At 43.3% G+C, this 57,671-nt stretch carries 54 protein-coding genes and 1 pseudogene (1 of these 55 running past the window's edge); 33 read left to right on the top strand and 22 right to left on the bottom strand.

The window, feature by feature from the left end:
- Nucleotides 1-882: the 5' portion of a plasmid segregation protein ParM domain-containing protein gene (parM, locus tag CKK19_RS10205; RefSeq protein WP_000818954.1), read on the bottom strand. The gene continues 156 nt to the left of window position 1, outside the view; 882 of the gene's 1,038 nt are visible here — the first part of the coding sequence; it begins with the start codon at nt 880-882; its stop codon lies beyond the left edge, outside the window.
- A 363-nt stretch (nt 883-1,245) separates the two neighbouring features.
- Between parM and CKK19_RS10200 the strand changes: the two genes are divergently transcribed.
- The 4 genes from CKK19_RS10200 to CKK19_RS10185 are packed head-to-tail and all read left to right on the top strand — an operon-like array spanning nt 1,246 to nt 3,926.
- Entirely contained in the window at nt 1,246-2,193 is a 948-nt protein-coding gene (locus tag CKK19_RS10200; protein ID WP_000718595.1) for a metallophosphoesterase, read from the top strand.
- Nucleotides 2,190-3,026: a hypothetical protein gene (locus CKK19_RS10195; protein ID WP_000700976.1), complete on the top strand. Its 837-nt coding sequence runs from the start codon at nt 2,190-2,192 to the stop codon at nt 3,024-3,026. The genes CKK19_RS10200 and CKK19_RS10195 overlap by 4 nt, the downstream gene beginning before the upstream one ends.
- Nucleotides 3,019-3,540: a hypothetical protein gene (locus CKK19_RS10190; protein ID WP_000598517.1), complete on the top strand. Its 522-nt coding sequence runs from the start codon at nt 3,019-3,021 to the stop codon at nt 3,538-3,540. Before CKK19_RS10195 ends, CKK19_RS10190 begins: the two co-directional genes overlap by 8 nt.
- On the top strand, nt 3,537-3,926 hold the full coding sequence (locus tag CKK19_RS10185; protein ID WP_000815011.1) for a hypothetical protein: 390 nt from the start codon (nt 3,537-3,539) through the stop codon (nt 3,924-3,926). Before CKK19_RS10190 ends, CKK19_RS10185 begins: the two co-directional genes overlap by 4 nt.
- Nucleotides 3,927-3,987: 61 nt before the next feature.
- Here CKK19_RS10185 and CKK19_RS10180 read toward each other — a convergent pair whose 3' ends face one another.
- The 14 genes from CKK19_RS10180 to CKK19_RS10115 form a co-directional block, all read right to left on the bottom strand.
- Nucleotides 3,988-4,992: a ParB family protein gene (locus CKK19_RS10180; protein ID WP_001278838.1), complete on the bottom strand. Its 1,005-nt coding sequence runs from the start codon at nt 4,990-4,992 to the stop codon at nt 3,988-3,990.
- Nucleotides 4,989-6,242 carry a ParA family protein gene (locus tag CKK19_RS10175; RefSeq protein WP_001050364.1) on the bottom strand — a complete coding sequence of 418 codons (1,254 nt, stop codon included), beginning with the start codon at nt 6,240-6,242 and terminating at the stop codon, nt 4,989-4,991. Before CKK19_RS10175 ends, CKK19_RS10180 begins: the two co-directional genes overlap by 4 nt.
- Before the next feature lie 1,128 nt (nt 6,243-7,370).
- Nucleotides 7,371-7,532 carry a hypothetical protein gene (locus CKK19_RS10170; RefSeq protein WP_001371949.1) on the bottom strand — a complete coding sequence of 54 codons (162 nt, stop codon included), beginning with the start codon at nt 7,530-7,532 and terminating at the stop codon, nt 7,371-7,373.
- Nucleotides 7,533-10,080: 2,548 nt separating this feature from the next.
- A complete protein-coding gene (locus CKK19_RS10165) occupies nt 10,081-12,762 on the bottom strand; it encodes a TraC family protein (RefSeq protein ID WP_000387412.1) in 2,682 nt (893 codons plus the stop codon).
- Nucleotides 12,763-12,770: 8 nt separating this feature from the next.
- The gene (gene trhV / locus CKK19_RS10160; protein ID WP_001022588.1) at nt 12,771-13,721 is read right to left on the bottom strand and encodes an IncHI-type conjugal transfer lipoprotein TrhV; all 951 of its coding nucleotides are present in this window, start codon (nt 13,719-13,721) and stop codon (nt 12,771-12,773) included.
- Between the two features lie 9 nt (nt 13,722-13,730).
- Nucleotides 13,731-14,483, bottom strand: a complete 753-nt coding sequence (gene htdT, locus CKK19_RS10155) for a protein-disulfide isomerase HtdT (protein ID WP_182911723.1) — start codon at nt 14,481-14,483, stop codon at nt 13,731-13,733.
- Nucleotides 14,484-14,601: 118 nt separating this feature from the next.
- On the bottom strand, nt 14,602-15,084 hold the full coding sequence (locus CKK19_RS10150; RefSeq protein WP_000377632.1) for a hypothetical protein: 483 nt from the start codon (nt 15,082-15,084) through the stop codon (nt 14,602-14,604).
- A 7-nt stretch (nt 15,085-15,091) separates the two neighbouring features.
- Nucleotides 15,092-16,447 carry an IncHI-type conjugal transfer protein TrhB gene (gene trhB, locus CKK19_RS10145; protein WP_000351841.1) on the bottom strand — a complete coding sequence of 452 codons (1,356 nt, stop codon included), beginning with the start codon at nt 16,445-16,447 and terminating at the stop codon, nt 15,092-15,094.
- Complete coding sequence (htdO, locus tag CKK19_RS10140) at nt 16,437-16,898, bottom strand: plasmid transfer protein HtdO (RefSeq protein ID WP_000521242.1); 462 nt, start codon at nt 16,896-16,898, stop codon at nt 16,437-16,439. The genes trhB and htdO overlap by 11 nt, the downstream gene beginning before the upstream one ends.
- A 1-nt stretch (nt 16,899) precedes the next feature.
- Nucleotides 16,900-18,171: a type-F conjugative transfer system secretin TraK gene (locus CKK19_RS10135; RefSeq protein WP_000592092.1), complete on the bottom strand. Its 1,272-nt coding sequence runs from the start codon at nt 18,169-18,171 to the stop codon at nt 16,900-16,902.
- Nucleotides 18,171-18,959 (bottom strand): TraE/TraK family type IV conjugative transfer system protein, encoded by a 789-nt coding sequence (locus CKK19_RS10130; RefSeq protein ID WP_000783153.1) that lies wholly within the window; start codon nt 18,957-18,959, stop codon nt 18,171-18,173. The genes CKK19_RS10135 and CKK19_RS10130 overlap by 1 nt, the downstream gene beginning before the upstream one ends.
- A gap of 11 nt (nt 18,960-18,970) precedes the next feature.
- A complete protein-coding gene (locus CKK19_RS10125; RefSeq protein WP_001447770.1) occupies nt 18,971-19,321 on the bottom strand; it encodes a type IV conjugative transfer system protein TraL in 351 nt (116 codons plus the stop codon).
- A 17-nt stretch (nt 19,322-19,338) separates the two neighbouring features.
- Nucleotides 19,339-19,692: a hypothetical protein gene (locus CKK19_RS10120; protein ID WP_000423602.1), complete on the bottom strand. Its 354-nt coding sequence runs from the start codon at nt 19,690-19,692 to the stop codon at nt 19,339-19,341.
- A gap of 1,148 nt (nt 19,693-20,840) precedes the next feature.
- Nucleotides 20,841-21,716, bottom strand: a complete 876-nt coding sequence (locus tag CKK19_RS10115; RefSeq protein ID WP_000594611.1) for a RepB family plasmid replication initiator protein — start codon at nt 21,714-21,716, stop codon at nt 20,841-20,843.
- 476 nt (nt 21,717-22,192) lie between these two features.
- Between CKK19_RS10115 and CKK19_RS10110 the strand changes: the two genes are divergently transcribed.
- The 4 genes from CKK19_RS10110 to CKK19_RS10095 all read left to right on the top strand — a co-directional run bounded on the left by CKK19_RS10110 (nt 22,193) and on the right by CKK19_RS10095 (nt 25,267).
- A complete protein-coding gene (locus tag CKK19_RS10110; protein WP_225455112.1) occupies nt 22,193-23,245 on the top strand; it encodes a hypothetical protein in 1,053 nt (350 codons plus the stop codon).
- Between the two features lie 19 nt (nt 23,246-23,264).
- Nucleotides 23,265-23,465 (top strand): hypothetical protein, encoded by a 201-nt coding sequence (locus tag CKK19_RS10105; RefSeq protein WP_000594930.1) that lies wholly within the window; start codon nt 23,265-23,267, stop codon nt 23,463-23,465.
- On the top strand, nt 23,462-24,178 hold the full coding sequence (locus tag CKK19_RS10100; protein ID WP_000838219.1) for a zinc finger-like domain-containing protein: 717 nt from the start codon (nt 23,462-23,464) through the stop codon (nt 24,176-24,178). The genes CKK19_RS10105 and CKK19_RS10100 overlap by 4 nt, the downstream gene beginning before the upstream one ends.
- Before the next feature lie 234 nt (nt 24,179-24,412).
- A complete protein-coding gene (locus tag CKK19_RS10095; RefSeq protein WP_000970401.1) occupies nt 24,413-25,267 on the top strand; it encodes a hypothetical protein in 855 nt (284 codons plus the stop codon).
- Nucleotides 25,268-25,275: 8 nt separating this feature from the next.
- Here the strand turns inward: CKK19_RS10095 and CKK19_RS10090 are convergent, their stop codons facing one another.
- A complete protein-coding gene (locus tag CKK19_RS10090) occupies nt 25,276-26,088 on the bottom strand; it encodes a DNA adenine methylase (protein WP_001121574.1) in 813 nt (270 codons plus the stop codon).
- Between the two features lie 369 nt (nt 26,089-26,457).
- Between CKK19_RS10090 and CKK19_RS10085 the strand changes: the two genes are divergently transcribed.
- The 5 genes from CKK19_RS10085 to CKK19_RS10065 all read left to right on the top strand — a co-directional run bounded on the left by CKK19_RS10085 (nt 26,458) and on the right by CKK19_RS10065 (nt 30,505).
- Nucleotides 26,458-27,621, top strand: coding sequence for a hypothetical protein (locus CKK19_RS10085; protein WP_000114860.1), 1,164 nt, complete (start codon nt 26,458-26,460; stop codon nt 27,619-27,621).
- A gap of 247 nt (nt 27,622-27,868) precedes the next feature.
- Nucleotides 27,869-29,560 (top strand): DUF4942 domain-containing protein, encoded by a 1,692-nt coding sequence (locus CKK19_RS10080; protein ID WP_000096325.1) that lies wholly within the window; start codon nt 27,869-27,871, stop codon nt 29,558-29,560.
- Nucleotides 29,557-29,733, top strand: a complete 177-nt coding sequence (locus CKK19_RS10075) for a hypothetical protein (RefSeq protein WP_000070862.1) — start codon at nt 29,557-29,559, stop codon at nt 29,731-29,733. The genes CKK19_RS10080 and CKK19_RS10075 overlap by 4 nt, the downstream gene beginning before the upstream one ends.
- 60 nt (nt 29,734-29,793) lie before the next feature.
- The gene (locus tag CKK19_RS10070; RefSeq protein WP_001805248.1) at nt 29,794-30,237 is read left to right on the top strand and encodes a hypothetical protein; all 444 of its coding nucleotides are present in this window, start codon (nt 29,794-29,796) and stop codon (nt 30,235-30,237) included.
- Nucleotides 30,224-30,505, top strand: coding sequence for a hypothetical protein (locus tag CKK19_RS10065; protein ID WP_000535423.1), 282 nt, complete (start codon nt 30,224-30,226; stop codon nt 30,503-30,505). The genes CKK19_RS10070 and CKK19_RS10065 overlap by 14 nt, the downstream gene beginning before the upstream one ends.
- Before the next feature lie 57 nt (nt 30,506-30,562).
- Here the strand turns inward: CKK19_RS10065 and CKK19_RS10060 are convergent, their stop codons facing one another.
- Entirely contained in the window at nt 30,563-31,189 is a 627-nt protein-coding gene (locus CKK19_RS10060) for a hypothetical protein (protein WP_000966518.1), read from the bottom strand.
- 372 nt (nt 31,190-31,561) lie between these two features.
- On the opposite strand from CKK19_RS10060, the gene CKK19_RS10055 reads away from it, so the two are divergent.
- The gene (locus tag CKK19_RS10055; RefSeq protein ID WP_001232713.1) at nt 31,562-34,018 is read left to right on the top strand and encodes an Ig-like domain-containing protein; all 2,457 of its coding nucleotides are present in this window, start codon (nt 31,562-31,564) and stop codon (nt 34,016-34,018) included.
- Between the two features lie 1,107 nt (nt 34,019-35,125).
- Nucleotides 35,126-36,214 carry an IncHI-type plasmid replication initiator protein RepHI2 gene (gene repHI2, locus CKK19_RS10050; RefSeq protein ID WP_000159528.1) on the top strand — a complete coding sequence of 363 codons (1,089 nt, stop codon included), beginning with the start codon at nt 35,126-35,128 and terminating at the stop codon, nt 36,212-36,214.
- 2,077 nt (nt 36,215-38,291) lie between these two features.
- Here the strand turns inward: repHI2 and CKK19_RS10045 are convergent.
- The 5 genes from CKK19_RS10045 to CKK19_RS10025 all read right to left on the bottom strand — a co-directional run bounded on the left by CKK19_RS10045 (nt 38,292) and on the right by CKK19_RS10025 (nt 43,771).
- A complete protein-coding gene (locus CKK19_RS10045) occupies nt 38,292-40,712 on the bottom strand; it encodes an Ig-like domain-containing protein (protein ID WP_000681217.1) in 2,421 nt (806 codons plus the stop codon).
- A gap of 464 nt (nt 40,713-41,176) precedes the next feature.
- Nucleotides 41,177-41,764: a hypothetical protein gene (locus tag CKK19_RS10040; protein WP_000491820.1), complete on the bottom strand. Its 588-nt coding sequence runs from the start codon at nt 41,762-41,764 to the stop codon at nt 41,177-41,179.
- Between the two features lie 43 nt (nt 41,765-41,807).
- The gene (locus CKK19_RS10035; protein ID WP_000149862.1) at nt 41,808-42,071 is read right to left on the bottom strand and encodes a hypothetical protein; all 264 of its coding nucleotides are present in this window, start codon (nt 42,069-42,071) and stop codon (nt 41,808-41,810) included.
- 93 nt (nt 42,072-42,164) lie between these two features.
- A complete protein-coding gene (locus CKK19_RS10030; protein ID WP_001447802.1) occupies nt 42,165-42,926 on the bottom strand; it encodes a methyltransferase in 762 nt (253 codons plus the stop codon).
- Nucleotides 42,927-43,006: 80 nt separating this feature from the next.
- Complete coding sequence (locus CKK19_RS10025; RefSeq protein ID WP_000277498.1) at nt 43,007-43,771, bottom strand: hypothetical protein; 765 nt, start codon at nt 43,769-43,771, stop codon at nt 43,007-43,009.
- 331 nt (nt 43,772-44,102) lie between these two features.
- On the opposite strand from CKK19_RS10025, the gene CKK19_RS10020 reads away from it, so the two are divergent.
- The 18 genes and pseudogenes from CKK19_RS10020 to CKK19_RS09935 all read left to right on the top strand — a co-directional run.
- Nucleotides 44,103-44,618, top strand: coding sequence for a hypothetical protein (locus CKK19_RS10020; protein WP_012695482.1), 516 nt, complete (start codon nt 44,103-44,105; stop codon nt 44,616-44,618).
- 103 nt (nt 44,619-44,721) lie between these two features.
- Complete coding sequence (locus tag CKK19_RS10015) at nt 44,722-45,153, top strand: hypothetical protein (RefSeq protein ID WP_001251242.1); 432 nt, start codon at nt 44,722-44,724, stop codon at nt 45,151-45,153.
- 236 nt (nt 45,154-45,389) lie between these two features.
- Complete coding sequence (locus CKK19_RS10010) at nt 45,390-45,578, top strand: hypothetical protein (RefSeq protein WP_001107529.1); 189 nt, start codon at nt 45,390-45,392, stop codon at nt 45,576-45,578.
- A gap of 32 nt (nt 45,579-45,610) precedes the next feature.
- Complete coding sequence (locus tag CKK19_RS10005; protein ID WP_000115760.1) at nt 45,611-45,862, top strand: hypothetical protein; 252 nt, start codon at nt 45,611-45,613, stop codon at nt 45,860-45,862.
- A gap of 401 nt (nt 45,863-46,263) precedes the next feature.
- Nucleotides 46,264-48,654, top strand: coding sequence for an Ig-like domain-containing protein (locus CKK19_RS10000; RefSeq protein ID WP_000694552.1), 2,391 nt, complete (start codon nt 46,264-46,266; stop codon nt 48,652-48,654).
- 433 nt (nt 48,655-49,087) lie between these two features.
- Nucleotides 49,088-49,558, top strand: a complete 471-nt coding sequence (locus tag CKK19_RS09995) for a hypothetical protein (RefSeq protein WP_000170639.1) — start codon at nt 49,088-49,090, stop codon at nt 49,556-49,558.
- 49 nt (nt 49,559-49,607) lie between these two features.
- A complete protein-coding gene (locus tag CKK19_RS09990) occupies nt 49,608-49,904 on the top strand; it encodes a type II toxin-antitoxin system RelE/ParE family toxin (RefSeq protein WP_000581857.1) in 297 nt (98 codons plus the stop codon).
- A gap of 44 nt (nt 49,905-49,948) precedes the next feature.
- Nucleotides 49,949-51,094, top strand: coding sequence for a hypothetical protein (locus CKK19_RS09985; RefSeq protein ID WP_000339750.1), 1,146 nt, complete (start codon nt 49,949-49,951; stop codon nt 51,092-51,094).
- 405 nt (nt 51,095-51,499) lie between these two features.
- A complete protein-coding gene (locus CKK19_RS09980; protein ID WP_044704553.1) occupies nt 51,500-51,877 on the top strand; it encodes a hypothetical protein in 378 nt (125 codons plus the stop codon).
- A 91-nt stretch (nt 51,878-51,968) separates the two neighbouring features.
- Nucleotides 51,969-52,397: a hypothetical protein gene (locus CKK19_RS09975; RefSeq protein WP_000069824.1), complete on the top strand. Its 429-nt coding sequence runs from the start codon at nt 51,969-51,971 to the stop codon at nt 52,395-52,397.
- Between the two features lie 64 nt (nt 52,398-52,461).
- A complete protein-coding gene (locus tag CKK19_RS09970; protein ID WP_001290639.1) occupies nt 52,462-52,719 on the top strand; it encodes a hypothetical protein in 258 nt (85 codons plus the stop codon).
- Nucleotides 52,720-52,874: 155 nt separating this feature from the next.
- Entirely contained in the window at nt 52,875-53,483 is a 609-nt protein-coding gene (locus CKK19_RS09965) for a hypothetical protein (protein ID WP_000833775.1), read from the top strand.
- Between the two features lie 170 nt (nt 53,484-53,653).
- Complete coding sequence (locus CKK19_RS09960; RefSeq protein WP_000104393.1) at nt 53,654-54,904, top strand: site-specific DNA-methyltransferase; 1,251 nt, start codon at nt 53,654-53,656, stop codon at nt 54,902-54,904.
- Between the two features lie 294 nt (nt 54,905-55,198).
- The gene (locus CKK19_RS09955; protein ID WP_000834113.1) at nt 55,199-55,519 is read left to right on the top strand and encodes a hypothetical protein; all 321 of its coding nucleotides are present in this window, start codon (nt 55,199-55,201) and stop codon (nt 55,517-55,519) included.
- Between the two features lie 242 nt (nt 55,520-55,761).
- Nucleotides 55,762-56,088: a hypothetical protein gene (locus CKK19_RS09950; RefSeq protein ID WP_000556022.1), complete on the top strand. Its 327-nt coding sequence runs from the start codon at nt 55,762-55,764 to the stop codon at nt 56,086-56,088.
- A 65-nt stretch (nt 56,089-56,153) separates the two neighbouring features.
- Nucleotides 56,154-56,411 (top strand): hypothetical protein, encoded by a 258-nt coding sequence (locus CKK19_RS09945; RefSeq protein ID WP_001052325.1) that lies wholly within the window; start codon nt 56,154-56,156, stop codon nt 56,409-56,411.
- A 230-nt stretch (nt 56,412-56,641) separates the two neighbouring features.
- Complete coding sequence (locus CKK19_RS09940; protein WP_000774871.1) at nt 56,642-57,433, top strand: hypothetical protein; 792 nt, start codon at nt 56,642-56,644, stop codon at nt 57,431-57,433.
- Between the two features lie 50 nt (nt 57,434-57,483).
- Nucleotides 57,484-57,671, top strand: a pseudogene (locus tag CKK19_RS09935) (hypothetical protein); the annotation flags it as partial.

Below are 57,671 nucleotides of genomic sequence, written 5' to 3'. Positions count from 1 at the left end.
GACTTGTGTAACCGCTCTGATTACTTTACTTTGCAACTTCTGTACCGCAGAGTTTACCGCATCAAAAACACCGTCACGCTTGTCCTCTGCAACCTTCAAAGCTGATTTATCATGACGATTATCAACAAGATGATGAATGTAAGCATTACTCGTATTCAGTTTCTCAGATTCAAGATACCTGCTGATCTCATCGTAAACAATAGAACAACCAATACGGTCAAAACCTTTTACTTTCGAAATCTGTTCTAATTGCCCAGTAATACTTGCAACATCAAGAGTAGTACCACCAAGATCAATTACCAAACTTGATTCAAATGAAGCAATATCCTCAATTTCATCTGCCCGGGTCACAGCTGGTAAAGATTCAGGGAAAACAGTCACAGACAAAACGTTAAAAGAATAGCGTTTACCGTCAAGATAACGCTCTACTGGTTTCATCAGATTATCTTTTTTTCTCTGAATATTTTCAATATTCGTTTCCCCTAAAGCAGTATAGAACTGGCTAAGTGGTAAAGTAACAAAGAGGTGAACATCCTGAGGAACTAAACCAGAAGCATGAAGTGCATGGTGAACATTTAACCGGCTAATTTCATCGTATTGGTGAGATACATCAGTCGATTCCAGTGAGTTACTAGATTCGCTGTGATGCGAAAACCTTTCCAGCCCATCAATAAGATAGTTAAAAGGATTGAGACCCTCATGGCGAACACGGAAATCTGGAACAAAACTATTTTGTGTAAGCAAGGGAACTAATTCGTTTCTTTCATTAAGACAAACCAGTTTTGCAGCTTTACTTCCATCATCGACAACGATTTTTAAAGCTTCAGTGATATCCTGCACTGATGGTGAAACAGGACTTTCAGATTTTAATAGTTCAGCCATAAAAACTCTCTTTTATTAATAGGACCATATTAGATATTAACTTTATACATTAATGGTGACCTATTATCAACATTAACACTATTAAAAAAATACGTAAGTCTATGTTATTTCAGCATCCTTCCATTTTAAATACCTTACCGTTAAATTTCCTGTATTCATGTATTAACCATGTTTATAAAGGAGCCAATTATAATCAGAAAGTTACTTTGCATCCTAAGTATGAACTGTTTGAGAGCCAGGACTGGGGCCTTTACCTGTAAGTAACAAAGGTCCTTAGGCTTAGAATCCAAAATGACGCCTTTTTGTAAAAAAATCATAGTTCGAAATACCGTATCATCGATGTAAACATACGTAGAGGAATTTATGGCAGCTGAGCACGTCCAAACTATAGACCTTACAAACTTCTCCGGAAGGATTTTCTTTCTGGCAGATCCTCATGGACATTACTCTGCGCTGTGCAACTTGATCCAATCAGTTACAAAGCCAGAAGAAGAGATAGTAATTTTCTCTACTGGAAATTTGTTTGACTATGGGCCGGAACCCATAGAATTGATGAAGGCGATAAACAGTGGCTTTTTCGATGGACGTTTTGTGAGGCATTTCTCAGCTGCCGGAGCCGGAGAAGAAATGTTAAAAAAATTGTTACCATTAAACAAAGACCGGAGAACATTTTACCCCAGCACATACCTCAATGAGAGATGGTGTGTAATGGGCGGAAAGTGGCATAAAGCTGTGAATCGTTACTATTTAGAGGAAGAGGTAAAAAAACTTCTTAATACCCAGCTTGGTACGATGATGCAGATTTTACTAAAAGGCGATATAAAAATTGGGGTTTGCCCTTCTGATTACGCCCCTATCCGCACATCATTCACTGATACTTATAATGCGCTTCAAGCATTCAACTATGCCAATGTGAATATTTTTCAGAGCCAGTTTCTATTCGGTATGGACCATGCCGTAATACCAATGATGATAAATGACGTCAACCTTATGGTCCTAGGTAGGAATCCTGTAAACAGCATTCGAAAAGCCCATGGTCGTACTCAAAACAATCTTCCAGTACTGATCGGTAATTGTTTGCATATAAATACTGGATCACTCTATATGTCAAAATTAGAAGACCAGGTAATAGTTGCTCCGGGTATACCGCAAACTGACTCACCAGCACTTACATTAGTAGAAATAATCATGAAGAACAATCCAGTTTTATTGTGTCATCAGCTAATACAAACAACAAACAAGTTTTATTCACTTAAAACCTATCCTTTAGAACTCGATTCGATTGAAAACAACATTGAGGTAACAAGATGAAGATAAATTGGAAGATTATCTCAATTTCAACATTACTTTTGCATCTTCACGCAGCAGCTGCACCACATCAAGAGAAAGAGCATAGAAAAGATGCTTTTTCTTCTGCCGCACAGAAAAGTGATTCACTTATATCTGCTAAAGCGGAGCTTATAAACGGAAGGTGGTTTATAAATGGTAAATATAGGCCTGTTCTAAAGACCAGCATGACCAAAACCAATTTCTTAGAAATCATGAATGTTTCAAATAAAGAATCACTTTTTATTGTGATACCAAAACTTGAGTATAATATCATTGCCAAAAATAAAATCTTACTAAATGAAAAAATTGCATTAAGCGAAGGCACATCCGGAAAAAGCATTGTTTGGGTCGAGCCAAAATCAAGTCTAACTATATCGTTTATAAATGACCTTGCTAATACGCCCCTTCAGGCTATCGTTTCGATCACAAGAAACAACAAAGATATAATTGCCATCTTTGGACCGGATCAGGGTAAAGGGTTTACTCTTCCCGGAAATACGTCTAATGATCAAGTGTCCGTTCCTGACTATTCTGACCTAAATATAAAAAAACTTAACATACCTCAAAGTGTTGGTAATCCAGTAACCATCAATCCTAAAGAGAAGAATTACCTCTTAGTTGGACAAGGAAAATATGAAATCTTATCTCTTCCTAAATATCAACATTTAGTATTTTCTGAACCCGTTTATATTGAGAAAAGAAAAAATATCCTCGGTGGTTATGGTTATTGGACGAAAGAAACAATTCTCTACCCCGGTGAATCATTATCTTTTATAACGAGCGCCAAAAACAATCTAAGGAAGCGGGATGATTAAAGTTATCACACTTTTATTGTTTGCATTACTGACTGGTTGTCAGTCAGTAGAAAGTAAAATCGAAGAACTCCCGACAGTTGGTTTTGACCCTATTCTATACAATAAAAGTGAGGCCTTTACTGACGGAAAAGTTACTTTACGTGTCGAAAGTTCAGGAACTGATGTTTGGCTTGTCGCCAAGAATGGAACCAGAAGTTTTATTGAGCTTTCAGGCCTAACGCTAGGTGGTAGTCGTTGTGCTTACAATGCCCGTAGTAAGCAACTTTTGCCCCCAGGCAGCGTAAGCACATTCGTAGTTCCTACGGTTGGAATGCTTGGACTTTGCTTCAACAATGAAGATCAACTTATGTTTATTAACCGTGCTTTTAGCAGAATCTCTCCCAAAGCAAAAGGAAAAGATTCGCTTTCGCTTTTATTTTCTGTTAGTTACGATTTTCCCGGAAAAGCGGACCTAATTACTAACCACGATTTTCAAGAGTTATATCTTTTATTTTTGAATGAGGATAATCTATGAAACAAACATTAATTGTTATTTTAATATGTTTTTGTCACACGGCTTTAGCATATCCATACCGTATCTATACTGTCCCGGAAGGGGCATTAGTAAAAAACATACTAACTAATGAATATCTAGGAAAAACCCCTGTGGTTGTGGACGTGAGCAATACCGAAGCTGGTTCTACTTTTGGGATTTCATTATTTAGACATGAAAATGTTGCTATAAAGATTTTTACAGTAATGCCTTCAGCAGAAAATAATTTTGCTGTTTCTGGACCTGACGTTGCAACTATGTCATTGCCGGGAAAAGCACCTTTAAACGTAGTAAATGATGGGAATGGCGCTTCTGTTCATATAGAACTAAGACCTTATATGTCTGAACCTGCGCACACCCCATATTAATATAACAAGAAATTAAAAATATAAATCATATGAACTGCATCATAAAGATGCAGTTCAATATTTATTCTGATACTTTTAATTTTTCTTTTATGAACTCCTCTAGTTCCTTAATAAAACCCGCATTTATCCTATTGAATTCAAAGCGAATTTTTCTACCAGTATTGTTTTTACTGATTCTTGCATACTTATCTTTGTTATCAAAAGTAATAAGATCACTTGTTTCCCATTTTGTGGAATAAGTTTTTTCACAAACACTTTCCACAGATTGTGTGATTTTTTCCATTACAACTTTTTGAGCAACCTGGAGATCTCCAATGTCTAAATCTTTTGTTTCCTCTTTAACATTATCTATTACTTCATCTAAAGGAAATAGATTTTTTTGCACATATTTCTGTAAACGAGACAAGCGACTATAATAGGAGTTCGGGATTCCTTCATAATCCGGGAATAAAGAGATCAATGTTTCGTCAATACGGGCCGCCTGGATTCTTTTGGCTACCGATACATGACTAATCCCAAGATATGCTGCGAGTTCTTCATTAGTAGAAAATCCTTTTTCTTCCATTTTTTTGATAAATTGAAACCCAACTTCTCTATATGAAAATTTTCGAGATGTTTGTGCTGCGGATATAATTGAATTTATATCATCTTCGGTTAGTTCATCCGGAAGAACCCACAGGGGGAGATCCTTTTCTGCCTTTATACAGCAGAAACGTCTGCGACTTCCTTCTATTAATAAATAAACCCCATCTCTTTTTACAGCGATCCCTTCGGTATCGACCCCTCTTTCTTCAATCTGCTTAAGAATATCTCTAACAGAATAATCTGTAAGGGCTTCTTGATTTCGTGGGTTCGCTGGATGGACTAAGGTCTCCTTCTCCACTCTCTGGGCTGGAACAATCACATGTTCCGCTTCAAGTCTCCGGCCCTTATGAAGAGTGAATAACTTTTTTATGCGAGGTGCTGTTTTCAAACCCGCAAGACCTGAACGGTGACCGACTTCTGTCCGCTTTGGTGCGTTTAAATATCGAGATTTATCATTCCCGATATGTTGCTCATCGCTCATGCGTTAACTCCTTGCTTAGCTGAAAAACTTTTTATTTCATTTATAAATTGCTGATATACCTGTAATACAGATTCTTCTGCGACATCAAGCTGCTTTGCGGAACAAAGTTCCTCTGATTTTTTGATATCAAGCACTGTACGCCCTTTGGAAGCAGCTGCCTTAAATGCTTCAGAATTTTTTATGTTAGCGGACATCAAAAGGTCCTGAACAGTTCTGATTAATTTATCCAAAACTATTCTTTCATATGGACTTTTGTCATCTACATTGACAGCAAGAACTTTGAACCATTTTAAATTGTCGCCCTTACTTGGTGATTGTTTAAACCTTTCACTTATTGTAAGCATGAAGTCTGTAGTAGAGGCGTAATCATATTCACGTGGTGACACTGCGACAAGAATCCCATCGGCCGCTTCGTCAGCAGCCCAGATCAAAGGTGAATCTTCAGGTGGAGTGTCTATAATAATCAAATCATAGTTCTGCTTCAGTACCGGTAAGATAACTTCCTTGAAACGTAGTAACAAAGACGTACGTTCTTCTCTAGAACATTGCCAGTATTTATCTTTAAAACGAGCATCTGTCGGAAAAGCCGTTATTACGTCCAAGTTTGGCAGATGCGTTGAAAAAGGCATATTAGTGATGATTTCTTCTTCAGAGAATCCTGAATCTAAATATTTTTTATACTCAGAATTTTCTTCATAAATTCCAAGGATTGCATCAATTGCTGTAAGGAAGACATCATCTTCTGAGACACTTTGAATCATGCTGCTTCCAATCGAACCTTGTGGGTCCCATTCGATCATTAATACACGTGCATTGAGTTGTAGATCTAAAGCAGCTGCTACTGCTAAAGCTACAGATGTAGTGCTTTTCCCTGTACCGCCTTTATGATTCTGAGTAACAATAGCTCTGCTAAAGTAATGATCGCGGTACTTGGGATAACCCAGGGCATCCATTATTTTTTGAACATCCCAGCGGGTGTAAAGATGATTTTTGTTTTGATAAATAGGTGCACCAACAAGTTCTTTTTCTTCTAAGTCCGAAAGTATTTTATTGAACGTTACTCGTGACTTCCCAAAAAAATCAGAGAGATTTTTTTTATTCAAACAGTGGTTATAGATCAGTCTATCAACACCATCAACACTATCATCAGAAACAGATACTCTTGATGAAGCCATCAGAGATTCCTTTAGAGAAATCTGCTCGCTTTTCATGCGCTGACCAACGAGGGCGATCTTTTCAAGTAAATTCATGGTTATGACCTTTTTGCACTGAAAACCGACTTTTACGCATATATGTAAACTTTACGTATAATGCGTCCATTTCCTTGTTATGCGTACAATTCTATCCTTAGTTTCAATCTTAAGCTAATGTTTGTTTACTTTTTTATGATTTTTTGTGAGCTTAACTTGCAGATGTGAGCTCAGACTCTCTAGTCCATACCTAATGCACAACCTGTTTAAACCACGATTCTTGTCTCCTTCTCTACGCTTTGAAGTTAAGAGCTCCATTAATGAATCTTCACGCCTACCCTATTTCTTGCTTAGACCCTAAAATCTATCTCACCGGTGTGCTGATATACGTTTCCTAACTGTGAACCGTTGTCGTCAGTCCAGTCTAAAGATATGAGGTGTTAATCTCTTGAGGAGGCACACTACGAATTATGGGAGCAGAGTTAGCAACCTCACCCCGAAATGAAACCCAACTTAAGGAGGCAACCCCAGTGTGGAGATTAAGGGGGTTAAATCTGCCAGCGGCTGACAGTGTCCCAGCTGCTGCTCAGTCACACCACGCCCTGATTTAATCCCCTGCCCGGTATTGTAATGACCGAAAAAAACCCGTGCACTGGTGTCGGCAGACCGGCATGCATGAATATGACGTTAATCTGTATCAGCAGGCACTTTTCGCATAATGGGAGCAAGTGATAGCAACGCCGCCCAGAACGGAATGCCAACATCAGGACTGAACCCAAGTTTGGCGATTAAGGGGGTTAAATTTGCAAGCGGATGACAGTGCCCCCAGCTGCTGCTCAGTCACACCACGCTTGATTAAATCTCTCGCCAGGTCTTGTTTTGACCGAAAATAGCCCAAGCACTGATGTCGGCAGACTGGCATATAGGAATATGACGTTAATCTGTATCAGCAGGTACATTTCGCATTATGTGAGCAAGTGATAGCAACCCAGCCCGGAACTGAAGGCCAGCATGAGGACAGAACCCCAGTTTGGCGATTAAGGGGGTTAAATCTCACAGCGGCTGACAGTGCCTTCAGATGCTGCTCAGGCATACTACTCTCCCTGATATAATCTCCCATATGTTCTTGAGATCGTCGGAAATCGCCCATGCACCGGTGTCGGCAGACCGGTATGCAGTAATGTGAATTTAATCTGCATCATCAAGCACATTTCGTATTATGGAAGTAAGTGTTAGTAAACCAAAGCCCGCCCAGAACGGAAGGTCAACATCAGAACAGAATCCCAGTTTGGCGATTAAGGGTGTTAAATCTGCAAGCTGCTGACAGTGCCCCAGTTGCTGCTCAGTCACACCACGCCCTGATAGAATCTCCTGCCCGGAAATGTGATGACCGAAAAAAGCCCGTGCACTGGTGTCGGCAGACCGGCACGCAGGAATATGACGTTAATCTGTATCAGGAGGCACATTTCGCATTATGGGAGCAAGCGATAGCAACCCAAGCCCAGAACTGAAGGCCAGCATCAGGACAGAACCCCAGTATGGCGATTAAGGGGGTTAAATCCGCCAGTGGCAATAAGATCCCGAGCGGTGTTTAAGAAATATTTCCCGAAGGACAATCTTCCGCTCGTACGATGAATATAGTGTTCAACCCGGGAGAGGGATCACTTAACCTGCTTAGCCTAAATCTTACGTCATTCTCTAAACGGAGTTTAAGCTTAATGGTCCTGAGAAAGTTAAAAGGACTACCCATAATGACGGTTTGAGATGGCGAATAAGGGTTTTTTCTGCCAGCGGCTGACATTGCCCCAGCTTCTGCTCAGTCACACCACGCCTGATTAAATCTTCCGCCAGGTCTTGTTATGACCGAAAATTGTCCGTGCACTAGAGTCGTAAGACCTGCATACAGGAATGAGGCGTAAATCTTTATCAGGTGGCAAGGTTCGCATCATGGGAGCAAGGGTCTTGAACTGGAGGTTAACATCATAAAATCCCAGATTGGCGATTAAGGGTGTTAAATCTGACAGCGACTGAAAGTGCCTTCAGATGCTGCTCAGGTATATTACACCCTGAAAAAATCAAGCATCTGTGCTTGCGAATATCGGAAAAGGCCATGCACCGGTGTCGGCAGACCGGCATGGGCAATGAGACGTTAATCTGTATCAGCTGGCGCATTTCGTATCATGGGAACAAGTGTTAGCAACCCTCTCCAGGACGGAAGGACACTATCAGGACTGATCCCAGTTTGGCGATTAAGGGGGTTAAATCTGCCAGCGGCTGACAGTGCCTTCTGATGCTGCTCAGACATACTATGCACAGATATAATCACCCGTCCGTCCTTGTGATTATCGGAAAAGGCCATGCACCGGAGTCGGCAGACCGGTATGCAGTGATGTGACTTTAATCTTTATCAGCAGGCGCATTTCGTATTAAGGGAGCAAGTGTTAGCAACCCTGCCCAGGACGGAAGGACACTATCAGGACTGAACGCCAGTTTGGCGATTAAGGGGGTTAAATCTGCCAGTGGCTGACAGTGCCTTCTGATGCTGCTCAGACATACTATGCACAGATATAATCACCCGTCCGTCCTTGTGATTATCGGAAAAGGCCATGCACCGGAGTCGGCAAACCGGTATGCAGTGATGTGACTTTAATCTTTATCAGCAGGCGCATTTCGTATTAAGGGAGCCAGTGTTAGCAACCCTGCCCAGGACGGAAGGACACTATCAGGACTGAACGCCAGTTTGGCGATTAAGGGGGTTAAATCTGCAAGCGGATGACAGTGCCCCAGCTGCTGCTCAGTCACACCACGTCCTGATAAAATCTCCTGCCCGGTAATGTGATGACCGAAAAAAGCCCGTGCACTGGTGTCGGCAGACCGGCACGCAGGAATATGACGTTAATCTGTATCAGCAGGTACATCTCGCATTAGGGAGCAAGTGATAGCAACCCCGCCCAGAACTGAAGGCCAGCATGAGGACAGAACCCCAGTTTGGCGATTAAGGGGGTTAAATCCGGCAGCGTGAGTAAGTGCCCGTGCTGTGTTAAAGAAATATTCCCTAAGGACAATCTTCCGCTCGGCCTTTTGTATAAAGTTGTCACCCCGGGAGCGGGGATCACTTTACCTGCTTAGCCTAAATCTTACGTCAATCGCTATCCGGAATTTTAGCTTAATGGTCCTGAGTAAGTTAAAAGGGCTACCCATAATGACGTCCCCAGATGGTGATAAAGGAGTTAATTCCGCCTTCGGCTTACAGTGCCGCAGCTGCTGCTCAGCAACACCACGCCCTGATTAAATCTCCCGCCTGTCCTTGTGATGACCAAAAATAGTCCGTGCACTGGCGTCGTAAGACCGGCATACAGGAATGAGGCGTTAATCTTTATTAGGTGGCAGGATTCGCATCATGGGAGCAAGGGCCCTAGAACTGTAGACTAACATTAGAAAATCACAGTTTGGCGATAAAGGGGGTTAAATAAGTTAAAAGTCTTCGGTGAGCAAATTGGATAAATTTTCAGAAACCAAACCGTTAATAATAAACTTTTAGAAGAATGATTAAAGGATATTAAGTTTTGTATGCAAAATGACACCAGTGATCTGTTTTCACTAATAATGCCGCGCTACTTTGATTACCTTTGGTAAACAAAAATGTAATTTACGTGATTTTCATCTTATAATGTCAGTATTGAAGTTATAAATTTTGTTTACTTAATGCGTACACAACCTAACTGCGATTTGTATTTATGTCACTGTTTTTACACCACATTAATTATAAAACCAAAATTTGCAGCACAGTGATGAACTCATTAAGTCACAACCTCATTTGTTTACTTAAGGCATACAATAAAAAACCAGATTCTTATGAGACATCTGGTTTAATTATTTTTGCTTGAAGATATTTACTCTACGCGGCCAAACCCGCTGCTACTTCTTGAGCATAGAGAATTTCTATTGCCTCGCCATAGCTACAATTCTCGCGGCTTTGAATTTCCCATAATTTACTCCTGTCAGCACTATCCGTAGTAAAACAAAGCTCCATTTTCCGGTCTACGTATAACCGACAGATCTCTTGGAAGTTTTCGAACCTGACTAACATCTCTGAAAACACCTTTTTGACTGTACGAATATTTTTCATACGTTCATATTCTGCATCTGAAGTAGAAAAATATTTATTAGCCTTCATTGCTTCAATGCTTTCTTTTTCTTGTTTCATGATTATCTTCCAAGGCGAGTTAGCAGTCAGGGCCCGGCCAACAGAAGAAGTAAAATAATCTTCAAACGACTGTGTGATACAGATGCCAGCGCAGTTTGTTTTCCTGAACCTACGCCATGCCGCTTCGAGGAAGGAAGAGAAGAATTGGTTTGATTGATTTCCGGCACCTGATGAATTATCAGGACGAATGTACTCCCATGCTTCATCAAGGATGAACAAGCGACGACGCCCATCTTTTTTGATGAACATTGCATGCTGAGCAGCCTGAATGATAGACATTAATACAACTGTCTGAAGGTGGGGGGTGCCTTTTAGCTCCTCCAGTTCCAAAACAATAAATCTGCTGTCGAAGTTGATTGGAGGCAACGTATCGGTAAACCGGTGCCCATAAATTCCACCTTCGCACCATGCTCCGAGTTGCTCCCCAATATCCTTTATACGTTTGTCTTCATGCTTCTTGCAACGCAGAGCAAAGCCGGTTATTGAACCGGTCCGACCTGATTTTCTGGATTCTTGGTACTCTTCTGCAATAAGCTGAAGCATCACTGATTGTTGATAATCATCGATAAGGCCTTTCTCTGAAGCCATAATTTTTAGCTGATTCAAAACCATTATGGTCTGAGCAACTTTGTCTTTTTCTGCATCGTTTGAAGTTGATTCACCGGTAAATTCAGGTGCTTCGTTAAATACATCGTCGTTAACAGTGATGTCAGTTAGGAAGGCAAAGGGATTTAGGGTGAAGTCAGGGGTTTTACCGAAATCAATAAATTGACTGTTTGTATATTGTTCCGCAATCCCCTGGTAAGAACGGCCCACGTCCACAACAAATACTTGAGCACCGTCAGGATCATCATCTGGGTATTCGTTTTCTAAAAAATGCTTAAATGTTGAGCGATAATGAACGAGGTTATTAGATCGCGGTCCAGCTCCAAGATAGTTATTGATTAGATATGCTGTCCAGAATGACTTCCCTGCACCTGACGTTGCACCAATAACCATGTTATAGCTTGCAGAAGTCTTGAAAATATCAAGTCCCATGAGTTGACCTTCACGAGAAACTAAACTCAGTACTGGTCTATCTGTATTACCTTTCCAGGGCCCAAAGATCGGTGTCATATGAGCCGCTCCGGTGTTGCTCACTACTTCGGAACGGTCAAGGTCGAAAATTGTCTTTGGGTCATTGCACATTGGCAGACATGACATAAATGACGGGAAAACGATAAAGGAATCATCTGCTACTTTGACCCGGCTTTCGAGGTAAAAGGATTTGAGATCGTTAGCTGCTGTCTGCACAGAATTGGCATTACTACCCATAACAGTGAAAGTAAGATACCCTCTTAAAAGCTTTGCGCCATCCTCAAGCTCGCGAGTTACGGCCATGTAGTCATTATCCATATCCCGCAGGCGAGGGCAGAATGTGACAACTGAAGGTATACTTGCCTGTTTATTAGTGATTGCTTTGTAGCGGACGTTTTCTTTTGACAACTTGAGCGGATCGGCAAACTGAACAGTCTGAGTGATCATAAATGGGCTGAAAATTGTCTTACGTCCATGCATCCAGTTAACTACTAACTCATACATACAACCGAAATTGACGTATTCAGGAAACTTTACAACGGAAAGTTGTTTGAAGTAACGATGCTCAGATTCGTCGTCACTTTGTGTGACTGATGAGAAATGATTTTCTGTGACTGTATACTTACGGCCGGGAACGTTAACTTGTTCATTAAGCCTTTTCATAGTGTTAACGTCTATGAAACCTTCAGCCCACCGGGAGTTCTTTCCGGGGTTTACGACCTTATCTATACAATAGAGCCAGTTTTCTGCATCGACCTTAAACGGATGCAATCCAATCGTAATTAACTTACTTACAAGTTCAGAGTAAAGTGAATCGATACGCGAATGTTCCAGCTCGGTAGGAAGGGCAGACTGTAAAGGAATCGATAGCGAGATCCATACCTGAAAATCCCTCAACATAAGGTTATCATGATCAGGTTTTAAAGGCTTATGCATACTTCTGTCGTAGTAGTCCAACTGATAACCATTAAGCAGATCTGCTTTAAGCTTATCGTTCCCAGTCATACGCCCACCTCGCACAGCTGACCAAGCACTAAGCTGTAAAGTCAGGTCTGGCAATGCAGTCAGAGATATTTGACAGACAGTATCTGTAGGGAAATCCATTTTGAACATTTCAGCAAGAACATCTTGCTGATTATCAAAAACTCCAGGGGATGGATTACAGATAAACATAAACCCTAATCTGTTGCCATCAATCAAAAAATAGTGAGTCCCTGCTAATTGATCGTAAACAGGGATAAACCCACCTAATTGATGGCGATTTAAACCGCTATTGTAATTATTGATAGCTTCCATATTTGACCTTACAGTTGTCTAACAATGCCGTTCGAAGAGACAGCTTTAGTTGCTTTTTGTTGCTGCTGCATATTTTCCCGGGCCGCATCCTGTACTTCTAAAGGAACTATGCGAGCTGGGTTTGAGGTCGAATTCTTGCCAGCAATCCATGTTTGCGGTTTTACGTTGACATAAACGTAGCCGGGAAGATTAAGCGCATCGTTATCATCGGTATAAGGTGCAAAAGTAATTCTCATTACTTTCCCCTGTTGCAGAACAGCAAGTGGTTCAGGAGCCACTACAGCTTGTTTATAACCTTGCGAACGGTATTGCTGGATCTGCCCAGGGTTGAGAGTCGGGTTAACGGGCTGGCCATTGTAAAGAGAGTACATATCCTTACCAGGGCTGATATCAGAATTAGGTGCAACGTAGCGTGGGGCATTTCCAGCAGAAACCGGATAGCTTGTTTGTTTAACGACTTCCGCAGCCGGATGAACGAAAGGGTTACCAGTTGAAGAGGCAGTGCTATAACTGCTAGTCATCCTTACGTTTGAATTAACCGGTACACCAGAAATAGGCCGTGGTCCAATGGATGAAGTAGGGGCACCCATTTTTAAAGTTTTATCGTACATGACAGGTAACTGACCAACTGGCTTAATTTCGGTTTTTGAATAAGCCACAGGCTGATTTTTAAGGGTAGTAGACTGTGGATATTTGACTTCCCCTGGAGGGCTAATTTCAGTTGGATAACGGCTGTCATTGACAGCCGATTTCTCCTTTCCCGATTCCGACTCTTCCCCCGCCAGTGCAGACAGATCATCTCGATTATTAGTTAACTCCATAACTTCGCGAGGACCTTTACAGATAACGCCCTTTTCAATGCCTGGACATTCGGATTCGGAACTACCGATGGAGCACCCCGTAAGATATGAGGATGTACCTACAACCAGAGCACTGAGTACCAATCTTTTGATGTTCATAAACTAGCCTTAATTTGTCTCAAATGGATTTTTTAAGAGAGGTTCAACGCTTTGGTTCAACCAGTAGTCGAAATCTTTTGGAATGCCATTACCAGCCAAACCATCCTGTCTGACAACTGAAGGTACACCCTGCAATTTATAAATTCCTGCGAGCATCAATGACGCTACCAAAGGTTCCGCCGGACATTCTTCTGCTTCTTTTTGAGAGAGCAATCTTTTTTCAATGTCGGATTTGCTTCCCATTAGCCAACGAAGAATATCGAGGTTGTTTATTTTTCCTTTTTCTTTACTACACCAGAGCCTTCTAAGCTCTTCTTTTGGCTCACCGGGTGAGGGAACTAAAACAATATCTATCCGATACTTGTCCCGATCTGCATAGAATTTCTTAACAAGTTCCATGCAACCGTCACAATCAAGTGTTATGAAAATGGCTGCTTGTCTTTTAAGCTTTGAATTTCCCAGAGGAATGGACGCTACAGTTTCCAGAGGGAAGGGGGCCTCATCAAGACTAATAAAATAGGAATTCCTGATTTCTTCTACAGTCAGAACAGGTTTACGTTTAATTACATCAACAAGGCTTCCCCCAGTAAGGGAGTATCGGCCATCGGTCGTTACTGCCATTAGCTGCGAACGTTCGTCCTGAAAGAGGTATAGCCCACCAGAAGGAATGTATATGGCATCCTTAGGTTTATATCCTTTCATTTTTGATAACACACCCGAGATCTGACTGGGTGAAACGCCACCTTCCTTTGCCTTTGCCATTAACGCAGCAGCATCACTATTAGTTAGGACCTGCTCTGAAGCATAAGTGACCGTATTCGCCATAATGGCGAAAGCCGCCATTAAAGGGAAAAGTAACTTTTTCACTATTGGGTGCCCTCTACTTCTTTGCATTATAAGAACTTGATTGTACCGCTTCAGAGCTATCTTCAAGTTCCATATAAGTGACGATTTCAACACTATCCGGTACAGTAACGGCAAGCGTTGCATCAATAATTAAATAGCCACGGTCACGGTAGATCTTCATTAATGTTCTGAAATATTCTTCGAATTGAGATCTATCATTGTCAGCAGTACGGCCTCCGTGATGCTTGAAAAATTCCTTACGTAATTCAGGCATGTCAAGCACTGCAATCTTGTACGAAGGCTGGGATTGTTTATTGAAGTAATCGTAAACATTCATAAAGCCTTTATAACCATAAATAATGACCAATACGGCAAAGGCGAAGAAAAATAAATACTTCAATATTTTTTCAATATCAATTTCGAAGGTAATTTTTTTTGTTGTCCTTTCTCGCACCATTTTTTTAGTGATTTCAGGTCCAGCTGATTCAGGCGATTCTTTTTTTTCTAAACTATCCATTTAAACCTCAGCGACTGGTCAGATTCGTTGGAATTGTAGTTCCGGTCTGAACGACAAATGTAATAGCTCGGCCAGGGCTAATTTCTACGATTGGCCACTGTTGTTCTGCAATTGCGGTGTAGTAATCGACGAGTCGATTAAGACCACCTTGAGCTGCACCAGCCCCGGCTAATGCCCCAAGTGCACCAAAATTAGGGGACTGATACTGAGCCTGTGAATTAGGGTCGATGTTAAGTGAAGATACCTTACTGGGACTTAAGCTACCGGCAAGTGAAGAAAGTCCACCGGCAAATGCAGCTCCTGCAATTGCGTTACCATTTCGGCTGATAAGCGTGCCTCGGATCCCATTTTTTCCGTCATTTTCACTTACAGCATATGCTTCCAGTTTTACGTCAAAAGCTTTCCCTTTTGAATTAACACAAGAGATAGAAGTGGCACGTATGTAAGCACGCTGTGACGCCAGATCACCAACAGCTGAACCCAGAAGGTTACAGTCACGCAAATCCATGGTGAAATTATTGGGCATGATGACATCTTTTTTAATACGCATCGTTACTGGCATTGGTTCTGATTTGGAAGAAAGGCTTGTAGGCGCTTCAAGCCCGGTAATCAGAACACCAGTGATAATAGATGTTGCCGGAAGAAACATTTCATCTTTTCGGGCAGCATGCCGCGCTTTGCTATCAACTGGCGCAGTACCATCACCTCGTACAGTCCGAGTTGGCGCTTTATCTCCTGCAATGACCTCTCTGCCTTCCTTGATTCTGTTTTCAGACACGGGCATAACCTGAATGACACCATCGGTACCATTAGTCTTAATGGAACTTTGTGTGATTGTTCTCATTGGGCTATTACGCGTAGGTGTGATAGAAGCGTAATTAGGGTTTACGCCATTAATCGGCGCATTAGCATTAAGCTGATAAGGAGCTGCCGGTGCCTGCTCATTAATCGTTTTACGCGAACTACCAGCATCCAAGTTACGATTGCCGTTTCGATTTGTCTGCATATCATTAATTTGCTGAGACAGCTGCTGAAGTTGAGAAGTTAAACTTGCAACTTGGGCTTTAGTTTCCTGTTGGGCTTTTTCTGCTTTTTCGCGGTCCTCTTTCGCCGCATTTTGGTCAAGTCGGTTTTGCTTAACCATTTCTTTATATACTTTCTGGCTTTCTTCATTACTCAATTTGTTCATTTGCGAATCATCTAACAACAAATTGGTCTGCATGTCTTTTTTCTGTGTTTTCTTTTCTTTCTTAACTGGTGTGGAAAAAATAGACTGGCTAATAATATAAACAATCACTACCAGCAGAGCGCCAATAACAGAAAGTCTGACGGTCTTATTTTCCCAGGCCTTTTTAATGTCCATGATTAGCTCCACTTGTAGGTTTCTGGAATCGTTTAATTTTTAGATTTCGTTCGCTGTCAGACATCTGAGGAACGATATAGGGTTCACCTGCTCTGGCCCAGTTTTCACGAACAGATGGATGATTCATTTCAGCTTTATCTATCTGGCTCGTTCTAGATATTTCATGTTTGTAATTAGGTTCCAAAACGTTACTTTTGTGATAGTCAAAAGCATTCTCCTCATTAATATTGCCCTCTCCTACAAATTTATCAATAAGAGTTGGATCGTTCATTATTACTGTCTGAACGGGAAAAGCGTTACTGCCATCTTCGATACTAATGGGTGCGTCCGGAACGATTAATACACTCCTTTTTGGTATATATTCTGACCTGTAGTAAAAGCTGGTTAAAGCAAATACGACAAAACCAATCACGGTGGCCCCAAGCAGAGCAGGCAAAGTAACTTTTCCCATATTATTTTCTGATTAGACTTGGTCTGGTTGTAACCCGGGCCTCGCGTTCCTTGAACAATTTATCCCGGACTATGTAAAGCTCTGTTTCTTCTCCCGGTTGCAGGTATGCTTTATCAAATAAAGCACTTGCAATAACGCCTTCTGCCATACACTGCTGATCAGCAACGATTTGACCGTATGGTTTATCGTTTTTCACAAGAATTACATCAATAAGTTCACGTGAGCCAACCAGTCTCTGACCGAGCTTTGCATACATATTAAAGTTACATGGTGACTGCTCTGGCGCAGGAATACGAGAAAGTCGGTCCTGTTGTAAACTGAATCCTGAAGGGACCTCACCAAGAGCCACAGGAGTCAATAAATCAATGATTCTTTGTTTATGATCGTCTTGTTTTGGATCCGTTGGAGCCAGTTCTTCTGACTGGGAGCGGGCCAACATTTCCTCATAGTTTTGCTTATCCAATGAGGTTTCACGTTTGGCTTGCATAGATGGGCTTAAAGATGTAGTAACTGAAATCATCGCACCGGGAACATCAAGCGGTACCAGGGTCAGGTTATAGGTCGATTCAGGTACCTGATCTTCAGACAACATAATCCCGATTGGTTTATCGGTATTAGTTGAAATAAAGACATCGCCACCATTAACAAATATGCTTGCCTCTTCAGCAGGGGTAGAAGTACTGACAGAAGCATTCTTGAAGCTGGTCGATATTCTGTTTTGAAGTCCTCGTGAAACTGGCAGTACCACATTCCCACCAGGCGGCACATTTACACGCTGAACTTCTTTATATCGGTTACGAGCTTCGACATAAAGTTCATCGGCTTTTGACGTGGCGGTCGCATTGGTTGCATTCTGCTGGGAAGAGGTACCTGTTGGTCTCCCATAGCTATCAATTGCACCAGATCGGGTCTGTGCGTCAAATCCGGGGAGACTAGGATTATTTGATAATGCTCCAGTAATAGCGCTTACCGCAGGCGAAGCATTGCTGGCTGGGGAAAGTTGCACGGTAGGGAGATCAGTTGTAGGTTTTTGTCCCTGCGCATTACCGGCTTCACTAAGGTTTGTTTGTGCACCTGACTGTTCAGAACCAGCTTGACCCGGAATAATGGCTTTTGCAGCTCCATTCTGAAATCCGTCAGCACCAACTGGCATTACAACCGGGTTATTAATTGTTGCTGGCAATTGGTATTCTTCAGCGATTACGCAGTTCGAAGTCGTGAGCATGATCAATGCTGTAATTGCGTTGAAGCCTAAGCCCTTTTTTTTAATCATCACTTGTTACCTGTAGACGGTGGCGGATTATCCAGCGTTGCCAGTTGCTCTTTGCCGTTTATCGTAATTTTTTTAATATTCGGTGTTCCGGAATATTGATTTACATATGCAATTCTTGGGCGACCATTTTTCATCCCGAGAACCCATTCATAAGTCCATTTCGATGATTCAGTTTTGTCCGGAACATTTACAAGTCGAGTCGTTTTGGTACCCCAGACATAGACCATGTCATTTTTTGGATCAAAGTAAATATCATTAGGCTTAAAGGTCTGCTCAACACCACGAGCCTGCATGATATTTATCTGCTCCTGTAAAGACTCACTCGTTTTAGCCTGTAGTTCAGGTGAAAGGGCATCGAGGACATAGGCCGTCACAAAGGAAATATTAGTTGGATTAATATTCCCTAAAAGGGTACTAAAAAAGAGAGCCCATTGTGTTTTATAAGATTCCGATGCTTTGTTACCAACAACCGTGATCTCTTCATTCATGTTTGGAGGGGTAACAATCGTCACTGGGTCAGTGAAAAAAAGAATCTTTGCAACCAATAACCCAATGACGGCTATTGAAACAGTATTAATGCGGATAAGTTTTGTATCACGATTAATCAGGGCGCTGTATGTAATTCCAGCACCTGACGCTTCAGCTTGTGGGCTAAATCGTTTTTTAATGTCCAAAAAACGTCCCTTAGCACTTTCATCTTTCTTTACGTATGACTGTTCAAGATCACCGTTTTCATCCTTTTTAGATTTTTTGAAAAAAGGGATGTTAATGCCACTTAGCATTTTCATTCATAGCTCCATCAAGAATACAAATCTCTGATAAATGGATCGTTGAAATAACGGCTACTAAAAACTGCTTTACCTGGCAAAAAACCGAGCCACCAGAGTTTGTGTTTTAGCAATCCTCTTATTCCTGACTCAGCTGCTTTGTTATACGCAATCCAATACACAACCGCTGCTACAACAGAAAACCCGAAGCATTCGAAGATATTCCCAAATGCAACCAGAATGAATGCAAGCCCTAATTTTTTGGCATCCCAAAACAAAATCAGTAGAGGCATGTTGATCCTGAAAGGGAATCTATAGGTATGCTGAGGAACGTCGTTCTGCTTACTCATTAAAAATCCAGAGAGGGGGATGAACCCCCTCATGCATGATTAACAATAAATTACAGCGGTACGCCAGCATCCATAAAGGTGCTGATAATTTTCTCGCCGTTGGCCATTACCAGCATCATGAATAATGAAACCAGTGCCAGGCCCGGGTTAGGCTTAAGGACAGAGAAATATACGCTTGAGATCAACATCGCGGCTGCCAGAATTTTGCCCGGAGCTCCAGTCATACTTTCACTCATGTATGACCAAATATCTCCCAGTGCCCCATCATCTGAACCCGCATATGCCAGACCGCAAAAAAGCACGGTCAGCAGAACAAACAAAATCACTTTTGCGCTTTTTGTTTTAAAAAGTGCAGCCGTGTTAGATTTCTTTTCACTAAGGCCAATATTTAAAGAAAGTTCCATAATTACTCCGTGTAGATTTGAGTTCACGTAAACGCGAATGAATAATACTTTTTTATTCCGATCCTTCCGTTCGCATAAACCCCCTTTTTTTAACGTTTAGCGATTGGTGAATTTTTAAGCAAAGGGCCTAAAGCATAATCTTTGAAAGGTACCAGTGAACGCTTAGTAAAAGTTTGAAAGAGGGGAGGGGGTAAGATTACGTTAAGCTCAATCCTGAAGCTGATGAGACTCCTCAAGCATAAAAGTCACTTTTGATGGTTTGAAAAGCTCTAACTAGATATCGGGCAGGTAACTAAGCTTCATATCTAATCTTTTTTGTTCCCTTATTATCTATCTCTTGATTCTGAGAAGGCCGCATATCACTGTGCTCCCTGGTTCGGCAACTATCAGTTGGAGAAACTACATACAATCCTCGGGCCGGTGCGTCATTCATCTAAATGCCTTTTACACCTCTGGGCGTGAGTGGGACTTTGTCTTGTCCATACGAACATCATTCATTCGAATGCTTTTGGCCAATGCTATTTAAGCAAATGCTTTCTGGCTGAGTCCTTTTGCGAATGAGTCTTTGATATAACTGCATGAATTTTGGGTTGTTTGGTGTACTAACAAAACAAAGGCATTTCTTTGAATGCCATTGGAGTTGTGATGCTTCTGATATTTTTTTGATCTCATATCAAGCACATAGTCCTTCTGATGCCCAATGTCATAGATGTCTTGGACCATTCTCGCTCTTAACAAAGCTGAACTGTGTGTCATTCGACCTAATGCCATTCACCAAAATGCCTTTTTATACCACTGCATAGCTATGCTCGGGATACAGTGGCAAACAAAAGCATTTCAATGAATGAATTTTTGGGATACCGACATCAAAAGCATTTGTATGAATGTAAGAGGCGTAATCCACAAAAGGCATTCACGTGAATAGAGTGCGCACGAAACCATCTTGCTCAACGGCATTTAATGAATGGGCTAGCATGTACGCTTGAGTCAGAAAGGCATACAGATGAATAGTCAGGAGTTCGTTTGAAAAGTTACTTTTTTGCACATTAAGCCGAGATGTAAGACCAGTAGTAAAAGAAGCACTAAGCATAGCACTGATAAATAACTTATTTTTCAGCAGGTTATAACCAGTGCATACCAGATAGCTTTCAACCTTGTTTGGCAAGGGCCAGCTTAGGGCTTCTTTTGAAGATCTGAAATTGTATGTCGCGACCTTTCTTAACTTCTTGATAATCGAGATATCCGATAGATTCAAGTTCCCGCATTGCTTTACGAATTATCTGGTTTTGCGTACGAATAGGGGTTGTAAGAAGCAACCTTTCCCTCAACCGTTTCATATTAACGAACAACGTACCAGCTGGCATTGCTTCAAAATAAATATAGAGAGATTGCGCAGCTTCTTTTTTAGCCAAAATGTATAGAACCTGAAGGCTTAACAATGTCTTATGGTCGTAACGATACAGTTCCCACATAGAAGGATCCCCAACCAGCTCAACAGTATCGCTTTTTGGATCAATCATAGCCTTCTGCACCAGATGCGTTACTGTGAACCGACCACTACGAGAGTCTGAGAAGGCAAGCACTACCGATGCAAGGTTCATTAATGACTCTTTAAAGCGCGCACGAGTTCGTTTGTTGATGTTTGTTGAACTGATACCACACATCTTCGCAAACTCGTTAAAAGTCAGGCTAATCTTCTCGGAAGTAAAACCATATTTACTGAAAGCCATGATGATCCCGAGCCAGCACTTAAAGTCGGTAGACATAGATAGTTTGACACCAGTTATCTTGATGTCGTCATAACCCTCCGATCTTGCAATTTCCATACACGAAAGCTCATCAGAGGCATCAACTTCAAAGTTTCGGTCGCGGTTTTCTTTTGTGCCGACAGGGGTAAATACACTCAATCTCAGCAGGGCCACGGGCTGAACCGACTTGGACGAGTTAGGCGTCAGTTGATAAGTCTTACCTGATTCATTACTGGTTACGTCAAAAGGATGGATTAACTCGTTGTTTTTAATCATTAACTTAACTCGTCGGTGATAAGATTTTCATTTGGCAAACTGTTTATAACATATTCTTGCAAATGCTTTTTACGCATTTACCTAAATGCCATAAGCATTCCAGTAAATGCCTTCCTTATTCATTCAAATGCTTTTCGCATGCATCCGAATGCCGGATCCTTTCATAAAGTTACTATAATCAATGAGTTAAAGATGCCGTGATCTTTACTTGAACTCTATTGATCTTTAGTGATCTAAAGAATTGATCTAACCTGTTGAAAACAATGATAAGTCCATATAAAACAAGGAATAGCGCTCCTTTATCAATATCTACAGATCGCAAACGGAAATGAAAGTGGGTTTACTATCATTGTTTTATTCAAGACAGTTTTTATTTTAATTTTATTAAGCAAATTTTTTGAGTTTACCTTTTAGATGTATCAGCCCTATTTGGCAAATTTGAGGTTCATGTATCATGTAGTAAACAGGAGGAAGATATGAACAACAGCAAACATACAGTCATTGAAGTGGATACTAATCTAGTTGAAATTGAAAAGGGATTTAATCCCCGAGAGGCGGTAATCGGAGATTTGTGTTACGAACAAGAACCTGTCAAATCGATGATTGTGTCAATCAAACAAGCCTTTAAGGAAGGAAGGCAGGTTGATATGATCAAGGTCGTAAAAAGAAAAGGTAAATATTTAGTTCGTCAAGGTCATACTCGTTTTCATGGCTTAAAATTAGCAATTTCTGAAGGTGCTAATATTCCAAAATTATCTGTTATCTTAATCGATTATAAAAACGAAATTGAAGAATACCTTGAGAACCTCGATGGTAACAGAAGCAATGGGCTAAATCCGGTTGGGCAAGCTCATGCATTAGCTCATGCTGTTAGTCTCGGGTATTCGGTTGAAGAACTAGCAATGCGATATCAACGATCAACTACCGCAATTCGTAATATGCTAAAAATCCTTGATATGCCATTAGAGCTTCAACGTTTGATTAGCCTAAATCTAATCAAAAAAACGCTCGCCATTGAAATAATGTTAAAATATTCCAACGATCACAAAATGGTTTTAAAACATATAGAAGGTTTCTTACCTGGCGTTAAGAATATTGAGACTACAACGAGCAAAATTGTAGGCATACCTGAACACAATGCAGCTGGAGCAGGACCAGACACCTTAAATAAAGGCGGACCAGAAAAGAAAAATTCGGCAGTCACACGTAAGACTTTGGGTTTTAAGCGCCTCTCGCATAAGAAAACAGAACGGCTAAAATCTGAATTTCTTGAGCTTGTGGAAAGTACACATACGGAATCTATAACGAATACTCAAACAGAACTAAAATTTGGTAGAGATAGTGCACACTTGTTCAAAAATGTTGATAGTAAAAATGTAATATTTTCTGATGATGGTGTTCAAATAATCTTGAATGATGAAAAGCTAAATATTTTATTGTCTTTACTTAACGACGAAAATACAGCAATCATTCTTTCTAAACCAAAATTAGAAGAGCTTCTGGAAATTCGAGATCTCCTTAAGGAATAAAAAACCGAGGATTAGTTGAGTGATTAAACCTATAAAGCTGACTCTTATCGATAATTATAATGATTTGCTTCTAACTCATGAAGTCCTTAAACGCAACATGGAAGAGTTAGAACACGGTAAACGTTTTGACCAATTTCCTGAAGGGCATGACCACTATGAAAAAACTGTGAAAGAAGCTGTAGCAATCGTAGAGGCACGTTTGGAGGTGTTTCGAAAATGAAATCTCTTTTCTTTACTCTTGATGGTCATATGGTACCAGCCTCAGTGAATGTATCCCTTAACGGAGATGGAAATTATTATGCACCTATCGAAAGAGAATGTAACGAATGTGCGGGCACAGGCCACAAAGGGGCTGATGTATGTGAAAAGTGTCATGGGGTGCAAACAGTTGGACCCATTATTGAAAAATTAGTGGTACTAGAGCCAATTACCTTTCTCGATAACATTCCGGAACTGCGTGTTAACCCAACACTCGAAGCATGGAAATCCAGAAACCACGTACTTATTGAGAAAGCAAAAAAGGCTAACACTAAGTTTTCTAATAGTATATTGGCGCAACTAGACAATAACCGTTTTTTGACAGAACGCCAGCTGGATTGTTTCTTTACAACCTTTGATGTGATGTTGTCTGAAACTCCGGAAAATGAACAAGAAATTTTAAAACATAGCTACAATATCGGCCAGGTCATAAGCATTGAACTAACATTTACTGAAGTCAGGGCCGCGTACGCAAAAAGTAAAGGGAGTTATTTTTTTACATTTACTGGTAAAGTTAGAAATGACGGGATCGCTTTAACGGCCGATAAACAGGATCACATTTTATTGGGTGAACGTTATCATTTGACTGGAAAAGTCAGAAAATTCTATGATTTTGATTCGAAAAATTATGCTGCAATAACAGTTTTTAAGTTAAGTAAACTCCAAGACAGTTAAATGTTTTACTGCTTAAATATAGAGCCAAGACTTAAACTGTCGTTAGGACTCACTCACGTAATATTGTTGCTTACGCAATGGGTTTTATCCCTCATAAAGATCTGCGAGTATAAATCTTTTACATTTAAATTCCCCTCTATCACAACCTTTTCAATAGTAAAAAAATGATAATCTTATTAATTATAATTTTTAATTTTTTGTATACCAATACCATACAGTTAAGGCTAAAAGGTGATGATGGAGATGGACTTTAAAATGCACAATGATCTGGGTCTCGGTTTCATTTGTAAAAATGCAAGAACATCGTCAAAGCCAACGTTAAGAAAAGTTACTTTTCCGGTAAGCGCATATGAAACGTCTAAGCTTTCTTTAACCGGTTTTCAATGCCCCACAGCCTGCCGATTTCCTTTTTTTGTGCTATGCATGATAATCCATAACCATCTTTCGTCTGCATGCCCTATCAACCAAAATGAATGTTCAAATCATATATCGCAATTTTCTATCGACATTAAAGTACAAGATTGGCTTAGCCGTTCAAGAGTAGCGTTTATTGATTTCCATAATCTAAGAAATACAGATAAAACCACATTAATAACAGTGGAACATCTTGAAGCTTTACTTACTGTTATGTCAACTACTCTTGTCGCTTACGCTCCATATTCAAAAAAGAGACTTAACTTTAGCTTTCTAAATTCATTTACTTTGTCTAAAACTTCTCAAAGTTACACATTAACTTTCCCGGTAGTTCTCAGTCCGCTTTTAGATGCTCTTGGCGGTTTCATTCAGGAATGCATAACCGAAAAATTGTTAAAACGACGAAATTCGAATTTCATGGTTTACGAGTATCTTAAACGTTCAGGCCAGAGCTCTCATAAAGTGGAGGACATTAATAACGACTTACAGCTTAAAACTCTAAATATAAGACTTATGAGCGTCCTTACTGGGCTTTCTCAGCAAGGACTCATTTCATTTATTTGCGAAGGAAAGAGGGGCGACCGGAGAATAGAAGAGCTTCAGTTTATACCTTATGTTCAACGAACTCACCCTGAGGTATTAACTTTTCAGGAATGGATTAGCCCCGTTGATTAGAATTAACTCTATTTCAGCACGGCCAGTATTTCTGTTTCCGTTTTCCGTGTATTTGGCTTACTTCCTACGGATCGGTAAGCGCTGAGTCTGTGTATGACGAATCCACGCTCTTCATAGAGGCCCAAAGTGAATGGTGTCAGGCTATTTGATATCGCAACAGCAGCGCCTTTTCTGTGAGCGTCAACGAGCATATTTGCTAACAGCACGTGGTCGCTTTGGCTGAACGGTTTACCATCGTAACTGACAAAACTAGTTTTGCTTGTTTTGTCATATGGCGGATCACAATAAATCTGATCTCCTTCGCCGGTTGCGGCCAGAGTCTCCTCAAAACCAGCGGTGATCAGTTCAATACCTGAAAGACGAAATGAAAGGTAGTCTATTTTATTGAAGTCAAGCTTCAGTTCTGTATGTTTCCCCCAGGGCACTGAATAGATTCTTTCTGAGTTATAGCGGCACATACCGTTATAGCCCAGGCGATTCAGGGAGTAAAACAAAGCCGCTCTTTGAAGCGGTTGACCAGAAATACAGGTTTTGTTGAAACGGTCCCTCATCTCATAGTAGTCCTTTTCGACAAAGGTTTTATCCGCTAGGTTTTGGACCTGATTTATAAAGTTAGTTTTCTGTCTTTGAATAGTCCTGTATAGGTTGATCAAGTCTGGATTGCTATCTGCAAGCAATGCATTTTGTGCAAACATGTTCAGAAAAACGGCACCACCGCCTATAAAGGGTTCTACCCACCGGCAACTATGATCGTGTGGGTAGTGATGGCTGATGAAAGGCATCAGTTTCGTTTTTCCACCAGCCCATTTGATTATCGGCATGTGTCTGAGATGTCGAGTCAAAGTGTCTATACCTGAGAGAGAAATTTAGGTGCTGGTATCGTACCTAACCACGGGCTTTAACTAATAACTTAGGGAGCAAAAAAAAGTTGTTTAAGACGCACAGTTTTGACTTTCAGCATTGCGGATTTATAAGATTTTTCCTCACTGATACCTGAACTTTATGTTTTGGATTTATGTCTTTGTTTATGAAGCGATTTTGATGCCATCACAAGAAATGGGGAGCCCTCTTTTTTTGTGAAAAATCAGAATAGGCTCAAAAAGTACCTTTTTTGCGAAAAATTATGGATTTTTTTTTCGGTAGTATCCCCGCTACGCAGAAAGTAAGCAGAAAAATGTAACGGAGCCCCTATGAGTGTTTTACTGACAGAACCTACACAGCAAGCTAATGACAAGGTCTTTAAAACGGCCCATGTTGCCTTTTCAGTAGTTACTGGCACAGGTCGTTACGTCACTGGGCTTAAACAGTTCCGTGATGCAAACCCTGAACTTTGTACTGAAGTAAGTGACCAGAAAGCATGGGCTATCCACCCTTCAGTAATTCAGGTCACGCCAGGCTTCAACTCCCGCGAAATGGGAATGGGTGACGATTACTATAAGCTCCCTGAGGTTGAAGAACACATCTACAACATCAAGAATGCCTACATTCGAGGTGACTATGTAGACCCTATCCGAGTACGTGTCATTGATGGGGTACCTTTTGTTCGCCAGGGGCACTGCCGTTTAAAAGCCGCAATGATGGCATGTGATGAAGATCATGACATCACAATCCTTTGCGTTGAGATTAAAGAAGATGAAATTGGCTGTGAGCTCGCGACCATTGATGGTAACCGTGGTCTTGCGCTTTCTCCTGTTGCGCTTGGCGAGTCCTATCGTCGCCTACATTCTCTTGCTGGCTGGTCACTCGAACGAATTGCTCAACGTGAAAATAAAAGCCCGACGACCATCAGTTCTCTTATCCGCCTGACAACCTGTTCTGTTGTTATCAAGAAATGGATTCATGCTGACGCTATTTCGTATGTTAACGTGCTTTCACTGATCGATGAGCTCGGTGAAACAGAAGCAATTTCACGTATCAAGAAGATGATCGCGGAACTTGAGCAGGCCGATGCGAATGGCATCACGGTGAAAAAAACCCAACATGGTCAGGTACGAGTCAGACCTTCAGACTTCAAGCCAGCACGGATTCCGCCGGTTATTGCCACAAAAGCCGTAGAAGGCGTCAAACTCATCACCACCAGCTTATTACAGAAACTGGGGGATATTGAATTGCCGGAGATGACAGATTCAAGTGCTGACGAAGAAATCAACATTACGTTGAACCGCAGTACTCTGGAGATGCTGAGAAATCTTTCAAAAGAGATCACAGAATCAGAGAACAAGCAGCTTCGCCGTGCGGAGAATCGTCAGGCAAAACTTAATGGTGAGAAGCCAAAATACCCACGTAAAAAAAATGCTAAGAAGGCAGGGGAAGAGACCGATCAGGATACTGACCCACAGCCGGACGCAGAATAATTTACTTTTGGCAAAGTGTTGGTTTTGTCAGAGTCATTAAGGATTCAGGCTTTTTGCCCGCCTTTTTTAAACCTCCATGTATCGTTCTTGCCCCGTTTATGCGGGGCTTTTTTTTTGCTTCTTTCTATGAGTTGACATCTTTAAGTTTTATTCAGAGACATAAAAAACTTTTTCGTGTCACTGAACCTATTAGGTTACAGAGCGACGTTGCTATCCTGGTAAAAGTTTTTTCTAAAGGACCGGTAAAATGTCATCTCTTGATTCTGAAGCTAAACCCGATAATGCAGGTCACAGCGTACTGGCTTTAACAACCTCTCATAGCCTGGTGGTTAGCTCTTCTGAAACATTTCTTCCAGATATGCGCAAAGAGCTCGGCATTATCGCGGATCTTGTTGAGTCCTATAATGATGAACTCTGCTTGTTGAAACACATGGCTGTCCAGTTCAAAACCCACAATCACCAGAAACTTTATTCTTATCTCTCAGGCTACAACCACAGTATCTCTGAAGCGGATGCCTTGTTCGCGGAAAACGCTCTGAGATCTGAATACTGGAAACGCGTTATGGCACTCACTGATGTTTTGCCTATCATGTCGGATGCCAAACGTAACGAATGGGATAAGCAGTTTACGGCCGACCGCTATATTATGCCGCCTCAGGTGATCCCTGATTTCACAGCTGACGCTGTAGTAGGCACAGTCGTTGCTTTGCTTAATGACCGCAATCAATTTATTAAAGAAAGGGTTTACGACGTCTTCCAGTCTCTGAGCCGCAGTCATAAGACAAACAAAGCTTTTGGGTTCTCCACCCGCATGATCACTACCGGAGTTTGCGAGCCGTCTAAATACCCCTGGCAGAAATTAAGGGTGGATTTTAAAGAGTCTGGCATTTCACCACTGAGCGAGCTCCGCGTTATATGCGCATTCTTCCGTGGCGAACAGGTGAAGGCGATCCATAACACCAAATCATTGGTTGAGGCGTTGGTCGAACATGAGGGGTTCAGAAAATGGATCTGCATCGATGGCAACAGTATTCGTTTCAGGGTTTACAAAAATGGATCAATGCATATTGACGTCCACCCTGATATCGCCGAGCGGCTTAACAATATTTTATCAGCTATCGTACCGCTGGCATTACCTGCCGACCGCATGGCTCATAGCAAGAAATCTTTGGAGGCATTCCCTGTACTTAAGCAGTGCATCGACTTTGATACCCGGATGCAGCTTTCTGAACTAATGTTTAAAAATGACGGGGACAATAAATGGAGTTGCTGGACATCTTTAGGGTCTCTCGCCGAACGCAAATCTTCGAGTGTTGCCGCTGACACCCTTCGGTTCTTAGGGGCAACAGTAACAAAATACGATGTGACATTTTCCTATGATCCGTGTGAGGTTATTCGTTACATCGGCCAGATAGGGGAGATGCCTGATATTGTATCGCATCAGTTTTACCCTTCATCTTGCCGAATCAGCGAATATGTATATTCCCTGCTCGGTGCAGGGGAAGGGGATACCCTCCTGGAGCCTAATATTGGCCATGCGGATTTGCTTAAATCATTCCCTGCCGGTGTGATCGTTACTGGCATCGAGCTTGATACTTTGAATTGCCTTATCTCCCGGGCTAAGGGATACGATACGACAGAAGCTGACTTCCTCACATGGTCTAAGTCTAATCAACAGAAGAAGTTTGATTATGTCGTGATGAACCCACCTTTTGCCGATAACCGGGCCAGGCTGCATCTCCAGGCAGCTGCATCTCATCTCGCAGCCGGGGGATCTCTAGCAGCCGTTCTTCCATTATCTCTTCAGGGGCTCGATAACCTTCTGGGGGAAGAATTCCGGACGGAATGGATGGACGTTTTTGAGAACGAGTTTGAAAACACGACCGTTTCGGTTCGCATCCTGTACGCCGAACGTATTCAACAAGAGGAAGTCCTATGAGCAACCAACCCACCAGCCTGCCAGAAGAAGATATTGAGTTTGTTATGGATACCTTTCAGAGGAGCATGGGTAAATCCAAACCTGTCAGGGATACTCAAATAGAGGGCGAGAAACCGCAAAGTAAAGAGTCCGCAAACTCAACTGAAAACCCCGGTTATGAAGAATTCTTTTAATTACGCTCATGATATCCTGGTGCAGTTATTTAGAATGATATTTGAGGGATGGGGGACATTGTGATTAAAAGGCGTAACATTCGACGATCAGTTTATGGATTGCTTATTGTTCTTATCGCCGGAAATGTGTGGTTAGGCCTTAGAGCTGATAAAATTCATAAAGTGCGTTATCAGGATTTCTGGTCACCGGCAACTGTGATTAAAGTAACTGTAATGCCTTCAACGAATGAAATCCAGCTCAGTGGTAAAATCCCTAAATCGGTAAGAGTTTCAAACAATTATGTTGAGTACTCGTTACCGGGCACACTCTCGGACAAGACCATTTACCGAAGCGTGTTAGAAGATGAGATGCTCACTTTGCTTAATGCTGGAGGTCAACTTGAAGTTAAATACACTCTGGACAAGCAGACAAATCGAACTAAGGTATGCACTAAGTGCTTACGGGTGATTAAAGATATTAACCATCAATATTCAGCCACTGAGGTAAAGCATGGGCAGTCCTAAATTTGAAATTGCTGAGCAAATTAAAATGTGGATCGTTGTTTATCTAGTTTGCTTTTTAGCACTTTACTGTGTGTTAAGCGCTCTACATGCGCTTTATGATCCGCTAAATTTACCTGCCCTGACGTGGCCTATCAGCTGGTTCGTGGTGCCTGAAATGACAAGTTTTGGCAGTGCATTATTAGCTTTTGTCCTAACGCCAGGCCTTTGCTCTATAATTGCTGTTTTATTCGGTAAGTCTACCTTTAAAAAAGCTAAAACAAAAATATAGAGTTAATTAGATTGGTGGCTCAGGTTTATAAAACCTCTCACTAGAGAGGTTTATTTATTATTTTTGACTGAGATTAACAGCGTTTTCCATAAATGTATCAATAACAACCGTAAGAGACTGGCTGGTACCATGGCTATACTCAGGCCAAGGTAAAAAAGGATATGAAGAATACGCCATCAACATGATACTGGTTGGGCAACGCCAGTCCGTTGGAACACCTTTACTGTAATGGACAATCATAGCCGGGCGACTACAATCAATATCTCCAGCGTTTTTATCGAGTACGAAAGTAGCCAGAACGCCGGTGTCCTTCTGGGATACGAAAACAAGGCTGTCAGTAAAAATAAAGGCCATTAAGGAAGAGGCCAGGAAAGCGCCAGTAAATAAGGACTTCTTCTCTTTCCAAACGCGTCGAGCATATAACCCCATTAGCGCTACCGCTGAAACCATTCCGGACCACTGAGCACCCAAAGAAAAATCTGTTACTGTTTTAGATGTCATACTTTCATTAATAGTAATCATTGCGACAATGAATGGTGATGCAATTCCAAGTGTTGCTAGGACTATCAGCGATATTTCAGACCGGTTTTCTTTAGCGGATCCTTTACTTATTGCAGACATTGCTCTGAACATAACGAATGTACTGTTGAGCATCAGAAAACAGCATAAGAGCATGTATAACATTGGGTTTCCTCAACCTAGAAGTGATGGTTACCCTGTTATTTTACATAAATTTGACTCAACAGATGCTTTTAAAATCTCGCTTCCTTGAATTTAAAAACATATCAGCACAATTGGCAAACATAAAGGAGCAGCGTCTATCAAAAGTTACTTTTATGATTGGTTGAATACTCATTTTGAAGGCTAAAATCCAAAAAAGTGGGTACAAAAAGTTACTTTTGCGTCATCCAGATGCACTGCCGCCATTTTGCATTCTGTACGTTGGTTGCTTTCTCACTTGATGTCTCTTTTAACAGGCAAATTATCACTTTATCCGACCGGACCTTGTAGGCTGAATCCGTAGAATAAGGCTATAACCTATTCCCGGAGCATCATATGCGTAAAACTCTAATTGGCTGCATGGTTGCAACTGCCCTTGCTACTGTATCTTCGGCACATGCTCAGGTATTTAGCTACTCATTTACAGATACCAATAAGGCTGTTCGGAATATTAAGCCTGCAACACAAACATATCTTAATCCCGCTGGTGTTTTGACTCTGAACTTGATATCGGGTCTTGATCGGTACGAGCGAGTGACGGTCACACGAGACAGCGATAAAAAGGTTATGTATTCCTCCGTCTCGACCAAAACGAGCGTTGCAGATCGTATCGTTGCTGCCGATGGAACAGAATACTATGGAAAGGATATGGTTCTACCGGCGCTCGGAGAAGGGACCTTTACTGTAGTCAATGAAACTCTGGATATTCGCCAGACTGTAGTGAGCACATCTACTTATCATTTCATCGTTGATACAACTCCTCCACGCTATAAGAGTATTTATCCGAGTCAAAACGCAGGTTACGACATGGTACTTTCTGGGCCACTTTGGGAGTTGGGCCGAGGCGGTAGTGGCCAGTTTTCTATATTTGCAGACGGTATTGAGGATGCTAGTGGAATTGCCAAGATCCGTCTTGTCATTAAACGAAGTAATGGTTCTGTGGTCTCCGACAATAACCTGAGTTATGACACAGCCAATAAACGTGCGTTCTATCCGTGGATTAAAGATATGAACACCCAGGCTGGCATGCCCTCAAGTGATCTTGATGAAGAATTCACCTTCAATTTCATCGTTACGGACCTGGCAGGAAATACGCTTAACATTCCTCCCCAGCGGTTTTTATATGACGATCAAATGGGAGAATTTACGCCATTTGCAGTTCATGACTCACGTGTAAGCACCAGTGTTGTACCCGGCATTTCTTCGGGATACGTCCCGTTTAAACGAGGCCTTACAGTGCTGGAAAACCCCTACAAGTTGGTTATACGTATCCCAAGAACTAACTGGAAGCCATATCGAAATGGTGGCATGAGCATTACCAATAACTATGGCGGAGTACAGGTCCTTTCCGAAGATGCCACCTATGTCTACGTGGAAGTTAAGCTGCCACAGGGTGCCTTAGATGGAAACTACTATAGACCTGTGAATACATATCAATGGTCTGGAGGAGATCTTGGTCAGTATGCCAGCTGGCTCAACTGGGATCCTGCCTCTGTAAAGAGTCCGGCTTGGGGAAGTTCACCCATAGAACGACAAAAGGCTGATGGAACATGGTTCAACAGCGTAAACTGGAACCTGTTCAAGGCATCTGATATGCCTATAAAACTTACTAATATCCGGTTCAATGTACAGGCTAGGCCATATGATCAAAAAATCACTGGCGGAGCAACATGCAGTATTCCAGCTGGCTCAACAACCTGTACCGTCTCTTTGCCCCAGGATATTATAAATGGCACTACCGGCTATCTTCATAGTGGCTATGAAGTAAGGTCAACCACCGAAGCAACCTTCTTTGCCCCTATATGGGAGAATATAGCCTGGCATACACTGGGTCCCTCCGTCACTGGATTTGATTACATTGAAACCACCAACATTCTCCAGGTTTACGTGAATCAACCTGGAGATGGTTCATATTTCGACCATGTTTATGTAAATCGAGTTTGGTTGTCAGATAAAAACCGTAACAACGCAGAAATAAGCGTAACCGGCAAACAAACAGGTAGAAATATGGCGTCTGGGAACTACACGTATGAGTTCAACATGAAAGAGGTACCAGAAGGCAGTTATAACGTGGTAATTAATGCCCAAGATACATTCAACAATACCGGTAACCTCCCTTATCAAACTGTTGTCGTTGATAATACAGCACCATCTGTAAGTATTAGCTACGAAGGAAAACCGATCAGCAAAAACGTAACAGTATATGGGCTGGAGAACGTCCGTATACAGCTCACCGATGCTCTAACTAAACCATCCTTAAGCCGTATGACTCTTCGCGGTGGCCCTGTTTCTGATGCGGTGGAATTGTCTTGGGTGAATCTGGGAAACAACCTGTATGCACCTAATTATCCCAAGATCTTTCCGTCTCTTAATGAAGGCGAAACATACACTCTCACAGTTCAGGCCAAAGATGAGATGAACAACGTTAAAGAAAGCTCAGTCGAATTTAACTACCTTCCAAACAATCTCGTCAGGCTAGAGAATCTGAAAACCTTAGCTGTCAATGCTTCTCTCAAAACATCTGACAATACTCCTCTGGCTGTTCTGTATGCCAGCCAGCTGCGTAAAAAGGATGGTTCAATCGCTACAGGGCTTCAGGACGCAGTGCTTACTGTCCGTAAGGACGCTGCATTCGGCGTGACTGTAAATGGTGTTTCTGCGATGCCAGGTGAAAGCAAAGAGCTTCAACTGGATTTGGGGCTCGGGGACAGCCGTAGCTTTCCTATTTTCCCTGCTGTATCCGGCCTTACAGGCAGATCTGAGTTCATGATTAACATTGAAGAATTAAAATAAAGCAGGGCTGTTTTGCTGAAGCACAACGGCCGTCTTCTGATGCGCCGTAGCCCATGTTGTTGCAAATCAGTCCGACGTTCATTGCGTAAGTAACGCTTACTGCGGACCATGGTAGTGATTAGACTCACTACCATGGTCATTTCACCACATATCTTCTCTGCATTGCTCTTGTTGGGCAGACTAGTAACTCGTCACTAAATTGCAGCTTTTGTCTTGCTAAGTCGCTGGTATAACTGCACTACGAAATCGTCAAAAGATTTTATCCCTCATGTAGATCCAATAAATGATCCCAAAGGTGCCAGAGAGTACAAAGAAGATCCCGGTACGCTGTAGGCCGCATGGTTACTGGGCTGGAGCATTGTCACTGACAACAGTAGCGACATAAGTGACAACGGGAGTGACTTAAAAGACAATGGTAGAGACTATTTCGACGTTGGTAATGATTTTAAGTGACAATGGTAGTGAGGTTAGACTTAAACTTCCACTGTAAGGTAAGGTGACTCGCATTATTTAAATAAATTATTACTTTCAATTACTTGCGACACGAGTCTGCATGTATGCTTCTATTTCTCAAAAATTTATCCACCGAAAATGCCTGTGGCTGTGATTTAGCTTTGACGACAGTTTTTATCAGGGAGGCAAGTTGAGACCTGTATAAGAACTAAGCATTTATTTATCCCCATTTTCCACAAGGTAGTTCCAATAATTAGTACCTTAGTGTTCCTGATAGATCAAAAGAGATCCCCGCTGCCTCCAGGCCAGACGGCACAAGGCCTGAGACGTGATCAGTGACAACAGTAGTGATTATTTTGACATTGGTAGTGATTATTATAACGTTGGTAATGAGTTTTTTGACATCAGTAGTGATCAGAGCGACAATAGTAGTGACTTTTCATTAGATCTTTTTAACTTGATCTGATCCGTTGTTGATAAGAGTTGCAGGTCATTGTATGCAAAGAGTTTTTGCCAAGTTTTAATGAGTGGAGTCGTTTTTTTAGGTAGAACTTATGCACAGATATGGATCATCACAATGATCCATCCAGTGACATAGAGTTCGCTGGGGCTTACTATTCACCAATCTGTTTACACATTCAGTGATAACTTATTATGACTAAAGAGAAAGATACTGAGCAGCAGGACCTGGTCACCAGGGCTTTCTCTGTTAGAGAGAAAGAATCAGGTAAAGACATCATTTTGCGTCCTAACAGCAACCGTACGGTGCAGTCTATTGCTTTGATGCGGCTCGGGCTGTTCGTCCCATCACCAAAGAGTGTGGGGCGTCAAAATCGGGAATATAAAACGGTTGGCTTTGACGCAACGAAAGAGTTACAGACGCTCTCTTTAATGGAGAGCGAGGGGTTCACCAATATTTCAATTGTCGGTGAGCGTCTTGATATGTCAGTAGATTTTAAGACGTGGATGGGCATCATTCGAACCTATGCCAATCATCCGATTAACAATGACACGATAAGCTTAAAATTCACTGAATTCCTCAAGCTATGTACGCCTGAAAATTATCGCTCATCTACAGCGTCCAGAAAACGTATAGACGCCTCCTTACGCAGGTTAGCATCCGTTACCTTGTCGTTCACCAGTAATAACTCGTCCAAAGTCTATACAACGCATCTGGTACAGTCTGCCCTGTTAGACCCGGAATCAGATCAGGTTGTCCTTCAGGTTGATCCTAAGATTTTCGAGCTCTATCAATACGATCATAAGGTTTTGATGCAGCTGAAGGCAATTAAGGAGTTGGCCAAGAAGGAAAGCGCCCAGGCTCTCTATACGTTCATAGAGTCATTACCGCCAAATCCTATACCGATATCCCTTACTCGGCTGAAAAATCGTCTGAACCTCAAAACACGAGCAAATAGTCAGAATGCTACCGTGAGAAAGGCTCTTGAAGAGTTGGCATCGATAGGATACCTCCAGTACACCGAAATTAAGAAAGACGGAAAAGTATACTTCCAGATTCATAAGCGGGATCCCGATCTGAATTTGAACAATACTCAGCCTCCTTTAGAAGTGGTTGAAGATGAAGAAGAGAACTCAGGGTCTTCTGTTTTAGAAGGTGAGTTATGCCCACCAGCTGACCCGATAGACGGCGATGATGTTCTTACCGTCCATGATTTAACCGCTGAAGAACTGCGCTATATTCGTAGTCTTCGAAGCCAGAAAAAGAACAGCAACGCCAGCTAAAGTTAACCCGGCGGTTCAGGCTCCGGGTGCTAAATTACTTCTTCGATTTTCGTTAGTCCCAGCCCGCTCTTTCACGTCAACGGTAATGAGTCAAAAGTCATTACCGTTGTCATTGTTCTCTACCACCCTATGTAGATCGAGATTGCGAATTCAACGCTTTCTCCTGAGTCACCTGTTAACACCCGGTTTCTACGCTTTACTTCATTGGCCAGTACATCCAACGGAAAATATCGTAACGGGGTGACAATGGCAGTGAGTTGACCCACTCACTACCATCGACATTCAAATCCCGGCTTCTCTGGTAGCTATAGTGACAATGGTAATGATGTGTACCTTACTGGCATTGTCATTGTCCTCCGAGTGTGCGTTCAGCTTTGGGAGGACACCGGAACTTAATGCGGCGAGTCACGGCCATTGTGAATCTCGATTGGATTGGCGAATACGGCTTCCGGTTGGGCCAGATGTCAATGGTTATGCTTCATCCAGCTCATTACTGTAGTCATTGCCGTTCAGCTGAGCTGATGCTCCTCTCATTCTATGTGGCGACAACGGTAGTGAGCCCAGAAAGTGACTACCGTTGTCATGGCCGTCCAGTAGAGCGGGTCAACCTCTTAAATCACAGGGTGACAACGGTATTGAGCCCAGAAAGTCACTACCGTTGTCATGGACGTCTGGTTAAGCGGATCTACCTCTCAATTCACAGGGTGACAATGGTAGTGAGCCCAGCAAGTCACTACCGTTGTCATAGTCGTCCCGTTGAGCAGATCAACCTCTTAACTTACAGGATGACAACGGTAGTGAGCCTATTAAGTCATTACCGTTGTCATTGCCATCCAGAAGAGCGGATGATCCTCTCAATTCATACGGCGACAATGGCACTGAGCCCAGCAAGTCACTTCCGTTGTCATAGCCTTCCAGAAGAGCAGATGAGCCTCTTAATTAACAGGGTGACAACGGTAGTGAGCTCATTAAGTCATTACTATTGTCATGGCCGTACAGCTGAGCTGATCATCCTCTCAATTCACACGCCGACAATGGTAGTGAGCTATTAAAGTCACTACCATTGTCATAGACGTCCAGTTAAGTGGACCATCCTCTCAATACACACGGTGACAACGGTAGTGAGCCATTAGAATCACTACCGTTGTCATTGCTTTTCAGGTGCACTGATAAGGCTCTCAATAGACACGACGACAATGGCAGTGAGCAATTAGAGTCACTTCCGTTGTCATTGCTTTCAGCTGAGCTGATAAGGTACGTCATTTACACGATGACAATGGCAGTGAGCCAATCGAGTCACTACCGTTGTTAATGCCGACCAACCGAGGGAAGGGTCCGCTCAAAGAACTGAGTGACAACAGTAGTGAGATCATCCAATCACTACCATTGTCAGCTTAAACCTGTAGGACGAAGAGGCTTGTCCGATAAAATGACGACAATGGAAATGAGCCTATCCATCACTACCACTGTCATTAAAGTCCAGCGGTTCAACGTTAATCAGTAGCTCCGGATGACAATGGTTGTGAGTCAGGCAATTCCCAAGCATTAAGTGACAGCAGCGTAACACCTCTAAGCTCACTCCTGTTGTCAGGGGTTAGGGTATTGAGTCTCTACCGTCGTCAGTGTTTCTGAGACACCAGTATTGCAGATCACTACAATTGTCACTTAAGTATCGACGGGGGAATAGATGCAAGTGACTGGCTAACCAGTACCAGTTTAGATTCAAAACGATCCCATCTTTGTGGATGCACTTGAGTAAGCTCGTATGACGATATGTCAGAGAAGTGACAACGGGAGTGAGTTGCCGGACTCACTACCGTTGTCATCCCCGGTTGAAGGAAGAGGATCCCCGGGGCTGTATATTTACCGGGTATCCTTACTCAAGGGTTTCGACACTCACTCCCATTGTCGTAATCAACGAGTGTGCATTGTCTTTTAAAAGCATCGCTGGAAACGTACGATTAAAGTAACTTTTCTTTCGGTTCTTCCTTGCGAATCTCTGAAGACGTACTGGCTGATCGGAGTCAAGGAGGGCAGTAAAATTGAAGCCGTCAGTTTTACTGTCGGCTCCGGGTAGTTACTTCAACTCGTCGATCTGAATCATGAATTCTGAGGTGCCAACTTTCCCATTTTCGGAAGGATAAACGGGTAACAGAAGATTATCCCCCTGGCCCATATCTATTTGCACCTCAACTGACTCACCTGGAGCCGCCTGTGCCCCGTTAAATTTAATACCGAAGGCTGCATCCTTCCGCACAGTCAGCGTTGCGTTCTGGACCCCTTTAGCAATTTCTCCATTTGTCTTACGCAGAACGTTAGTGGACAGGTACGCAAGGGGTACGCCATCTGTCGTTTTGAGAGGCGAACTGACCGATAATGTGCGTAGATTATGTAACTGCACAAGGTTATTCGGTAGATAACTGAACTTCTGAGTATAGGTTTTGGTATTCGACTGACTATCGGCAACTGTTACGCTAATTGAATAATTTTCAGATGGTTCGAAATTTGGGAACAGCCTCGGATACTCAGGCATGTATGTATCTTTGCCTGCCGGTGACCACGTAAGCTCAACGTTATCAGCTGTGGGGCCACCTACGAGCTGAAGACGGGTTATCCTCGGGGTTGTCAGATTATCTGCCAGAGCGATCCTGAGGTTCTCCAGGCCGTACACTACCGTATCGTCTTTTACCGGCTTTCCGTCGAATGTTATGGCCACTGTCGGAGGAGTGTTATCCAGAGCAATTTCTCCGAAAGTTTTATTGGTCTGGTTCTGGAAGAAGTCCCTGATGTTGACCTCAACGTTGTATTTTCCTTCAGACTGACGGGATAAATCATAAGCAATCGTGTAGTTACCTGAGATACGAGATTTGATTACGCCTGTGGGTGACATCCGGGTACCGGTGTTCTTATCGGAAAGATAAAATTCCCTCAATGAGACCGAGTCGAACCAGTTACCATCGCCTTCAAGTGACGCCAGTACATCCAGCTGCTTGTTAGTCTCGTCATATGATATCGAGTTTATTACCGGCAGTTGTTTATTGTTCCAGCGTGTCATAATCCATTGCTCAGACCGCAAAATGGGATTGCTGATGCTGCGAACGAAGTAAAGGATCCTATTGTAGCCCTGGGTACCCAAGGCCATATCAAACGTCTCAGGCGCTTCACACGAGGTTTTTCCTGCCGGAATGGTGCAGGTCGCCTTACCGCCGATCTCTTGTGCAAAGGGCCGGGCTTCAACGTTAAAACGAAGTCGGGAAATTTTAATTGGCAGTCGTGATGAAGCCACACTCTCAAAATCCTTCCACTTAACCCAGTTCCCCTTATCATCGAGGAAATCTACCCAGGTACCCGCAAATGCAGGCGTTTGGTTTGCAGATGGGTTTAGAACGAGGCTGTATGACGGATAATACCCTCCCCACTGGCCAAAGTTCGCCATACGAGCCATATCCCCATTAATTGAGCCATAGGGAAGAGTCATTTCAACATAAGCATAAGTGCTGTCTACAGCTATCTCTTTGGGGGCGGAATATTGATTGATGAACTGAAGCCCACCTTCTGAATAAGCACGGTAGTTAGATTTTGGGATCCGGTAGACTAATCGAATAGGGTTTTCGTTAACGACCATACCGGCTTTGTAAGCCGGATAATTAGAAACCCCGGGTACGACGCTGGAAGACGTATTTGGATCATGAACGGCCCACAGTGTCATCTCACCCAGCGTGTTGTCGTAGCGAAATTTTTGAGTTGGCAGCGTTCGGCTATTACCTGCGTTATCGAAGATAACAACTTTTGCAGTAAAGTCTTCATCCAGGTTGCTGTCTGGTATTCCGGTTCCCTTAACTGAATTCTTAGAGTAAGTGTGGTACATCTTTTGGCCGGATACGTCATACTGCATCTGTGTAGTGCTGTAGAGGCTACCGTCCTGCCTGTAAATATATATTAGGCCCTTATCAATACCATTTGCATCACTTACGCCCGAAGAGGTGAAGTCATACTGCCCCGTTGCCTCTAATCCAAGCTTCCACACGTCACCAGCGGTAGAGCCAGAACCAGTATTAGCGGTAAGAGCATTTGCCGCTGGAGGGGTGACATCAATTAGCCAGTTATAGTTATAGGTCGCTACAGGCTTCTGATTGAGATCTAACACGTTTATCTGAACGACAAATTTGCCTTCACCCAAAGCAGGCAAAGTTACTTTTTTGCCGTAGAACTCACTACCGTCAGCAGCTGTTAGTCGGTCTGATACACCCGTCCGTGTAGTCGTAGTATTAAGAATGACAGTTCCAGTGTCTTTCGTGACTTTGACATTAACGAAACGATCAAGACCTGAAATAAGTGTCAAAGTTACCGGTGATGCCGGATTAAGCATAAGACGAGAAGACGGGGCGTGGATCTCAATACCGTTCGTGTCTTTAAAGGCCGATTCATATATCTGAGCTGGGGCCTGAACAGACATACCGAGTCCGGCTACAGCAGTAATAAAAGCGAGATGTTTCATTCTTATTCCCCTTTAGGTTTGGTGTTATTTTAAGCTTTTCCTAAAGGTCACTATGTTCGTAAAAGTATAAAAAACTTCTCCATATGGTGCTCGAAATTACAAATCTATAATTTGCCTTTCGACAAACCTTATTGTGCGTTCAGGACGGAAATCTTTCTTTTTGGAATTACATCTGACATTTCTGTGGTGTCCAAACTGGCAACGATTGCAAAACTTATAACATTAGCCTGAAACTATCGGCATCCACATATCGCATTAAGTGATGCTTTTACTTTGTGTAAAAAAGAATCAGGATAAATTAGGTATGTCAGATATAAATGCGTTAACGGACGGCATATATGAATCAAAACCTGGCGGCATTACGCCACCAGTCGAGAGGGGAGTGAACCTCAGTCAGTACGTCTACCTTCGTTCCGCAAGGCGCTTCTTGTTGTGAATTACAAACTGCCCTGGCGAGAACTGCATCATTTCACCCCTAGCAACACACGTGCCTCTTCAACGGTTTGCCAAGAAGGCATTGCTACGCCAGATTGAGTGCCGTTGCCCCTGCGCTCACCTGTGTCACATTCTACATAAAGACGCATCAGCATCGCTTCTGTTTCAGCGGCCCGGCTATTATCCATTACCAGTTCTGCTGCGCGTCGTAGCTGTTCTGGAATGTCATTCCACATTCCCGCACCACTTCTGTCTTTGTTAGTGAGCAAGTCTTCAATAGCAGATGAAGCCATGTTAAGCAGGTCAGCCGAAACTAAAGGCATCGGCGGGGCGGTATAGAGGATTCGACGTCTTCCGCGTCTGTCTGGATCGTATTTATCATAAAAAGCTTTGTTCACATCTTCCCAGTGCCACTGAAGTTGCCCGGTTGCGTCATGGTGGCAAAACTCGCACTGATAAACAGGCGCAATCGACATAACTGCCTTTCCAATACGTGCCAGTACAGCAACTTCGTCAGCTCTGAGACTCATTGCTTCGCTTGGGTTACTACCCTCGGCAAATTCCAAAATTTGTTCAATACGTTCTGGTGTGAAAGTGGTCATAGGCTTTGAAAACATATTTTTCCAGTTGTGCTTACCATATCATCAGGCATTAGGAGCGTTAGCGAATAATTAACAGGTCAGGACCAAAACTAAATCCTTCCCCCATACGGTCTTCATGACGGGAGACATATGCCTTACCGTATTTCTCCAGATCCTGTAAGCGATCTTTTGCCAGATTCCACGAGTATTCCTGGCCCCACACGGGTCCGTCACGCCCGTCAAAGCGGTCAGGTTTACAATTTGCTTTCAGAAGAGCGTAGACATGCTCCACCGTGGGTAGCTGCAAAGCACTATTAGCCTGAGAAACGGCAGTATGCGTCATTTCTGTTCACTCTTTATTGATTTAGTCAGTTAAGCCGGTCAGGTAACTTTAACCGGCTACTCGTATTAAGATTTCTTTCCGGTTGCTTGTCAGTTAGCGGCGAAGATCAATTTCAAGGCGGGCTGTTTTGACCTTTGTTCCGGACTCCCTAAATGTATCATCCGGAAGAGGCGAAATTTGTCCGCCAAGTTGTTTGACTCGCTCCCTGAGCGCTTTTGTCAGTGTGTCTTCCCGGAACAATACCCCAGCTGACAGAATGGCCTGTAAGCGACCTCGCTTAGCGAGCATTGCGATGGCATGCATGACATGTTTAACGTCAGAGCGTTTAAGGAATGGTGGATTCATAACGATAACATCAAAAGTTTCATCGGGCTGGTACCCAAGAAAGTCGGTATGCACCAGCTCGACTCCTGTGCTAAGGACACTATCGTTCTTCACTGCAAGGAATCGCTCATCGTTCAATTCGATCCCGGTAATCAATGCATCCGGAGCCGCCAGTTTTAAGGCTTTCAGAATGCGGCCATCACCAAACTCTGGCTCCAGTACACGCTCCCCGGCAGCTGGTTCAGCGCGTAGAACCATATCTGTGACTAAATTCTCAGGTGTAGGGAAGAAATTGAACAGATCTCGTGGGATGTCAACCGAACCTGTCAGAATGATTTGCTCGATACGCTCAGCTGCATCCGCCGTAAAAATATGTGCCTGCTCTTTTCGGTTCCATTTGCCACCGGCGGCTTCGAGCACTTTGTTTGTCTTAACATAAATGCTGCGGTCGAGCTGGTCGGCCAGGAAAAGAAAGTTCCCTTCAGCACGGCAGCGAGATAAGACGTTCAGAACTTCAGTTGAGATTTGCATTAAAACTCCATTAAGAGGATTTACCCGCCTGGCGGCAGCGGGTTGGTTACTTAAACGGGACAATTCAGATTTGGCCTTGGTTAGTCGGCAGACAACAGCAGGGATGGGCTGTTATAAGAGAAGCGGTCAACGGGAGCCTTATCAAATCGCTGACCGCTTGCATCAGGGGTCAGAACGAGTCCGTTATGGGCGCAATGAATGTGGAGCAACATATCCCCGCCGGTGTTGATGTGTAAGGCAGGCACACCCTGATCGATTTCGAACATGACACCAAAACAGGGGTTACCTTCCTTGTTAACAACTTCACAGTGGATGTTATGTTGGCCGGTAACGCTGACCTGATAGGCCTGACTGTCCTCTTCTGGCAGTGTTTCCTCCTCCAGGCGCCAGTCCTGAAGTGTGAGGCTAATTTCAGGGGTGTCATGCTCTTTCTGAAGAGCCTGGATACCTTTACGGAACAGCTGCATCATTTCAGGAGTAAGGCAGTCTTCCTCAGCTCCAAAATGTTCTTTCCAGCCTTCAGGATCTGCATACATCCAGACGTTTTTAGCGAGCGAAGGTAAGGAAGCATCAGGCTCTACAAGGAGGTGAGGGATGTTCTCTTTGATTCCGAGATAACGTACCGGCTGGCCATTAAGCGGTAACCCATCCGACACTGTAACTTCTGTTCCTGGCAAGACGACGCTGTTTACCAGACCTCCACAATGTTCGGCCACCACGCGGCCTAAATCTGCCATAAACATCCGATGCTTTTCTGGTGAGTCCAGCTCACCAAGGAGTTCAGGTTTAAGCAGTAAACCGGTAATAATCTCAGTCAGTTCACGAGGAGATACTAATTTATACATTTTGTTTTCCTTTTCTGTGTTGGCTTTATATTACCAATCCAGATGCACGAGCTAATAACCTCCAGACAACTTTTTCAAAAATTATTTACTTAAAGCAGGGTGCTAATATGCGCAAGAAATGAATTTAGGAAGGACGGCTTCAAATTTAACTTTTTGGTTTTTTATTTTAGACGGACTTTAAAATAGCATCGTTGATAAAATAATAAACATGGTTTGTTTTTTTGTTTGTATTGACAATCAAATGGGTATAAATTAATTTACTTACATGGCGTATATTTAACGCCACCGCCCCGGCGGCACCGGGCATAAAAGGAAAACCATTTTGAAACCGATGCTCAAAAAAGATTTTTTTTCAGCTATTGAAAACCTTCTCAAAGCTGGCTTTCAACCTCGCTTTTACACTGTTAACAGTGGCCGAATCGGTCTCATTACATTCACTGATAAAAATGGAACAAAACAGGTCGAACAGGTTTATTCCTGCACTTCTTTAGCCGCCAATACTTTTGGAAAGCGCTTCACCACTTGGTTAGAAGAAATTTTTCAAAAGCATAATGAAGAAAAAGTAGCTGATTCCGGGTTCGAGGTTGGTAGCCGTGTCTGGGATAAATTGATGTATACGTTGCGCACCATTTCAGAAATTCGTGCCGGGGGGGTGCTGGTGCTGGATAACGGTGCACAGCGTACACTGGATGAAGTGCAAAAAACGGCACCTGAAACAAACCAGGTGGAGCCAAAGGAAATCTCTTCACTTCAGGAGCTGCTGAACGCTTCCAAAAATCTGGAGCCGACTTCGCCTGAGCTAATTGCGGCTCTTAATGAGGCTCTGTCAACCGCCATAAAACGGTGAATGCAACGGCAGTCTGGCACATCAGGCCTTGTCAGAGATTAGGCCTGAAAAGCACTTACGTACCGATATAACACCTAATTCCCCTCTAAGGAGATTGCCCTAAATGGCGATGAATAAAAAAGAACAAGCCGCGTATGATGAGCTGGTGGCACAGGCCAGAATAAACCGCGCTTTACGCTGGTCTGACTATGGCGTTGAACGCGATATGCCCGTACCAGAGGTCTCGGGGGAATACCAAAACGGCTGGAGCTTCAACACCGCCACTGGCACTGTTTATCCGACATGGAGCGGAACTACGGTTCACGGCACACGGGAAGAGGGAGAGGTTGTCGATGCAACCTCCCGCCGCATGCGAGGCATGAATGGTAGCCAGAACGGCATACCACAATACAGCACCAAAGAACGCGCCCTGAAGGCATTACGCTGTTCGCTTGAAATCAAGTTTGCCATGCAGCTGGATGCCATAGATAAAGCTATCGCAAAAGAAATAGAGCTGTCCACCGCTCGCCGGGAGAGCGATACATCAGATGCCTAGCGGTAAACCATCAATTCAGGCCCGTGATCAGAGGGGCCTTAACGCCCTGAAAGAGGCGGTTCCAGCGACGGCACAACTACAGATGCGGGTTACCCCTGAACGTAAACTGCGTTACGTCAATCAGGCAAAGGCCGAAGGTCTGGGTCTAACAGACTGGGTCCAAAAGCATATGGATAACGTGTGTGATCTGGCAGGCCAGCCTGAAATAACCATGTACAAAGATGATGGAGAAACAAGTGGCCAAAAATAACAACAGTCTCAAACAGCATGTCTTCAATATGCTGTCGGCTGGCAGCGAACTTAAAGAAGTGAAGCGTTTTCTCACCAGCAAGCGAGTTAAAGCCCGCCTGGCAGTGTCAATGATCCACGAGCAGGCGATTGCTGTGCAGAACACTGAATACCAGAATTATCCGGCTTATAGCTAACTGGTAACAACAATTACAGAGAGATACTTAAAATGAGCGTAAACCCAGAATACACCAGGGTTCAGCATGTCCAGATTATTCGCGAGCGAGATGGGCAGAAGGAAGTTGTTCGAGTCTATGATGAAGATGGCGACGTGGTTCTGTGTTTACCTGCCTACATTCAGGATGAGGAAATAAATCTTATTCTGCGCCGGTTGAATGACGTATATTCAGTCGGATATCGTGTAGGTGATGCAGCCCGCCGCCGCGCCATCAAAAAAGCGCTGGGGGATGATGAGGAGTAAGGCCATTTTTACTGGCAAGATATCTGTATACCGGAGTCTTTAGAGTACGTTCTAATGGCTCCGGATTATTAATACTGTTTTACTCATGCAATAAAAAGCAAACCAAAATTCTTTCGCTAATTCATTTTTAAATGCTCAAATCATTAAATGTAAGGAGCGTTATTTATCAATAGGTATGGCGTTCTTAATGGCTATTAAGCTAGTTCTGCTTTCGCTTGCTTCTGGAAATTAGGGAAACCTAATTTTACCCTATCAAAAAGTAACTTTTCTGGTTTTGTTGCATTCACGTAAACAAAAAAGTCCCGCCGGGCAGAAAAGAAAAACATCAAAAATAGCTATTTTCCCGAAAAGATCACGAACACTGAAAAAGTATCATGGGGAACCTGATCAGGAGACAACCCATGAAAATCAAACTAGCCCTGCTTATTGCATTTGCAGGTTTCAGCGCAGGAGCTTCCGCTGAAATCGCAGAATTCAGCTTTAAAGATACCCTGAACGTTAAAAAGACCGTATCGCCTGCATCCGTATGGATTAATCCGGTAACGAGCTTTGACGTTGCCGTTATTTCCGGTCTGGACCGTTATATTACGCTCAGTCTGCTGAAAAGTGACGGGAGCCTCATCTGGAGCACGAAAAGCAGCCTGGTTACCGTTGATGACCGTACCACATCTTCGACAGGCTTTGATTATTACGGCAAGACTCTGACCGTACCAGCGATGGGAGAAGATAGCTTCACCCTCAGAGAGGTGATTACCGACTTGCAAGGGAAGGAGGTCTCCCGGCAGGATTACCCGCTTGCAATTGACCGAACGCCTCCGGCAACGGGTACCATAAGTTATACGAGAAATGGGTGGAACTTTGGCAGCGAAGCGATCTTCACTTCAGTACCAGCCGGTATGCAGTACGCCAGCGTCCAGGCACTGGTCTTTAATGGACTGAGTGATAAAGGTTCCGGGCTTGCTAATGCTGAATATTTCATAACCGATGCCGCTGGAGTGGAGCGTAAAAAGCCAGCGGAAATTAATACAGTGGAAGGTAGCGTAACCGTTCAAGTCGCCGACGCAAGCAGCAATGCCCTGGCACCGGAAAACCGCTCTGAATATAAAGTGGGGATCTACCTTTATGACAAAGCGGGAAACAGGAGCGAACTAAGCCGCCGAAGCGTAATTGATCGGGTTAAGCCTGACGATATCATCCAGGTGCAGGACGCCACTACCGGATCATGGGTCTCCTATCAGTCTGGCATGACCGTCTTCCAGAACCCTATTTCCGTACGGGTATTAAGGAAGAAAAGTGACTTTACTGCTGTTAACGGTTCCAAATATGGCTGGGCGGACTCGAATTTCCAGACGTCCGATAGCACTTATAATATCTATACTTTCAAATACATATATCCAAATGTGGGGGATACTTATCATGAATTTCAGACTCTGGCGGGAGGAGTAAGACGAATTCATCATAACTCCCTCAACTTCACTCCAGCCCCGGCGATGGAAATAGCCCCGAAGATAGTGGCTAAAGAGATGTACCGGAGTGATACCAGTGAGTGGTTAACTCAGGCCTCAATCAGCGTTAAAACCGCCACCATTAGCCGCATAAAGGTAACCGCAGAACCCCGACCATACGTGCAAAAGTTCAGAACGGTAAAAAATGCAGCCTGGTTCTGCACTATTCCTGTCGGACAAAGTTCATGCGAGATGACGGTTAACTTCAACTACACCAGTGACAAAGGATTTGAGTATCTGCATCTTTACTCGGGAAAAGATGGTGACAGCATATTCGATGCGCTTGCTGGTAATTTTACGGTTATCTGGGATAACAACCCACCGGTGGTTAATGTCGCTCAGGTAAACAAGGCCTCCAAGACAATCACTATGACGGCCACCGATAATGATCGCGTCAACGCCTGGAACATCAGCTACTGGGATACCAAAGTTTTCGAAGCCACCCTTAAAAATGCCCGGGGGGAAACTTTCACCCTGAAGCCTGTGACTGTCAGTGAAAGCGATTATAAAACCAAAAACGCCACTTTCTCATACGCTGGTCTACCGGACGGGGATTATACGGTTGTTAGCGTGTCTGCCACGGATCTTGTTGGAAACACAGGAACCAAAACGCTTAATGCACCGCTGAAAATTGACTCAACGCTTCCGGTTATTGCGTTCAGCTTTAATGGCGCAGACGCAGAAGGAAAACTGGTTAAAGGGCTTGAGAACCTACGCATAAGCGTTACTGATGCCTCTGGGGATGCTTCCCTGATATCGCTTCAGCTCGCTGGTGGACCTAACTCTGAAAAGGTCACCCTTGCATTCACGCCGCTATCCAAGGATGTCTTTATTCCTGAATACCCCAGAATCTTCCCCAATACTGACGAATCGGGACAGATGTATCATCTGGAGGCTCTGGCTATTGACGAATCAGGTAACCGGACCACTAAAACGCTTAATTTTACCTACCAGCCAGCTAACCTGATTATGCTGGATAATCTCAAGACGCTGGCCACAGCCGTAGCACTGAAAGCAACGGACAACACGCCGCTGGCCATCATCCGAACCAGTGTGTTGCGTCGTCAGGACGGTTCTATCATTACCGGACAGTTAAACGGAACCCTGACTGTTCAGAAAAACGCCCAGTTCGGCGTTACGGTTGCCGGAGTTACGGTCCAGCCTGGTGAAACTAAATCGCTGTCACTGGATCTTGGTAATGGTGAAGAGCGCACATATCCCGTTACTCCCGCTGTAAGTGGTCAATCTGGCACGGCCACATTTACTATAGAATTCCCTCAAACATAAACCCTACACAAGGGTACGGTAGTATGCCGTACCCTGTTACGCCATCCTCAATGTAAAATGTAGAGTTGAGCATGACTTAATTATTACTTTCTCATTAAGTGTCTCTTAAACTGCAAACGGGAAAGTAATATTCCCGAGACGGGAAGGACTCCTTCCTTTTGGTTATAATCTATGATGCTAAACTGTGTAATTACACCGGAACAATGTCCTCGTTTAAATCGCTGGCACCAGTACATGATTTATCCATGAATGCTTTTTGATGCAATTTTACTTCAGAATGCTCTTAATTTTTTAAACAAATTATATTTGAATCCTTCGTGTATAAATTTGCAGCCCCTCTCTCAATGTTTTTTTAAAATATTTACTCTCAGGTTATTAGCCAGTAGATTCATTCTGTCATGATTACTCCAGAACTAACCGGAGGAATCACATTATGACCAAATATTATGATCGCAGTGGAATTGAAATCTCCAGCGCAAAAATCCGCTGTGTTGATTCTGTAAAAGGTACTGCGGAATATACTTTTCGTATTGTTTGCGATAAATGCAATGGGCGGGGAGAGCGTAAGCATTTTTATAGAAGTCGCTGTATGGCTTGTAAAGCCACGGGTTACAGCCTCGAAACGACCCGTACTGCTTACACGCTGAATGCGCTGTACCGCATTAATGCGCAAGCTGCCCGCAAAGTGTCAGCATCCCTGCAAGACGAGCGTTTAAGGACTGAAAGCGCCCACAGTTCTGCGTTCACAGCATGGTGCAGGTCTCATCAAAAAATGGTTGATGCAATCACCCAACAATCCAGTAGTAATAATTTTCTGGAAAGCCTTAAGTCTTCTTTAACCCACCAGCGTCAGTTAAGTGATAAGCAGCTGGCAGTTGCCGCCCGCATTTTAGGTATTCATTAATTCAAAGCCCTTTTAATTTAATTTTAAGGTCAATTATTACGGAGGAACTATGATCCATTCATTTAAAGACAGACGGCTTGAAAAGTTCTTCCGTAATGGAAAAACAACGGCAGGTATTCCTTCTGAAATTATTAACGCGATTCTGTGTCGACTTGAAACGCTGGATAATGTCCAGAGTGAGCGGGAGTTATTATCCAACAGCTTGCGTTATGAACGCTTAAGAATGACGTCAAACCGTTATTCCTCCATTCGAGTAAACTCTAAGTATCGATTATTCTTTGAATGGAATGATGGCGCACATAATGTTCATTTGTCTGCACATGACTATAAATCGCTCATCCATTAAGGTTAAAAATGAAGCTATTTTCAATTTCATCCCGGGATACAAGCATGGACGCGATGTTTTATATCCAGGCCAGTACTAAACAACAGGCAAGTTACATATTTAGTACCCTTTCCCCGAAGCCTACTGCGAACTGCCAGCTTACAGATTTGCAGAATGAGACGGTCGTCCCTTCCATAAGCCCTATTTCGCTTTCACTTAACCCCTGGTCGATCAATTCCCAGTCCCGAACCCGGGAACTGCGTATGGCCACGCATGGTCTTAACCTGATCTGTGCAGTCACGGATGAGCATACCCGTCAGATAGTTGACTTTTGCGATAACCTTGGACAGCAGCTTAAGGATCCGGACGACAAAAGCGCCTGGGTTAAGCTCATTAATTCTGAATGCGCTTTGCTTAATTCTCCGCGTCTCTATCCCGTTCTGCTTGAGCCGGATACACCGGCACAATTTGAAATCTTTGTGCCAGCTCCGGAAGATGGAGAACACGACACGGTCATAGCCAGCGTTGTTAAAGAATGTTTCGGAGATGAATGCCGGTACAGAGTAACGGACAAAGCTTTTGCAATGTCGGAAAAGCCAGTCATCAGGCTGGAAGCTCATTTCAATGACAAACGCGAAAAGGTTTTAGAACTGACCTTTTCCTGTTTCAATCTTTCACTCTCAGCGTCCGTGCATGAAAACCAGCTACGTCAGATTTTGTTACTTTGCGAAGACTTTGGCGTAAGGCTTCAGGGTAGAGCAGGGGCATCCTGCCACGTTAATATGCGCAGTGCTTACCGTCGTCTTGCTCATGTTGGCACCGGCTCTCGCCCAGGTGATGACAGTGATGTGCGGGTCTATACCTCGTTAAAAGAAGAAAAAGATGTTAAGAGGCTGCTTGATAAGTCAACCAGGGGAAGTGAGCTTGTACCGGCGAGGCACGGGCAGCAGTTTAACGGGGTCTTAGTGAATGCCACACCCGCATCGGCCACTACTGGTTTCATTTACCTTTCGCATGATTTTCCGGAAGGCCAGTTTATGATGACAGCCGAGGTGTTGCATGTTGGAATTACACCAGGCGGTATTTACTACATTGAAACACTGGACGGTTACCGGTTTATCGTGACAGCGTTTGAGAAGGGATTAATGAACGGTTTGAGGGAGTTTATAGCTGCAAATGAGGAATATTTTAAGTATTACCGCTGGTCTTAGTATCTGAGCTGAAACCGGTAGGCCAGGGAAGGCAACCGGGAAAATGCAATTTAACCTGATCCTATACCTACGACTATCTTTATCCACTTATAATAGCCTCACCAAATTATAATGCCCGATCACCGCATTTGCTTAAACCTCACATATTCTTCTTATGCTTCCCCTGATAATCTACGACCGAAAGACAAAGGAAAGTGAATACGAAATAAGATTTATGAGCACATAAAAGTTACTTTTCCTTGGTGGCACATCACAAACATTGTGGGTTTCATAATCCTTTTTGTTATTTAAAAAGGATGTGTTCAATTCTAATTAAAGGTGGTATTTTTTTTGAAAGTTTGCTGGGAGGTTATTAGCTGGGGGGATGGGTAACAGTATAATAAGTACAGATGAAAAGGAGGTTTTATGAAAGCGTTAGACGTGGTTTCAACTCAACTCAACTTTATTAATCTGTTGGATCAGGCAGGATATGCTCTTTCAGAAATTATTGTAAAACGCTTCAGTGCTGCACCAGCCTTTAACGAAGGGCACTGGTTGTTCATTGCAGAGCAGGATAACCGCTACATTGAAGTGGTCTGTATTCTCTCTTTAGCTTCAGAAAGCGGAGAGCAGCATATTGATGTTTTTATTAATATGTTCGAAGACCCGATTGATGATGTTATTTCACGAAACATTGAAACCAAAACCTTTGCGACGCTTTATAAATACATTGAACGTATACCTTTTACTCCGGGTGTAAAGAAAGAATTCTTGAGCAGTATTGAGAACATCAATTTTAGTTAATCAAAAACCACAACTTTTTGCCACCAAGTTATTAGGTAATGCTATCAACCTGATATAATTACCTTAACATGAATATGAGCGGAGCCGGGTTATGTCTAATAATACTGAAGTCATTAGCTGTGATTTATTTTCAACTCTATCTTCACTTAATTTTAGCACCGAGGATATTACAGGTTTGACTCCGGCCAACTTTCGAAAGGGAGCTTTCTTACATGCAAAAATTTCTGCTAGCCAGGCCACGCGAGCGACTGATATTTCCATTCAATTACTCACGGATCGTGTTTCAGGTGAAATGAACTACGTAATAGTAATTGGCAGGCACGAAGGACTCCTGCAAAGCGAAGCAATTGACCCAAACGCTGATAAGCAATACCGGGAAAACCGTTATTCTCGCCATTTTATCTCAGTAACCGATGCCAATACCAAAGCCCTGAAAAAAACCTGCAAGGTAATGAAAACATATATCAAAGAGCAGGCATTTAAGCCTAACACCTGGGGGCACAGTTTCATTAAGGGTTGATTTATTCTTGCCCCGGTGAGCCGGGGCAACGCTAAATTAACCTCAAACTGTGCTGGAGGCACAAATGTCTGAAAAACACTTTATCGTTAAAATCCAGAACCGAAACGGCGACCATGAGAATAGCTATGTTCGGTTACTCGTCAGCGATTGTGAGAAAAATGCTTGCCAGACGGCACTCATTTCAGAGTGCCATGGCGAGCTTGAACAGCTGAGTTTTGAAGACGGTGGGGTTTACGACTACAACGGCGAAAATCACTACAGTGTCAGGAGCTGCGTGGAGGTTGCTCCAGAAGACGTTGCAACTTTGCAACGCTTCCTTTAACACCTGCGACATTTGATTAAATATCGGGCGTCCGCTACAGGATGCCCGTGATTTAAACGATTCCTCAAAGATCGCTGTCACTCCTGATAACTGTATTAAGAGCAGGTTTGTGATAGGTTCAGCGTAACAACATTACTGGAATTTTGGTTGCCTTGATGAAGAGCTGCTTTTCTGATTTACCCGTTAAAGACGGCACGTCCGGAACCTGGAAACTGGACACATTCGAAATTACCGCAGATAAGGCGATGAGCCTCGCCCTTCGTGCCGAGTATACAGGTAATACAGACGAGTTTATCCCGCCCGGTAGATATCGGCGTTTGTCCAACGGCTGGGATGTGGTGATGTCCAATACCCCGATGGAGATCAGAACCTGCCAGGATTTTTTAGAGCGAGCCACCGGGCGCGTGCTCATTAATGGTCTTGGTCTGGGGATGGTGCTTCACGCCATTCTTCAAAAAGAAGATGTAACCCATGTAACAGTAATTGAAAAAGAACAGGACGTTATTAACCTCGTTGCGGCCTCGTTTGCAAACGATCCTCGCGTTGAAATTATCCATGCTGATGCAATGATGTATTGCCCACCAGCAGGCGTCACGTACAACGCATGCTGGCACGACATATGGCCAGACTTCGCAACAGCTAACCTCTCACAGATGGATAAGCTGGAAATTAAGTACCGGGACATCTGTGAATGGCAGGGCTCGTGGGGCAGGGAGGAGTGTGAGCAAAAGCACATTGAGTTTCAAAATCTTGGGGCTGATTGAGTACAACTTTTGAAGGTGTCTCCGCTAAAGAAGACTGGGTCTCTTTGCGCATGCCCAGCTGTGCTGCATGACCTGACAAAGCCTATAAATAAACAGATCGGTTTGATTTAGTAATCCCCCTTCCAACCATCAGGCCGATATTTAAACTGCATCTCCATTAAGGATGGCTGATGAGCACGATTTCTACGGATTTAATTGCACGGATCTACGCAGCCTCCGAATTGCCGTTGAGCAACGACGAGCTTTATCGCGAAGTGCAGCGTGAAACTGGCATGTCGGATGCCGAATTGCACGAACTGAAAGAATTTGGGTCAGATAAAACCAGAACCAGCGGCGTCAAACACAAAGTACGCTGGTTTCAGCAGACTCTTCGGCAGGCCGGAGTCATCGAACGCGTTCCAGAAAAACGGGGCGTCTGGAGATACTCCTCTAAGACGAAAACAAACCTACACGAGTCATGGGAAAAGCTCTGTGTTGTCGGTTTCTCAACTTCTCTTGGGGCATCGGTTTTTGGAAACGCCTATGCCTTCTTCAGCAATATCACAGAGCAAATTCATCTTTGCCTGACCTCGCCGCCTTACCTCCTTCGAAATTCAAGAGACTACGGGCATGGCGGGGGGCGTGGCGAGCAGGTTTATATTGACTGGCTTCTGCGTATCCTCGAACCGATCGTGAAACAGCTTGTACCCGGCGCAAGTGTGGCATTGAATATCACTCAAGATAGCTTTAATAGGGGCAGGCCTTCACGTTCTCTGTATCTGGAGCGTCTGACACTGGCATTATGTGACAAGCTGGGGCTTGAGCTCATGGACAGGCTTCAGTGGGTGAATCGCAGTAAGCCCCCATCGCCAACGCACTGGGCATGTAAGCAACGAGTGCAGCTCTGCTCATCGTATGAGCCTGTGCTGTGGTTTACCAATGATGCGAGTAAGGTTCGTTCAAACAACTTACGTGTACTGCAACCGCATTCAGAGCAGCATCTTAAATTGCAGGCAGCAGGCGGTGAAAATCGCACGACCTTTTATGGTGATGGGGCGTACCAGCTTAAAAGCGGATCCTTTGGAAATAAAACAGAAGGAACGATCCCCAAAAATACTTTGTTTTACGGCAATAGCTGCGCTGATACGAGATTTTGCCATTCCATTGCCCGCGAGCTAGGTTTTCCGCTGCATGGTGCAACGTCTCCTACCAGGCTTGCAGCGTTTCTGATTGAGTTTTTGACAGAGCCGGGAGATCTTGTTGTAGATCCCTTCGCTGGCCTGCATAAAGTTCCCATCGCAGCCGAGCGACTTGGCAGACGTTGGCTGGCGACGGACAAAATCATGGAATGGCTGGCGATTTCCCGAAACCTTTTTACGGCCGCACCGGGATATAAGAGTAACCCCATGCTGGACGAGCTCGCCGAACTGTATCGGGCTTAATGCAAGTTAACGGTTTTGATAAAGTGGTTTGAAGCGACAAGCGGTTTATTCATTTTGCATTGTTTCTACCATAAAATGACAATATTAACGGCTTAGCATACGCCGCAGAGATAATTAGGGTGCCATTCATTTCCGGTTGTCTGTATTAACGAGTGTATTCAATATTCACTTGTTTCTCCGATATAGACCCAACAAAAAAAACTGATGGTTGTGATACAGAACTTGTTGAATTAACATCCGGTACATTAACTATATTGGTAATTTAGACGGTTTCTAAATTAAAGGTGGACAGATATGAAGTCAGATACAGAAATGGTTTCTCCTATCGAGTTGCACATTGGCGATCATGTCCAGCGGCATGGTGCTTTATTTGAGGTTATGCATATTGTTGAATCCGAATGCGATATTCCCGGCGGCATCCGGGTAGCAGCATGCATTTCACGGGTTATCGGTGACGTTACGGGCAATATTCCTCGTGGTTGGCTGGAAACACCGAAGCGTATGGCTGAGCGAGGAGTTAAGTGGGCGACGAGTCTGCCTGAGGGGCTTTACTTTAACATCCAGGGGAACGCACATGCGAAAGTAAGCCGGGTTATTCGTAATGTGACTAATTGAAACTTTTTTCTGAATTGCGGTGTAAAAGTTACTTTTCACCGCATCGTTTTCCCTAACTACTAAATCAGAGCTTCTCTGAAATAAGCGGATTTAACCGCTAGCGATTTATTCAGGCCATTTTATTCTAATCATTATCCTACACTTCAAAAATATTCATTATTTTTTCTTCTGACCTATTAGCCAGAATTCTCGATTCGGTATCATTTACTTACGGTAAATCTTTTGAAAACGAGGTAAATGGCATGCATTCTCAGGATCCTATCACGAAATTAACCCAGACGTTGCAACGCGACGATGGTTCTCAGGTTCGTATTGTAGCGCAGCGGGGATATGGAAGTGGGCTTACAGCCTCGCTTGATGTGTACGTTCTCCGTCGTGATTCCTCTGAAAGCAACTGGTCACTGTGCGGAAAAGATCCTCACCCAGAGTGGAGAAAGATGTCAGTAGATGAGTATCAGAAATTTGGACGCTCTGAAATGCTGCGTTATGCCACACCAGGTGAAATTCTCAGGGTGGCATCCGCTATTGGCCAGCCAATGAGCTTCCTCGATGGCAACCCTGCGTTTTAGCCCGAACCCTGGCGACGCCTTTTAAACCGGCGTCATTCTTTTTACGAGCAACAGACGGAGAAAAAATGAATCTGAACGAACGAAGCACGAGCGCAGCAACGCCAGATTTGAGCCGACTTTATCTCATTTCCGGGCGCATTATGTTTGATGATGATGATCAGGCCTACCTGGTCGAAGCCGACTCCCCTGGTGATGCAGAGGAGGCTTTCCGGCATCATATTGCTGACAGTGCCGACGACTTAGAAAAGGTGATTATAGTTTCCTCTACAAGTTTCGCTTCAGCTCACAGCAGTCGCGTAATTTGTCGGCCTGCCGTGAAGTAATTTCAACTTCCAATGATATTTCCCTCTTTATAAAAGCCGCCGTCTGGCGGTTTTTATTTGCAAAAAATGAATATTAATCCTGAATGATATTAATTTAAGATGAGGTAGTGTTCATATTCTTCTTCTTAATATTTTTTCTAAAAAAACGCCTTCAGGTTATTAGTTGGTATTAGTGTATTTGTTATGATCTTCTCATCAAATACATTAATTAAATAATCAAGGAGTCAACTGTGGCAGATAATTATACTCAGGCGTCGTTTATTATTCCCTGCACTCAGGAGCAGGCAAAAATGGCACAAGAAGCAATCACATTCGTTACCGAAGCAGAAATTGCAGAAGGTGAGCGTTTGCTTGATAAGCCACTGACAGATTGTTCTCTGACTGAGAAGCTGATCCTCAGTATTATCGAGAACCACCCTGAGTATGACCCTTCTGAGCCGAGCTTTGGGCAACCATCCTGCCCAGACTGCAATTATGAACTGTTGTTCGCAACAGAAGTTACCAGCAGTGGGCTGGCAGTTTTTCATGGAGAGACCATTGATCTTGACCATGCAATTTGCCTCACAACTGCCGTGCTGTCGGTATTCGACCTCTCGGAAATGGTAACAATTACTGCTGCATTTACATGCAGTAAAAGCCGGACAGATGAATTTGGGGGTATGACTATTCTGGTCACAAAGGATACCCACTATTACCAGGATGGCTGTCAGTTTTCTCGTCTCATGAATGAGGCTCACAAAGCCGGTATCCAGTATGCTCTGTGTAAAGTGACGCATTACCACGGTGAGAGCAGCTATGTGGCAAGCTATGTCCTGAGCTGCGACGTAGCGGATTCAGCCCAGGAGGTCGTTAACAAACGACTGAAGGCATGTGCCGGAAAAGAGCCAGAAGACGGAATCTATATTCTGTGTGAAGAAGACAACACTAGTCTTTCGGTCGAACTCGTTACAGAACTGTCTCCGCTCGATTACGACAAGCTGAGCAAGCTTCTCCCTTCCCTTGACACCCTTTGCGGCGCTTAAGCCTGCCAATTACCGTAGCCACCGGTTTCCCCGGTGGCCTGGAGCCTGCCATGACCAATAAATTCATAGTTTCTACCGTTGATTGTATCAATGAATTTGCAAGTGACGTTCCGCAGAGTGTTTCCTTACGGATAGATACAATGCTTGAACAGCGTATCCGCAAATTGGCGGCATACGTGAAAGAAAACGATCTTCATTTAACTGAGTTTTACTTCTATGAGGCTTTGTTGAATAAATC

Origin of the sequence: Enterobacter sp. CCUG 70166, from assembly GCF_020224095.1 — a bacterium.
GTDB lineage: Bacteria > Pseudomonadota > Gammaproteobacteria > Enterobacterales > Enterobacteriaceae > Enterobacter > Enterobacter intestinihominis.
This window is presented reverse-complemented; position numbering and strand designations above follow the sequence as displayed.

What these genes read in the sequence shown, in the direction of transcription:
- CKK19_RS09960 (WP_000104393.1), top strand. Translation starts at nt 53,654, where the DNA reads ATGAGCACGATTTCTACGGATTTAATTGCACGGATCTACGCAGCCTCC.
- CKK19_RS09945 (WP_001052325.1), top strand. Translation starts at nt 56,154, where the DNA reads ATGAATCTGAACGAACGAAGCACGAGCGCAGCAACGCCAGATTTGAGC.
- CKK19_RS09990 (WP_000581857.1), top strand. Translation starts at nt 49,608, where the DNA reads ATGATCCATTCATTTAAAGACAGACGGCTTGAAAAGTTCTTCCGTAAT.
- CKK19_RS10130 (WP_000783153.1), bottom strand. Translation starts at nt 18,959, where the DNA reads ATGAAAATGCTAAGTGGCATTAACATCCCTTTTTTCAAAAAATCTAAA.
- CKK19_RS10190 (WP_000598517.1), top strand. Translation starts at nt 3,019, where the DNA reads ATGATTAAAGTTATCACACTTTTATTGTTTGCATTACTGACTGGTTGT.
- CKK19_RS10015 (WP_001251242.1), top strand. Translation starts at nt 44,722, where the DNA reads ATGGCGATGAATAAAAAAGAACAAGCCGCGTATGATGAGCTGGTGGCA.
- CKK19_RS10065 (WP_000535423.1), top strand. Translation starts at nt 30,224, where the DNA reads ATGGGCAGTCCTAAATTTGAAATTGCTGAGCAAATTAAAATGTGGATC.
- CKK19_RS10060 (WP_000966518.1), bottom strand. Translation starts at nt 31,189, where the DNA reads ATGTTATACATGCTCTTATGCTGTTTTCTGATGCTCAACAGTACATTC.
- CKK19_RS09970 (WP_001290639.1), top strand. Translation starts at nt 52,462, where the DNA reads ATGTCTGAAAAACACTTTATCGTTAAAATCCAGAACCGAAACGGCGAC.
- trhB (WP_000351841.1), bottom strand. Translation starts at nt 16,447, where the DNA reads ATGGACATTAAAAAGGCCTGGGAAAATAAGACCGTCAGACTTTCTGTT.
- CKK19_RS10085 (WP_000114860.1), top strand. Translation starts at nt 26,458, where the DNA reads ATGAGTGTTTTACTGACAGAACCTACACAGCAAGCTAATGACAAGGTC.
- CKK19_RS10020 (WP_012695482.1), top strand. Translation starts at nt 44,103, where the DNA reads ATGCTCAAAAAAGATTTTTTTTCAGCTATTGAAAACCTTCTCAAAGCT.
- CKK19_RS10150 (WP_000377632.1), bottom strand. Translation starts at nt 15,084, where the DNA reads ATGGATAGTTTAGAAAAAAAAGAATCGCCTGAATCAGCTGGACCTGAA.
- CKK19_RS10180 (WP_001278838.1), bottom strand. Translation starts at nt 4,992, where the DNA reads ATGAGCGATGAGCAACATATCGGGAATGATAAATCTCGATATTTAAAC.
- CKK19_RS09965 (WP_000833775.1), top strand. Translation starts at nt 52,875, where the DNA reads ATGAAGAGCTGCTTTTCTGATTTACCCGTTAAAGACGGCACGTCCGGA.
- CKK19_RS10100 (WP_000838219.1), top strand. Translation starts at nt 23,462, where the DNA reads ATGAAATCTCTTTTCTTTACTCTTGATGGTCATATGGTACCAGCCTCA.
- CKK19_RS10165 (WP_000387412.1), bottom strand. Translation starts at nt 12,762, where the DNA reads ATGGAAGCTATCAATAATTACAATAGCGGTTTAAATCGCCATCAATTA.
- CKK19_RS10200 (WP_000718595.1), top strand. Translation starts at nt 1,246, where the DNA reads ATGGCAGCTGAGCACGTCCAAACTATAGACCTTACAAACTTCTCCGGA.
- CKK19_RS10110 (WP_225455112.1), top strand. Translation starts at nt 22,193, where the DNA reads ATGAACAACAGCAAACATACAGTCATTGAAGTGGATACTAATCTAGTT.
- CKK19_RS10030 (WP_001447802.1), bottom strand. Translation starts at nt 42,926, where the DNA reads ATGCAAATCTCAACTGAAGTTCTGAACGTCTTATCTCGCTGCCGTGCT.
- CKK19_RS09985 (WP_000339750.1), top strand. Translation starts at nt 49,949, where the DNA reads ATGGACGCGATGTTTTATATCCAGGCCAGTACTAAACAACAGGCAAGT.
- CKK19_RS10120 (WP_000423602.1), bottom strand. Translation starts at nt 19,692, where the DNA reads ATGGAACTTTCTTTAAATATTGGCCTTAGTGAAAAGAAATCTAACACG.
- CKK19_RS10135 (WP_000592092.1), bottom strand. Translation starts at nt 18,171, where the DNA reads ATGATTAAAAAAAAGGGCTTAGGCTTCAACGCAATTACAGCATTGATC.
- htdT (WP_182911723.1), bottom strand. Translation starts at nt 14,483, where the DNA reads ATGGCAAAGGCAAAGGAAGGTGGCGTTTCACCCAGTCAGATCTCGGGT.
- CKK19_RS10080 (WP_000096325.1), top strand. Translation starts at nt 27,869, where the DNA reads ATGTCATCTCTTGATTCTGAAGCTAAACCCGATAATGCAGGTCACAGC.
- CKK19_RS10090 (WP_001121574.1), bottom strand. Translation starts at nt 26,088, where the DNA reads ATGCCGATAATCAAATGGGCTGGTGGAAAAACGAAACTGATGCCTTTC.
- trhV (WP_001022588.1), bottom strand. Translation starts at nt 13,721, where the DNA reads ATGAACATCAAAAGATTGGTACTCAGTGCTCTGGTTGTAGGTACATCC.
- CKK19_RS10075 (WP_000070862.1), top strand. Translation starts at nt 29,557, where the DNA reads ATGAGCAACCAACCCACCAGCCTGCCAGAAGAAGATATTGAGTTTGTT.
- CKK19_RS10040 (WP_000491820.1), bottom strand. Translation starts at nt 41,764, where the DNA reads ATGTTTTCAAAGCCTATGACCACTTTCACACCAGAACGTATTGAACAA.
- CKK19_RS09975 (WP_000069824.1), top strand. Translation starts at nt 51,969, where the DNA reads ATGTCTAATAATACTGAAGTCATTAGCTGTGATTTATTTTCAACTCTA.
- CKK19_RS10185 (WP_000815011.1), top strand. Translation starts at nt 3,537, where the DNA reads ATGAAACAAACATTAATTGTTATTTTAATATGTTTTTGTCACACGGCT.
- CKK19_RS10025 (WP_000277498.1), bottom strand. Translation starts at nt 43,771, where the DNA reads ATGTATAAATTAGTATCTCCTCGTGAACTGACTGAGATTATTACCGGT.
- CKK19_RS10125 (WP_001447770.1), bottom strand. Translation starts at nt 19,321, where the DNA reads ATGAGGGGGTTCATCCCCCTCTCTGGATTTTTAATGAGTAAGCAGAAC.
- CKK19_RS10035 (WP_000149862.1), bottom strand. Translation starts at nt 42,071, where the DNA reads ATGACGCATACTGCCGTTTCTCAGGCTAATAGTGCTTTGCAGCTACCC.
- repHI2 (WP_000159528.1), top strand. Translation starts at nt 35,126, where the DNA reads ATGACTAAAGAGAAAGATACTGAGCAGCAGGACCTGGTCACCAGGGCT.
- CKK19_RS10005 (WP_000115760.1), top strand. Translation starts at nt 45,611, where the DNA reads ATGAGCGTAAACCCAGAATACACCAGGGTTCAGCATGTCCAGATTATT.
- CKK19_RS10195 (WP_000700976.1), top strand. Translation starts at nt 2,190, where the DNA reads ATGAAGATAAATTGGAAGATTATCTCAATTTCAACATTACTTTTGCAT.
- CKK19_RS09980 (WP_044704553.1), top strand. Translation starts at nt 51,500, where the DNA reads ATGAAAGCGTTAGACGTGGTTTCAACTCAACTCAACTTTATTAATCTG.
- CKK19_RS09950 (WP_000556022.1), top strand. Translation starts at nt 55,762, where the DNA reads ATGCATTCTCAGGATCCTATCACGAAATTAACCCAGACGTTGCAACGC.
- CKK19_RS09955 (WP_000834113.1), top strand. Translation starts at nt 55,199, where the DNA reads ATGAAGTCAGATACAGAAATGGTTTCTCCTATCGAGTTGCACATTGGC.
- CKK19_RS10055 (WP_001232713.1), top strand. Translation starts at nt 31,562, where the DNA reads ATGCGTAAAACTCTAATTGGCTGCATGGTTGCAACTGCCCTTGCTACT.
- CKK19_RS10175 (WP_001050364.1), bottom strand. Translation starts at nt 6,242, where the DNA reads ATGAATTTACTTGAAAAGATCGCCCTCGTTGGTCAGCGCATGAAAAGC.
- CKK19_RS10095 (WP_000970401.1), top strand. Translation starts at nt 24,413, where the DNA reads ATGATGGAGATGGACTTTAAAATGCACAATGATCTGGGTCTCGGTTTC.
- CKK19_RS10115 (WP_000594611.1), bottom strand. Translation starts at nt 21,716, where the DNA reads ATGATTAAAAACAACGAGTTAATCCATCCTTTTGACGTAACCAGTAAT.
- CKK19_RS09995 (WP_000170639.1), top strand. Translation starts at nt 49,088, where the DNA reads ATGACCAAATATTATGATCGCAGTGGAATTGAAATCTCCAGCGCAAAA.
- CKK19_RS10045 (WP_000681217.1), bottom strand. Translation starts at nt 40,712, where the DNA reads ATGAAACATCTCGCTTTTATTACTGCTGTAGCCGGACTCGGTATGTCT.
- CKK19_RS10000 (WP_000694552.1), top strand. Translation starts at nt 46,264, where the DNA reads ATGAAAATCAAACTAGCCCTGCTTATTGCATTTGCAGGTTTCAGCGCA.
- htdO (WP_000521242.1), bottom strand. Translation starts at nt 16,898, where the DNA reads ATGGGAAAAGTTACTTTGCCTGCTCTGCTTGGGGCCACCGTGATTGGT.